The 55,875-nt window shown below is 63.9% G+C and carries 57 protein-coding genes (1 of these 57 only partly in view); 17 read left to right on the top strand and 40 right to left on the bottom strand.

Features of this window, described 5'->3' with window-relative positions:
- Window positions 1-1,627, top strand: the 3' portion of a protein-coding gene (locus QZ213_RS00285; RefSeq protein ID WP_291684033.1) for a L,D-transpeptidase family protein. It extends 515 nt beyond the left edge of the window; the window shows 1,627 of its 2,142 coding nt (coding positions 516-2,142); its start codon lies off the left edge, out of view; the stop codon is at window positions 1,625-1,627.
- Between the two features lie 260 nt (window positions 1,628-1,887).
- Window positions 1,888-3,477, top strand: a complete 1,590-nt coding sequence (locus QZ213_RS00280) for a DUF882 domain-containing protein (protein ID WP_291684032.1) — start codon at window positions 1,888-1,890, stop codon at window positions 3,475-3,477.
- A 163-nt stretch (window positions 3,478-3,640) separates the two neighbouring features.
- Here QZ213_RS00280 and QZ213_RS00275 read toward each other — a convergent pair whose 3' ends face one another.
- Together QZ213_RS00275 and QZ213_RS00270 are read right to left on the bottom strand one after the other, a co-directional pair.
- Window positions 3,641-3,913, bottom strand: a complete 273-nt coding sequence (locus QZ213_RS00275) for a DUF2312 domain-containing protein (RefSeq protein ID WP_291684031.1) — start codon at window positions 3,911-3,913, stop codon at window positions 3,641-3,643.
- Window positions 3,914-4,085: 172 nt separating this feature from the next.
- Window positions 4,086-4,388: a DUF1244 domain-containing protein gene (locus tag QZ213_RS00270; protein WP_291684030.1), complete on the bottom strand. Its 303-nt coding sequence runs from the start codon at window positions 4,386-4,388 to the stop codon at window positions 4,086-4,088.
- Window positions 4,389-4,584: 196 nt separating this feature from the next.
- On the opposite strand from QZ213_RS00270, the gene QZ213_RS00265 reads away from it, so the two are divergent.
- Window positions 4,585-5,190, top strand: coding sequence for a DUF1036 domain-containing protein (locus QZ213_RS00265; RefSeq protein WP_291684029.1), 606 nt, complete (start codon window positions 4,585-4,587; stop codon window positions 5,188-5,190).
- Window positions 5,187-6,623, top strand: coding sequence for a pyruvate kinase (pyk, locus tag QZ213_RS00260; protein WP_291684028.1), 1,437 nt, complete (start codon window positions 5,187-5,189; stop codon window positions 6,621-6,623). Before QZ213_RS00265 ends, pyk begins: the two co-directional genes overlap by 4 nt.
- Before the next feature lie 106 nt (window positions 6,624-6,729).
- On the opposite strand, the gene QZ213_RS00255 is transcribed toward pyk, so the two are convergent.
- From QZ213_RS00255 to QZ213_RS00205, 11 genes are all read right to left on the bottom strand, one after another.
- Window positions 6,730-7,155: an OsmC family protein gene (locus QZ213_RS00255; protein ID WP_291684027.1), complete on the bottom strand. Its 426-nt coding sequence runs from the start codon at window positions 7,153-7,155 to the stop codon at window positions 6,730-6,732.
- Window positions 7,156-7,280: 125 nt separating this feature from the next.
- Window positions 7,281-7,955 (bottom strand): TetR/AcrR family transcriptional regulator, encoded by a 675-nt coding sequence (locus tag QZ213_RS00250; RefSeq protein WP_291684026.1) that lies wholly within the window; start codon window positions 7,953-7,955, stop codon window positions 7,281-7,283.
- A gap of 163 nt (window positions 7,956-8,118) precedes the next feature.
- Window positions 8,119-9,348, bottom strand: a complete 1,230-nt coding sequence (locus QZ213_RS00245; protein WP_291684025.1) for a glycosyltransferase family 87 protein — start codon at window positions 9,346-9,348, stop codon at window positions 8,119-8,121.
- Between the two features lie 113 nt (window positions 9,349-9,461).
- Window positions 9,462-10,574 carry a Tat pathway signal protein gene (locus QZ213_RS00240; RefSeq protein WP_291684024.1) on the bottom strand — a complete coding sequence of 371 codons (1,113 nt, stop codon included), beginning with the start codon at window positions 10,572-10,574 and terminating at the stop codon, window positions 9,462-9,464.
- Between the two features lie 192 nt (window positions 10,575-10,766).
- Window positions 10,767-11,972, bottom strand: a complete 1,206-nt coding sequence (locus QZ213_RS00235; RefSeq protein ID WP_291684023.1) for an ABC transporter substrate-binding protein — start codon at window positions 11,970-11,972, stop codon at window positions 10,767-10,769.
- A 197-nt stretch (window positions 11,973-12,169) separates the two neighbouring features.
- Window positions 12,170-14,092, bottom strand: a complete 1,923-nt coding sequence (gene ftsH, locus QZ213_RS00230; RefSeq protein WP_291684022.1) for an ATP-dependent zinc metalloprotease FtsH — start codon at window positions 14,090-14,092, stop codon at window positions 12,170-12,172.
- 255 nt (window positions 14,093-14,347) lie between these two features.
- A complete protein-coding gene (gene tilS / locus QZ213_RS00225) occupies window positions 14,348-15,412 on the bottom strand; it encodes a tRNA lysidine(34) synthetase TilS (RefSeq protein WP_291684041.1) in 1,065 nt (354 codons plus the stop codon).
- 90 nt (window positions 15,413-15,502) lie between these two features.
- Window positions 15,503-16,531 (bottom strand): tol-pal system protein YbgF, encoded by a 1,029-nt coding sequence (gene ybgF / locus QZ213_RS00220; protein ID WP_291684021.1) that lies wholly within the window; start codon window positions 16,529-16,531, stop codon window positions 15,503-15,505.
- 167 nt (window positions 16,532-16,698) lie between these two features.
- Window positions 16,699-17,190, bottom strand: coding sequence for a peptidoglycan-associated lipoprotein Pal (gene pal / locus QZ213_RS00215; RefSeq protein WP_291684020.1), 492 nt, complete (start codon window positions 17,188-17,190; stop codon window positions 16,699-16,701).
- A gap of 285 nt (window positions 17,191-17,475) precedes the next feature.
- The gene (locus tag QZ213_RS00210; protein WP_291684019.1) at window positions 17,476-18,222 is read right to left on the bottom strand and encodes a hypothetical protein; all 747 of its coding nucleotides are present in this window, start codon (window positions 18,220-18,222) and stop codon (window positions 17,476-17,478) included.
- A gap of 174 nt (window positions 18,223-18,396) precedes the next feature.
- On the bottom strand, window positions 18,397-20,727 hold the full coding sequence (locus QZ213_RS00205) for an EAL domain-containing protein (RefSeq protein ID WP_291684018.1): 2,331 nt from the start codon (window positions 20,725-20,727) through the stop codon (window positions 18,397-18,399).
- Window positions 20,728-21,089: 362 nt separating this feature from the next.
- Between QZ213_RS00205 and QZ213_RS00200 the strand changes: the two genes are divergently transcribed.
- The gene (locus QZ213_RS00200; RefSeq protein ID WP_291684017.1) at window positions 21,090-22,139 is read left to right on the top strand and encodes a fatty acid desaturase family protein; all 1,050 of its coding nucleotides are present in this window, start codon (window positions 21,090-21,092) and stop codon (window positions 22,137-22,139) included.
- A 47-nt stretch (window positions 22,140-22,186) separates the two neighbouring features.
- Here the strand turns inward: QZ213_RS00200 and tolB are convergent, their stop codons facing one another.
- The 8 genes from tolB to QZ213_RS00160 form a co-directional block, all read right to left on the bottom strand.
- Window positions 22,187-23,551, bottom strand: a complete 1,365-nt coding sequence (gene tolB, locus QZ213_RS00195) for a Tol-Pal system beta propeller repeat protein TolB (protein WP_291684016.1) — start codon at window positions 23,549-23,551, stop codon at window positions 22,187-22,189.
- Window positions 23,552-23,576: 25 nt separating this feature from the next.
- A complete protein-coding gene (locus tag QZ213_RS00190) occupies window positions 23,577-24,524 on the bottom strand; it encodes a protein TolA (protein ID WP_291684015.1) in 948 nt (315 codons plus the stop codon).
- Window positions 24,525-24,532: 8 nt separating this feature from the next.
- The gene (gene tolR, locus QZ213_RS00185; RefSeq protein WP_291684014.1) at window positions 24,533-24,976 is read right to left on the bottom strand and encodes a protein TolR; all 444 of its coding nucleotides are present in this window, start codon (window positions 24,974-24,976) and stop codon (window positions 24,533-24,535) included.
- A gap of 39 nt (window positions 24,977-25,015) precedes the next feature.
- Window positions 25,016-25,729 (bottom strand): protein TolQ, encoded by a 714-nt coding sequence (gene tolQ, locus QZ213_RS00180; protein WP_291684013.1) that lies wholly within the window; start codon window positions 25,727-25,729, stop codon window positions 25,016-25,018.
- A gap of 400 nt (window positions 25,730-26,129) precedes the next feature.
- Window positions 26,130-26,609, bottom strand: coding sequence for a DUF2852 domain-containing protein (locus tag QZ213_RS00175; protein WP_291684012.1), 480 nt, complete (start codon window positions 26,607-26,609; stop codon window positions 26,130-26,132).
- A 105-nt stretch (window positions 26,610-26,714) separates the two neighbouring features.
- Window positions 26,715-27,458, bottom strand: a complete 744-nt coding sequence (locus tag QZ213_RS00170) for a TetR/AcrR family transcriptional regulator (protein ID WP_291684011.1) — start codon at window positions 27,456-27,458, stop codon at window positions 26,715-26,717.
- Between the two features lie 63 nt (window positions 27,459-27,521).
- On the bottom strand, window positions 27,522-27,938 hold the full coding sequence (locus tag QZ213_RS00165) for a YciI family protein (RefSeq protein WP_291684010.1): 417 nt from the start codon (window positions 27,936-27,938) through the stop codon (window positions 27,522-27,524).
- Window positions 27,939-27,940: 2 nt separating this feature from the next.
- The gene (locus tag QZ213_RS00160; RefSeq protein ID WP_291684009.1) at window positions 27,941-28,270 is read right to left on the bottom strand and encodes a cupin; all 330 of its coding nucleotides are present in this window, start codon (window positions 28,268-28,270) and stop codon (window positions 27,941-27,943) included.
- Window positions 28,271-28,443: 173 nt separating this feature from the next.
- Here QZ213_RS00160 and QZ213_RS00155 point away from each other — a divergent pair, with 173 nt between their 5' ends.
- Entirely contained in the window at window positions 28,444-29,232 is a 789-nt protein-coding gene (locus QZ213_RS00155; protein ID WP_291684008.1) for an SDR family oxidoreductase, read from the top strand.
- Window positions 29,233-29,234: 2 nt separating this feature from the next.
- Here the strand turns inward: QZ213_RS00155 and QZ213_RS00150 are convergent, their stop codons facing one another.
- Window positions 29,235-29,804, bottom strand: a complete 570-nt coding sequence (locus QZ213_RS00150; RefSeq protein WP_291684007.1) for a histidine phosphatase family protein — start codon at window positions 29,802-29,804, stop codon at window positions 29,235-29,237.
- Window positions 29,805-29,810: 6 nt separating this feature from the next.
- Window positions 29,811-30,563, bottom strand: coding sequence for an adenosylcobinamide-GDP ribazoletransferase (gene cobS, locus QZ213_RS00145; protein ID WP_291684006.1), 753 nt, complete (start codon window positions 30,561-30,563; stop codon window positions 29,811-29,813).
- 44 nt (window positions 30,564-30,607) lie between these two features.
- Here cobS and cobT point away from each other — a divergent pair, with 44 nt between their 5' ends.
- The gene (gene cobT, locus QZ213_RS00140; RefSeq protein ID WP_291684005.1) at window positions 30,608-31,624 is read left to right on the top strand and encodes a nicotinate-nucleotide--dimethylbenzimidazole phosphoribosyltransferase; all 1,017 of its coding nucleotides are present in this window, start codon (window positions 30,608-30,610) and stop codon (window positions 31,622-31,624) included.
- Between the two features lie 104 nt (window positions 31,625-31,728).
- Complete coding sequence (locus QZ213_RS00135; protein ID WP_291684040.1) at window positions 31,729-32,130, top strand: hypothetical protein; 402 nt, start codon at window positions 31,729-31,731, stop codon at window positions 32,128-32,130.
- On the opposite strand, the gene QZ213_RS00130 is transcribed toward QZ213_RS00135, so the two are convergent.
- From QZ213_RS00130 to QZ213_RS00120, 3 genes are all read right to left on the bottom strand, one after another.
- Entirely contained in the window at window positions 32,131-32,541 is a 411-nt protein-coding gene (locus tag QZ213_RS00130) for a VOC family protein (RefSeq protein WP_291684004.1), read from the bottom strand.
- 36 nt (window positions 32,542-32,577) lie between these two features.
- The gene (locus QZ213_RS00125; protein ID WP_291684003.1) at window positions 32,578-33,114 is read right to left on the bottom strand and encodes an SRPBCC family protein; all 537 of its coding nucleotides are present in this window, start codon (window positions 33,112-33,114) and stop codon (window positions 32,578-32,580) included.
- 85 nt (window positions 33,115-33,199) lie between these two features.
- The gene (locus QZ213_RS00120; RefSeq protein ID WP_291684039.1) at window positions 33,200-33,613 is read right to left on the bottom strand and encodes a DoxX family protein; all 414 of its coding nucleotides are present in this window, start codon (window positions 33,611-33,613) and stop codon (window positions 33,200-33,202) included.
- A 273-nt stretch (window positions 33,614-33,886) separates the two neighbouring features.
- Here QZ213_RS00120 and QZ213_RS00115 point away from each other — a divergent pair, with 273 nt between their 5' ends.
- Window positions 33,887-34,093: a hypothetical protein gene (locus QZ213_RS00115; protein WP_291684002.1), complete on the top strand. Its 207-nt coding sequence runs from the start codon at window positions 33,887-33,889 to the stop codon at window positions 34,091-34,093.
- Between the two features lie 80 nt (window positions 34,094-34,173).
- Here QZ213_RS00115 and QZ213_RS00110 read toward each other — a convergent pair whose 3' ends face one another.
- Together QZ213_RS00110 and QZ213_RS00105 are read right to left on the bottom strand one after the other, a co-directional pair.
- A complete protein-coding gene (locus QZ213_RS00110; protein WP_291684001.1) occupies window positions 34,174-35,445 on the bottom strand; it encodes an RNA polymerase sigma factor in 1,272 nt (423 codons plus the stop codon).
- A complete protein-coding gene (locus QZ213_RS00105; protein ID WP_291684000.1) occupies window positions 35,442-35,810 on the bottom strand; it encodes a YciI family protein in 369 nt (122 codons plus the stop codon). The genes QZ213_RS00110 and QZ213_RS00105 overlap by 4 nt, the downstream gene beginning before the upstream one ends.
- 135 nt (window positions 35,811-35,945) lie before the next feature.
- Between QZ213_RS00105 and QZ213_RS00100 the strand changes: the two genes are divergently transcribed.
- Window positions 35,946-36,911, top strand: coding sequence for a glyoxylate/hydroxypyruvate reductase A (locus QZ213_RS00100; RefSeq protein ID WP_291683999.1), 966 nt, complete (start codon window positions 35,946-35,948; stop codon window positions 36,909-36,911).
- A 98-nt stretch (window positions 36,912-37,009) separates the two neighbouring features.
- Here the strand turns inward: QZ213_RS00100 and QZ213_RS00095 are convergent, their stop codons facing one another.
- Window positions 37,010-37,660 carry a TetR/AcrR family transcriptional regulator gene (locus QZ213_RS00095; protein WP_291683998.1) on the bottom strand — a complete coding sequence of 217 codons (651 nt, stop codon included), beginning with the start codon at window positions 37,658-37,660 and terminating at the stop codon, window positions 37,010-37,012.
- 69 nt (window positions 37,661-37,729) lie between these two features.
- On the opposite strand from QZ213_RS00095, the gene QZ213_RS00090 reads away from it, so the two are divergent.
- Window positions 37,730-38,374, top strand: a complete 645-nt coding sequence (locus QZ213_RS00090; RefSeq protein WP_291683997.1) for a glutathione binding-like protein — start codon at window positions 37,730-37,732, stop codon at window positions 38,372-38,374.
- A gap of 143 nt (window positions 38,375-38,517) precedes the next feature.
- On the opposite strand, the gene QZ213_RS00085 is transcribed toward QZ213_RS00090, so the two are convergent.
- The 6 genes from QZ213_RS00085 to QZ213_RS00060 all read right to left on the bottom strand — a co-directional run bounded on the left by QZ213_RS00085 (window position 38,518) and on the right by QZ213_RS00060 (window position 42,612).
- A complete protein-coding gene (locus QZ213_RS00085; RefSeq protein WP_291683996.1) occupies window positions 38,518-38,985 on the bottom strand; it encodes a nuclear transport factor 2 family protein in 468 nt (155 codons plus the stop codon).
- Window positions 38,986-39,096: 111 nt separating this feature from the next.
- The gene (ybgC, locus tag QZ213_RS00080) at window positions 39,097-39,540 is read right to left on the bottom strand and encodes a tol-pal system-associated acyl-CoA thioesterase (protein ID WP_291684038.1); all 444 of its coding nucleotides are present in this window, start codon (window positions 39,538-39,540) and stop codon (window positions 39,097-39,099) included.
- Between the two features lie 17 nt (window positions 39,541-39,557).
- Window positions 39,558-40,610: a Holliday junction branch migration DNA helicase RuvB gene (gene ruvB, locus QZ213_RS00075; protein WP_291683995.1), complete on the bottom strand. Its 1,053-nt coding sequence runs from the start codon at window positions 40,608-40,610 to the stop codon at window positions 39,558-39,560.
- On the bottom strand, window positions 40,607-41,224 hold the full coding sequence (gene ruvA, locus QZ213_RS00070) for a Holliday junction branch migration protein RuvA (RefSeq protein ID WP_291683994.1): 618 nt from the start codon (window positions 41,222-41,224) through the stop codon (window positions 40,607-40,609). Before ruvA ends, ruvB begins: the two co-directional genes overlap by 4 nt.
- On the bottom strand, window positions 41,221-41,748 hold the full coding sequence (ruvC, locus tag QZ213_RS00065; RefSeq protein ID WP_291683993.1) for a crossover junction endodeoxyribonuclease RuvC: 528 nt from the start codon (window positions 41,746-41,748) through the stop codon (window positions 41,221-41,223). Before ruvC ends, ruvA begins: the two co-directional genes overlap by 4 nt.
- A gap of 117 nt (window positions 41,749-41,865) precedes the next feature.
- Window positions 41,866-42,612, bottom strand: a complete 747-nt coding sequence (locus QZ213_RS00060) for a YebC/PmpR family DNA-binding transcriptional regulator (RefSeq protein ID WP_291683992.1) — start codon at window positions 42,610-42,612, stop codon at window positions 41,866-41,868.
- Window positions 42,613-42,815: 203 nt separating this feature from the next.
- Between QZ213_RS00060 and QZ213_RS00055 the strand changes: the two genes are divergently transcribed.
- On the top strand, window positions 42,816-44,576 hold the full coding sequence (locus QZ213_RS00055) for a methyl-accepting chemotaxis protein (protein ID WP_291683991.1): 1,761 nt from the start codon (window positions 42,816-42,818) through the stop codon (window positions 44,574-44,576).
- A gap of 73 nt (window positions 44,577-44,649) precedes the next feature.
- Window positions 44,650-46,074, top strand: coding sequence for a methyl-accepting chemotaxis protein (locus QZ213_RS00050; protein WP_291683990.1), 1,425 nt, complete (start codon window positions 44,650-44,652; stop codon window positions 46,072-46,074).
- An 817-nt stretch (window positions 46,075-46,891) separates the two neighbouring features.
- Here the strand turns inward: QZ213_RS00050 and QZ213_RS00045 are convergent.
- Window positions 46,892-47,788: an SGNH/GDSL hydrolase family protein gene (locus QZ213_RS00045; RefSeq protein WP_291683989.1), complete on the bottom strand. Its 897-nt coding sequence runs from the start codon at window positions 47,786-47,788 to the stop codon at window positions 46,892-46,894.
- 344 nt (window positions 47,789-48,132) lie between these two features.
- On the opposite strand from QZ213_RS00045, the gene QZ213_RS00040 reads away from it, so the two are divergent.
- Window positions 48,133-48,405 (top strand): hypothetical protein, encoded by a 273-nt coding sequence (locus tag QZ213_RS00040; protein WP_291683988.1) that lies wholly within the window; start codon window positions 48,133-48,135, stop codon window positions 48,403-48,405.
- Between the two features lie 215 nt (window positions 48,406-48,620).
- Here the strand turns inward: QZ213_RS00040 and QZ213_RS00035 are convergent, their stop codons facing one another.
- Window positions 48,621-50,189: an alpha/beta hydrolase gene (locus QZ213_RS00035; protein WP_291683987.1), complete on the bottom strand. Its 1,569-nt coding sequence runs from the start codon at window positions 50,187-50,189 to the stop codon at window positions 48,621-48,623.
- 150 nt (window positions 50,190-50,339) lie between these two features.
- Between QZ213_RS00035 and mddA the strand changes: the two genes are divergently transcribed.
- The 3 genes from mddA (at window position 50,340) to QZ213_RS00020 (ending at window position 52,965) form a co-directional block, all read left to right on the top strand.
- The gene (gene mddA, locus QZ213_RS00030) at window positions 50,340-51,095 is read left to right on the top strand and encodes a methanethiol S-methyltransferase (RefSeq protein ID WP_291683986.1); all 756 of its coding nucleotides are present in this window, start codon (window positions 50,340-50,342) and stop codon (window positions 51,093-51,095) included.
- 38 nt (window positions 51,096-51,133) lie between these two features.
- Entirely contained in the window at window positions 51,134-52,069 is a 936-nt protein-coding gene (locus tag QZ213_RS00025) for an NADPH:quinone oxidoreductase family protein (RefSeq protein ID WP_291683985.1), read from the top strand.
- Between the two features lie 137 nt (window positions 52,070-52,206).
- On the top strand, window positions 52,207-52,965 hold the full coding sequence (locus QZ213_RS00020; RefSeq protein WP_291683984.1) for a hypothetical protein: 759 nt from the start codon (window positions 52,207-52,209) through the stop codon (window positions 52,963-52,965).
- 113 nt (window positions 52,966-53,078) lie between these two features.
- On the opposite strand, the gene QZ213_RS00015 is transcribed toward QZ213_RS00020, so the two are convergent.
- From QZ213_RS00015 to QZ213_RS00005, 3 genes are all read right to left on the bottom strand, one after another.
- Window positions 53,079-54,071: an ABC transporter substrate-binding protein gene (locus QZ213_RS00015; protein WP_291683983.1), complete on the bottom strand. Its 993-nt coding sequence runs from the start codon at window positions 54,069-54,071 to the stop codon at window positions 53,079-53,081.
- A gap of 96 nt (window positions 54,072-54,167) precedes the next feature.
- A complete protein-coding gene (locus tag QZ213_RS00010) occupies window positions 54,168-55,004 on the bottom strand; it encodes a TIGR00282 family metallophosphoesterase (protein WP_291683982.1) in 837 nt (278 codons plus the stop codon).
- 1 nt (window position 55,005) lies between these two features.
- Entirely contained in the window at window positions 55,006-55,584 is a 579-nt protein-coding gene (locus QZ213_RS00005) for a 5-formyltetrahydrofolate cyclo-ligase (protein WP_291683981.1), read from the bottom strand.
- Between the last annotated feature and the right edge of the window lie 291 nt (window positions 55,585-55,875).

Here is a 55,875-nt window from a genome sequence, read left to right as displayed (position 1 = left end):
CGAGAAGTTCTATACCGCGCGTGACTTCGCCCCGCTGTGGACGCAAGGCGGCGCGCTGACCCCGACCGGCAAGGGCGTCGTTGCGCGGCTGAAGGATGCCGCTTCCGATGGCCTCAATTCCGCTGATTATCCGGTGCCGGATTTCGCCGCCGCCTCCAACCCCGATGCGCTTGCGGAAGCCGATCTGAAACTGACCGCCAGCATGATGGACTATGCGCGCCAGGCGCAGAGCGGCCGGATGCATTATTCCCAGGTCTCGGGAGATATCCAGTATCCGGAACACCCGGTTGATCCGAGTGAGGTGCTGGCCAACGTGACCACCGCCAAGGACGCCTCGGCGGCGCTGGACAGCTATAACCCGCCGCAAAAGCTCTATCGCGCATTGAAGGCAAAGCTTGCCGAACTGCGCGGCCAGGGCGATGGACCGGCGATCGAGATCCCCGACGGACCGACGCTCAAATTCACGCCGGCGCGCGGCAAGCAACAGCCCGCGGTCACTGTGGAAGATCCCCGCGTGCCTCAACTGCGCGCCAAGCTCGGCATTGCCGAAAACGCCGACGACGCCCATTACGACGAAAAGGTCGCCGGCGCCGTGCGCAAGTTCCAGGAAGGCGCCGAACTTAAGGCCACCGGCGTGCTGGACGAGCGGACCGTCAAGGCCATCAACAGCCCGAAGCGCGACAAGCAGATCGACACCGTGATCGTCAACATGGAGCGCTGGCGCTGGCTGCCGCGCGACCTGGGCGCGGCGTCGATCGGCGACGCCTATGTCATTCTCAACGTCCCGGACTATACGCTCAAGGTGATGCAGAACGGCGCACAGGTCTGGACAACCAAGGTGGTCACCGGCAAGCCGGGGGTTCATGCGACGCCGCTTTTGACCGAGACGATGAAGTTCATCACGGTCAACCCGACCTGGAACGTGCCGCCGTCGATCATCTACAACGAGTATCTGCCGGCGCTGCAGCAGGATCCGACCGTGCTGGAACGCATGGGGCTGAAGCTTGATCGCGCCCGTGACGGCTCCATCCACATCTCGCAGCCGCCGGGCGAGGCCAATGCGCTCGGCCGCATCCGCTTCAACTTCCCGAACAAGTTCCTGGTGTATCAGCACGACACCCCGGACAAGAATTTATTCGCCAAGGAAGAGCGCGCCTTCAGCCACGGCTGCATGCGGGTTCAGAATCCTGATCAATATGCATCCGTCCTGCTCAACATCACGATGCCGAACGACCATTACACGCCGGAAAAAATCCGCAGCATGTATGGCCACAGCGAGATCGACCTGAAATTCCCCACGCCGATCCCGGTCAACATCACCTACCAGACAGCGTTTGTGGACGACGGCGGCAAGCTGCAGTTTCGCAAAGACGTCTACGGCCGCGACGCCACCATGGTAGCGCTGTTGAAGACCGGCAGGAACAAGGACCTGGAAAACGTCGTTGCGCATTCGCAGCCGAGCTACTCGCGCCCGACCGGCAATCTGCCGGCTGGCGTCAGCTTCGCCAGCGACAACACCGGCTATTCTTCCGGGCCCTCTTTCTTCGAACGGCTGTTCGGCGGGCCGCCCGCTCCCCCGCCGGCGCCCATCGGCCGTCCCCAGCAACGGCGGCTTTTCACCCGCTGATCGTTGACCACATTCCAGCGGGACCGGGCTGAATTCAAGAGCAAAATCAATGGCTCCGCCACCAAGGCGGGGCCATTTTCATTAACCATCCTCCACCGGAAGTTAACCAGGGCACTTTTTCGCCACACTCGACGGGTTAGGTTAAAGCCGACTTGGGGGGTGGGATCTAAAGTTCGAGTGACCCACCCAGCGTTAAGACTGCGTTAACCCTCTTCCGCCACACGGGGTAGTGGAAGAGTTCCTCGATCGGTCTCCTCTGGGTGGGCTCATTCTTGCTGACTGGTCTCGCACGCCACTTGAATTCACTATCGCTGCCCAAGGCCGGGTATCATCTCGGCCTGAGTTCCCTGTTGCTCCTGATGGGAGCGGGATCGGTCCATGACGCGGCCGCGCTGAACGAAACCCGCACGCTTTCCTTCCACCACACCCATTCCGGCGAAGACCTCACCGTCACCTTCAAGCGCGACGGGCGCTATGACGAAGAAGCGCTGAAGCAGATCAATCACTTTCTCCGCGACTGGCGCAGCCAGGACCAGACCGTGATGGACCGTCATCTGTTCGACGTCCTCTGGGAAGTCTACCGCGACGTCGACGGCAAGAAGCCGATCCAGATCATTTCCGCCTATCGCTCCCCCGCTACCAACGCCATGCTGCGTCGTCGATCCTCGGGCGTGGCGCGCTTCAGTCAGCACATGCTCGGCCACGCCATGGACATGTTCATTCCGGACGTGCCGCTCGAGCAGATCCGTTTCGCGGGACTGCGCCTGCAGCGCGGCGGTGTCGGCTTCTATCCCACGTCGGGATCGCCCTTCGTGCATCTCGATGTTGGCAGCATCCGGCACTGGCCGCGCATGACCCACGACCAGTTGGCCCACGTCTTCCCCGACGGCCGCACCGTGCATGTTCCGTCGGACGGCAAGCCGCTCAAAGGCTATGAACTTGCGCTCGCCGACATCGAAAAGCGCGGTAACGGCGACGATGCTGCGACCGTGAGCAAGCCGGGCCTGTTCGCGTCCTTGTTCAAGGGCAGGTCGAACGACGAGGAGGACGAAGGCGCGAGCACCGCGATGACCGAGAAGCCTGCTCCGGCATCAGCCGCTGCCGCCAAATCCGCCGATCCCGTGCCGGTGCCCCGCGCAAAACCGCAAATCGCGGCAACGTTCCAGCTGGCCTCGGCTGACGCGCAAATCGTCCAGCCCGCCAAGGCCAAGCCGGCCGCGCCGGCTCAACAGGCCGAGGCGAAGCCACAGACACCGGCCGACATTATCAATGCCCGCGGCTTCTGGGGCGACGCGCCGGCAACACCGAATCAGGCCACCCCGGCGCAGGTCGCCGCCATCAGCGCCCGCCAGGCGCTGGCCGCCGCCGACCCGCAACCGACCGCGACCGTTTCCGCCCTGCAGGCACTGGCCTACGCGCCGGCGGCCTCCTCGCCGGTCGACCGCGCCAACATCGTCGCCGCCAGCGCGCCGATCCCGCGCAGCATCCGCCCGTCAGCCTCGCGCAATGCCGCGCCCGCCATCGGAATCGACACCGTCGTCGCCAAGGGACCGCAGGGCCAGGGCAGCGTCGTTGCGACCTCAACCCGGCTCGCCGCGGCCGCGGGCAACAGCATCTGGATCCGGGTGATGATGCTGGCGCCGAGCGCAAGCAGTTCGATGAGTTCCACCGTGCTCGGCGACGCCGACATGACCTTGATGCGCGTCTACTTCGTCAAGCCGCAGGCCGCGATCGCGATGAACTTCTCGGACGATCCGCAGATGGGAATGGTCACCGACCATTTCTCGGGATCGGCCACCGCGAAGCTCGCGACGCAGTCCTTCGTGACGCGGACCGCATCGCTGCGCTGAGCGCCGCGCCTGACACGCAAACTGCCTTTACAAATCCGGTGTCGTCCTCGCGAAAGCGAGCACCCATAACCACAAGCCTCGCGATCGAAGCGCGGGGCGAGCCTCAGCGTGTCGATCGAACATCGGTGCGTGGATGTCACGAGTGTGTGCGGCCAGTCGTGCCTCACAGCATCCCCAGCGCCTGCATGTAGGTTTCCAGGATGGTTTCCTCCTCGGCGCGCTCGTTGGCGTCCTGCTTGCGCAGGCGGACGATGGTGCGCAGCGCCTTGACGTCGAAGCCGTTGCCCTTGGCTTCGGCATAGACGTCGCGGATATCGTCGGAGATCGTCTTCTTTTCTTCTTCCAGCCGCTCGATGCGCTCGATGATGGCCTTGAGCTGGTCTTTTGCGAATGTCGTCGCGGGCTCTTCCTTGACGGCGGCGGCAGAGGTGGCCATCGGGTACTCCTGAATGGAACTGAGGTTGAAGCGGAAAGTGGAAGCGCCGCACGCTTCATCACGCACCGCATCCCAAAGCGACCCTCAAGAGTGGCGCGCTTCCCGTCAAGGCAACATCGCGCTCATCCACAGCGCGCCCACAGGAGAAAGCGGAAGTTGCGATTCGTTGCGGTCAGTGCCCGCTCTGGGCCTTCTTCATCACGGCCAGTTGCTCGGGGCTGGCGGCGCCCTGATAGGTCTGCTTCCAGGTCTCGTAGGGCATGCCGTAGACGGCCTCGCGGCTCTCGTCCTTGGACATGTCGGCGCCCCTGGTGTCGGCCTCTTCCTTGAGCCAGTTGGACAGGCAGTTGCGGCAGAAGCCCGCCAGATTCATCAGGTCGATATTCTGCACATCGGTCCGGGAGCGCAGATGTTCGACCAAACGCCGGAAGGTGGCGGCTTCAAGTTCCGTTCTGGTCTTGTCGTCAATCGCCATGACTGCACTCTCGCGGTTTTGCGTAGCCTTAAGGGGTATTAGGTAGGAGTTGTCACAGAATTTGCCATATCGCAGGGCAAATTGGCCCTCATCAAGCGGGATTTCGGCAGCCCACTGGCCGAAAATGCCGCCTTGGCCGTTGACAGTCCCGGCCGGCTCACGCGAAATCGTCAATGATTTGATATAGCTTCACTGAATGATCCCGACGAATTTCCACTGCCCCAACCGATTCGCTGCACGCTTGACCGCCGGTTTGCTCCCGGCGCTGGCGCTGATTTTGCTGTGCCTGTGGAACAGTCCGGCGGCGGCGGACTTCCGTCTCTGCAACAACACCTCGAGCCGGGTCGGGATTGCGCTCGGCTACAAGGACGCCGAGGGCTGGACCACCGAGGGCTGGTGGAATGTGTCGTCGCGGGCCTGCGAAACCCTGCTGAAAGGCACGCTCGTGGCGCGATATTACTATATCTACGCGCTTGATTACGACCGTGGCGGCGAATGGTCGGGACAGGCCTTCATGTGCTCGCGCGACAAGGAATTCACTATCAAGGGCACCGAGAATTGCCTGGCGCGCGGTTTCGACCGCACCGGCTTCTTCGAGGTTGATACCGGCGAGCAGCGCGCCTGGACGGTGCAACTGACGGAATCCAACGAAACGCAGCCCGCCCAGCGGGTACCGGGCATTCCGGGAACGGTCGGTCCCGGGGGCCCCGGGAACCTCCCGGGCATCACCAATCCGCCGGCCGGAACGGCTCCGGGCGCGTCTGGTCTGCCACCAGCCGCAGCGCCCGGACCCAAACCATGAGACGTCTTCGCCGTATCAAGATCCTCGCGACGCTGGGCCCCGCCTCCTCCGACAGCGCGATGATCCGCCGCCTGTTCGAGGCCGGCGCTGACGTGTTCCGCATCAATATGAGTCACACCTCGCACGACAAGATGCGGGAGCTGGTCAAGACCATCCGAAATGTCGAGAGCAGCTATGGCCGGCCGATTGGGATTCTGGTCGACCTGCAGGGCCCCAAACTCCGGCTGGGCTCGTTCGCCGAAGGCTCGGTCCAGCTCCACAACGGCGAGAGCTTCGTGCTGGATTCCGACAAGACGCCCGGCGACAACACCCGCGTCCAGCTTCCGCATCCGGAGATTCTGGCAGCGCTGCGGCCCGGCCATGCGCTCCTGCTCGACGACGGCAAGGTGCGGCTGATCGCCGAGGAAACTTCGCCCGAGCGCGCCGTCACCCGTGTGGTGATCGGCGGCAAGATGTCGGACCGCAAGGGCGTCAGCCTGCCGGACACCGACCTGCCGGTGTCGGCGATGACGCCAAAGGACCGCGCCGACCTCGAGGCGGCGCTGGTGACCGGTGTCGACTGGATCGCGCTGTCCTTCGTGCAGCGCGCCGAGGACGTCATCGAGGCCAAGAAGATGATCCGCGGCCGTGCCGCGGTGATGGCCAAGATCGAGAAGCCGCAGGCGATCGACCGGCTCCCCGAAATCATCGAAGCCTCCGACGCCCTGATGGTGGCGCGCGGCGATCTCGGCGTCGAACTGCCGCTGGAGCGGGTGCCGAGCCTGCAGAAGCAGATGACGCGGCTGGCGCGGCGCGCCGGCAAGCCGGTCGTGGTCGCAACCCAAATGCTGGAGTCGATGATCCAGAGCCCGGTGCCGACGCGCGCCGAGGTCTCCGACGTCGCCACCGCGGTCTATGAAGGCGCCGACGCCATCATGCTGTCGGCGGAATCGGCGGCCGGCAAATTCCCGGTCGAAGCGGTCTCCACCATGAACCGCATCGGCGAGGAAGTGGAGCGCGACCCTAACTATCGCGGCGTGCTCAACGCGCAGCGCGCCGAACCCGAGCCGACCGTCGGCGACGCCATTGCGGATGCCGCGCGCCAGATTGCCGAGACGCTCGACCTGTCCGCAATCATCTGCTGGACCAGTTCGGGATCGACCGCGCTGCGGGTGGCTCGCGAGCGGCCGAAACCGCCGGTGGTCGCGATCACGCCGAACCTCACCACGGGACGCAAACTGTCCGTGGTCTGGGGTGTGCACTGCGTGGTCGCCGAAGACGCACACGACCAGGACGACATGGTCAGCCGCGCCGCCAGCATCGCGTTCCGCGATGGTTTTGCCCGCGCCGGCCAGCGCGTCATCATCGTCGCCGGCGTACCGCTCGGCATTCCCGGCACCACCAACATGGTGCGCATCGCTTCCGTCGGGTCCGACAGCGACGCGGACATGTGATATCAACATCGTCATTCCGGGGCGCCTCGAAGAGGCGAACCCGGAATCCGGAGATCGCAGCGCGAGATTCCGGCTTCGCGCGATCGCGCGCCCCGCAATGACGAACTCAGAGCAGCGTCGCGTCCAGCGTGATCTTGGTGTTCAGCAGTTTCGAGACCGGGCAGCCGGCCTTCGCCATTCCCGCGAGTTCCTCGAACTTCGCCTTGTCGGCGCCGGGGATCTTTGCATTCAGCGTCAGATGCACGGAGGTGATGGCAAAACCGTCGCCCTGCTTCTCGAGCGTGACATCGGCTTTTGTCTCCATCTGCTCGGCGGTGAGTTTTGCTTCCCCGAGAATCAGCGACAGCGCCATGGTGAAACAGGCAGCGTGCGCAGCGCCAATCAGCTCTTCCGGGTTGGAGCCGGGCTTGCCCTCGAAGCGGCTGGCGAAGCCGTAAGGGTAGTCTTTCAGCGCGCCGCTCTTGGTCGAGATGGCGCCCTTGCCGTCCTTGATGCCGCCTTGCCACTTGGCCGATCCTGACGTCGTCGTCATGCGAGGCTCTCCTGGGATGAATTGCACACGTAACGTTCCCTAGCCGACCAAATCGGCGCGAGATGTCAATTCACGAGGGCGCTATGGAACGGCGTTTGTCTCCGTGACGGCGACTTGAATTATTCTTACGCGCCGACCAGCGCCTTCGCTGGCAGCACCGCCTGCACCACGAGGCCGCGGGCGCGGGCGTCCATGACGCCGACGGCGCGCAGCGCCAGCAGCGTGACGGTCTGCACGGAGTCGCGCAGTTTTGCCTGGTCGTCCAGATTGTCCGGAGCGAGCGGTCCGACCAGCGATTCATGCAGCGCGCCGAGCAGCGCGGTCGCGGCGAGCGCCGTGTCCTGCAGGGGCAGATGCCCGGCGCGGACCGCGGCGTCGATGCGCGCGGCGATCTCGCCGGCGATCTCGCGGCGGCTCGCCAGCCGCGACGCCGTAACGTCGACATCGACCGGCTCGGCCAAAATGCCCCAGGCGAGCTTGCGCTGTGACAGCACATGCACCGCGACCGTAGTGACGGCGGCGGCCAGCGCCGACGACGGTCCGGGCGCGGCATCGGCGGCGCGCCGGATCGCGGCCAGCTCGTCACGCGAGACTTCCGCGATCAGTTCGGAGATCAGGTCCGCCTTGGACGGGAAATAGCGATAGACGGTGCCGGCGGCGACATTGGCCCGGACCGCGACCGGAGCAATCTGCACCGCGGACATGCCGCCCTCTGCGGCGGCGTCCCGCGCCGCCGCCAGAATGGCGCTGCGCCGCGCCGCGAGGCGTTTTACAACTTGATGGGTGCGCCGGTAGACCATGGCCGCGTTTCTCGTCCCTCGACGCGCTTCAGGGGCGATGAACCCGGCCTGCAAGCACGCTTGTTCAGTGTTTTCAGGCGATTTTGGAAAAATCGCTTTGAAGAACTGAACAACTATTCAGGGCTGATGACAAGACGCAAAAACGGCTATTCAGGACTGCGTCTCAAGCGTGCGCGCCGGCGGCTTCCATCCCCGGCGCCGGCTCGCGCCGCCACCAGGAACCGGCGCGACGCAAAATGAGGGTTGCCACGATCAGGATGATGGTCAGCCCGACTGGTGTCCCCGAAAATGTGAACACAAAGAACAGCGCAAGCGCGCAACCCAGCGCCGGCAGCTCATAGGGGCGGAAGCCCTCTTTCAGCCCCATGCGGACCAGGAAAGCCACCGGCACCGCCAGCACCATCGTGTCGTACATGAAGAGGTAGGGCGTGGTCAGTAGGGTGCCGCAGGCCAGCGCCGCGGCCTTCAACGTATAGCTGATCCGACTGCGCCACATCAGCGCCAGCACCACCGCTACGGACGCGGTCAGGACCCACTGGAAAGCCCATGCCAATGACTCGGTGCCGCCGAAATAACGCACCAGCGAGAACAGACTCTGCAGCTTCCACCAGGTGGCTTTGCCCTCGGTCAGGAAGGCCTGCGAGAACATCGGCATCCAGTGGAAGAACGCCTGCCAGCTCTCGGTGCCGAAAACGAGCCAGGATGCGAATGCGATTCCGATCGCGGTGACGGCGGCGCTGAAGAACACCGTCCACTGCGAGGCCGCGATCAGCACGATCGGAAACAACAGGCCGTATTGCGGCTTGTAGCTCAGAAGCCCCAGGCAAACGCCGGCTAGGATCGGCCGCACCGGTATCAGATAGAGCGTGCCGCCAATCAGCGCAGCGGTGAGAAAGCCGTTCTGCCCGACCAGCGTATTGTTGAACACCATCGGAAAGGCGATTCCCAGGAGCCAGCCGAAGTTGCGCCCGACAATCGCGCGCATCGTAAAGATATATGGCACGAAGCTCGCCGAGACCCAGCCGATGAAGGCGACCGAGTAAGGAAACTGCGCCAGCAGGGAGGCGAGGAACAAAAACGGCGGCGGGTAGTGCCAGGCGAAATAGCCCGGAAATTCCTGGCGCAGCAGCGCAAGTTCGACCTGCCTCTGGATATCCCAATCGTAAGCCAGCGCCGGATGGCCCTCAAGCACGAGGCGTCCGGCGGCCCAGACGTTGACGAAATCGGTCGGAATCCCGCGGCCGTCCGAATCCCATATCCAGGAATGCGAAAGATACGCCGCCGGGAAATAGCAGATGTTGATGACGGCCAGCACGAAGCAGACATTAAGCAGCGCGGCCGGTATCGCGCTGTGTTCGCCGGGGATCGTCGGGGCGGGTATGGACGCGGCCATGCAAGGTCCTTTGCGCGTGTCGCGAGAAGACGACGCAGATGCCCAATTCATAAGGCCAACAGCCTTGAGGAAATCTTAAGGTTTGCCCGCCGATGGCGGTTTACAGGGCGCCATCACATCGGCACGGCCGACGCCGGCCGGCGCAACGAGAATGGCATCGCATCGGCATAGCCGAAGCGGACGATCAGATCGGGCCGGCGCTCGCCAAGGGCGAGGTGCTCGGCCAGCCGCTGCCGCACCTGCGGTACCTCGACGGCCTGGTTGAGAAAGGCGTGCTTGATGCCGAGCGCGGTCGCCTGCAGCGCGAAGCGCTGGTAGGCGCGGCCGCTTGCGATCCAATGCGGCCTGTCGCTGCGCCCGGAGACGAACACGGCGAGGCCCGCCGAACTTGCGATCTGGGCCAGACATTTGCTGTTCTCGGAATCCGCTGACACCACAAGGTCGAACAGCATTCGGCCGACCGGATCCGGCAACGCCGGATTGCCGGTCGTTGGGGCGAACAACCCATCGCCCGTCGACAACGCCGCGGCGTAGCTGAAGCGCAGCCAATGCTGCAACTCGCTCCTGAAGGCGGGCTCGCGCAGTTGCGATGTATTGCCGTCGATAATGAGCGCCGCGACGGCATCGATCGCCGGCCGCTCCGTCAGCAACACGACATCGACCCCCTCGCTGCTGCCGGCGGCGGCGAGCGTGCGGAGGTCGGAAGCCGGAACGGTGCGGCCGTCATACACCGCGCGCGTGCACTGCCGTTTCACGATCGCCGCGGCCATCTCCGACACCGCGCTGTCGCCGGCGCGCAACTCGATGACGACACGGCCGTCGCCGCCGGCATCGAAATGCGGCGTCGCCGCCAGGCCGAAGATCGGCGCCGCCTGCACGATGTTCTCGACGGCGGCGCCGAGGCTGGCAAACAGATGGTGGTCGTCGGGATCGACGACCGGCGTCCGCCGGGCGAAATCAGGAACGAGCGTGATGGCGGACTCGCCGAGGGCAAAACGCCAGGCTTGCGTATTGTGGCTGTTCGCCGCGAGCGTGGCACAGCGGACAAGTTCGGTGAGCACCGCGCGGCCCGACAGGCCAGGCACAAGCGGGCGCCGGATCGCAGCAACAGCGTCGCGCCAGGCATCGATGTCCTGCCGCGCCCACAGGGCAACGCCGCCAATGCCGGCCGGGACAATAACGCCAACCGCTGCCGCACCGCCGATCAGAACTGCCCTGCGATTCACGGCTCGCTCCCGAAAAGATACACTTGGGAAGCAAGCTAGATGCGACGGCCCTGAATGGAGTTGACCTCGATCAACGCCGTCACCTTTCATTCCGGGGCGCATCGAAGATGCGAACCAGGAATCTCGGTGTTCCCCGAAGTGCAATTGCACCCTGCGGTTCCCCGCTTCGCGGCGCCCCCGAATGACGAAGCGTCAATTCCCCGTCTGCAATTCCCCAAAACGATCCCAGGTCTTGCCGTTGAAGCGCATGAACTGCATCTGGTCGACCGGGACGTGATCGGTCGGCGAGGTGTTGATCTTGATGCCGGGCAGCAGCATCGGCAGTTCCAGATTCCGGATGGAATAGGCGTGCTGCAGGATATTCTCGGTCGACAGATCGTCGCCGCAGGCCCTCAGCACGTGCTCCAGCGCCATCGCGCTGTTATAGGAATTGACGTAGTTGGTGTCGTGCAGGTCGGCGTCGGGGGCGTATTTGACCATGAACTCCCGCCATGCCTTGACGCCGGCATCGTCCTTCCAGGCGGGATCGTCTGGATCCTTGACATAGGCGGTGGAGAGAATGCCGATGCCGGCCTCAAGCCCGGCCGGCTGCATGACAGTGGAAATCCACACCGCGACGTTGGACAGAAACGTCATCGGCTTCCAGCCAATCTCATAGACCTTGCGGATCGATTGCGCGGCGAATTTCGGCGTCGCCGCGATCACGAGCACGTCGGCGCCGGAGGCCTTCAGCTTGACGATCTGGGAGTCGATGGTCGGATCCTGGACTTCGTAGGTTGCCGCGGTGACCACAGAATCATATTTATCGCCGAGCACATCCTTCAATCCCAGAAGATAATCGCGGCCGAAATCGTCGTTCTGCGATATCACCGCGAACCTGGCATCCGGATTCTTGGCGAGCGCATGGCGCGCGTAGAGCCGCGCCTCGTAGCGGAACGGCCCCTGCACGCCCAGCGTGGCCTGGGGGTATTGCGCGATGTCGGCGAATTTCGAGGCGCCGGAACCGACGAACAATTGCGGGACGTTCTTGCCCTGCAGATATTTGGCGACCGCGGTGTTATGGGCGGTGCCGATCGAGGAGAAGATCAGCGCGACTTCGTCGCTCTCCACCAGCCGCCGGGTCTGCTCCACCGTTTTCGGCGGTGCGTAGCTGTCGTCGAGCGAAATCAGATTGATCTTTCGCCCGTTGATGCCGCCGCGCTCGTTGAGCATCTTGAAATAGGCGACTTCGCCCTTGCCGAGCGCGCCGAACGCCGAGACCGGGCCGCTGTAAGGCATGGTCTGGCCGATCTTGATTTCGGTCGCCGTCACCCCGCGCATGTCGGCCGCGATCGAGGCCGCGGGCCACGCCAGCAGCGCAAGCGCGCCGGCGACGCCAAATCTCGTGACGAAACGCATCGACACCCCTCCCCTTCTTGTCGGCACGCTCGGATGGCGGCCGTGGCAGGCGCGGTTCGGCCCGCGCTCTCTCCAAAACATGCCATGGCGGACGGATGGACGCCAATCATAATCATTATGGATTAGAAGCAAAAACGCTCGGCACATAAAAAACGCGGCGTTGCCGCCGCGTTTTCAATTCGGAAACGGCTGGCGCATCACGCCTGCGGCTGCGGCTCCAGCCCGGGATCAGGATCGGGACGCGGGCGCGGCTTGCCGGCCGGCGGCACCGCCGAGGCACGCGGCGTGGTCGGCTCCAGCACCGACTCGCGGTTCGGCTTCTTGCCCTTGAGCAGATCCTGAATCTCGTCGCCGCTCAGCGTCTCGTATTCGAGCAGGCCTTTGGCCAGAGCTTCGAGATCGGCGCGCTTCTCGGTCAGGATCTTGGTTGCCTGGTTGTAGCCCTCTTCCACGAAACGCCGAATCTCGGTGTCGATCTTCTGAACCGTGGCTTCCGAGGCATTCTGCGTACGGGACACCGACATGCCGAGGAAGACCTCGTCCTGGTTTTCGCCATAGGACACGGTGCCGAGCGCCTCGGAGAGCCCCCAGCGCGTCACCATCATTCGGGCCAGACGCGTGGCCTGCTCGATGTCGGACGAGGCCCCCGAGGTGACCTTCTCGCGGCCGAACACCAGTTCTTCCGCGACGCGGCCGCCCATCATGATGGCAAGGCGCGACGTCATCTGCTCGAGCGACATCGACAGCTTGTCGCGCTCGGGCAGCTGCATCACCATGCCGAGCGCACGGCCGCGCGGAATGATGGTCGCCTTGTGGATCGGATCGGTCGCGATCACGTTGAGGCCGACGATGGCGTGGCCGCCTTCGTGATAGGCGGTCAGCATCTTCTCTTCTTCGGTCATCACCAGCGACTTGCGCTCGGCGCCCATCATGACCTTGTCTTTGGCTTCCTCGAACTCGGACTGGGTCACCATGCGCTTGTTGCGGCGCGCGGCGGTAAGCGCCGCCTCGTTGACGAGGTTCATCAGGTCGGCGCCGGAGAAGCCGGGCGTGCCGCGGGCGATGGTCTTGAGGTTGATATCCGGCGCCAGCGGCACCTTGCGGACGTGAACCTTGAGGATCTGTTCGCGGCCGACGACATCCGGGTTCGGCACCACCACCTGACGGTCGAAACGGCCCGGGCGCAGCAGCGCCGGATCGAGCACGTCGGGCCGGTTGGTGGCGGCGATCAGGATCACCCCCTCATTGGCCTCGAAGCCGTCCATCTCGACCAGCAACTGGTTCAGCGTCTGCTCGCGCTCGTCATTGCCGCCGCCGAGTCCGGCGCCGCGATGGCGGCCGACCGCGTCGATTTCGTCGATGAAGATGATGCAGGGCGCGTTCTTCTTGGCCTGTTCGAACATGTCGCGGACGCGGCTGGCGCCGACGCCGACGAACATCTCGACGAAGTCCGAACCCGAGATGGTGAAGAAGGGAACGTTGGCTTCGCCGGCCACCGCACGCGCGATCAGCGTCTTGCCGGTGCCGGGAGGGCCGACCAAGAGCACGCCGCGCGGAATCCGTCCGCCCAACCGCTGATACTTGCCGGGGTCGCGCAGGAATTCGACGATCTCCTGCAGGTCCTGCTTGGCCTCGTCAACGCCGGCGACGTCCTCGAACGTCACGCGGCCATGGGCCTCCGTGAGCATCTTGGCGCGCGACTTGCCGAAACCCATCGCCTTGCCGGCGCCGCCCTGCATTTGCCGCGACAGGAAGATCCAGACGCCGATCAGCGCGATAAAGGGCAACCAGGAGACCAGCAGCGACACGAACCACGGCACGTTGTCGCCCGGCGGCTTCGCGGTGATCTGAACCTTGCCGTTATACAGGCGAGAAACCAGGGTCGGGTCATTCGGCGAATAGGTCTGGAAGCTCGAGCCGTTGGTGAAGGTGCCGTGGATGTCCGGCCCCTGGATGACGACGTCGCGAACGTGGCCCTGATCGACCTCGGTCAGGAGCTGCGAGAACGAGATGTCCTGCGAGGACGTGCGTTGACCAGGGTTCTGGAAGAGCGTGAAGAGAGCCAACAACAGCAAAACGATAATAACCCAGAGGGCGAAGTTGCGCAGATTGGCGTTCATCGGTCTTCCTTCGTGGTCGCGCGGATCGCGGCCTTATGTCCTTGGGTAGTTCCTTGGGCAGTGCGAGGGAATCCCTCGGGGACTGAATACAATCTAGGTGCCGCCCCGGTCCATGCCAAGGGAACCACATGGGACTATTTAGCCCATCCTAGCGAGATTCCCGTTCAAATAATGGCGCTGATTCCTGGGGTTTTCGGGGGTGGTTAAGAGTCCCCGAGCGAATCCGCCCGATGAAGCCGGTAATTCGGTCCCTCATCACTCCGCCCGGTGGCGGCGGGGCGGCGCCGGCTCAATGCGGATTCGGCCACCGGCCAGGCTGACCAGCGCGCCCGCGAGGGTCTGTTTCAGCCTGGGTTGGTCCGATTTCGGCCGGCTCCTCCTGGTGCTTTCGGCGGCGGTCCGGTCCAGCGCCGCGAGCAAGGCTTCGACCTTGCCAAGCTCGGCCGGCCTCTCATGGCCGAACCGATTGATCGCGCGCAGCAAGAGCCGCAGGCGGATTTCCTCCGGCATGGCGGCAAACGCCGCCACATCGAAGGTCTTGCCCCCGGCGTCGGTTTCGACCTGGCGATCCCTCAGCGCGAGATAGCGCTCGGCGCCCTCGGCCAGCACCTCCACCGCGGCATTGGCCCGCGCAAGCCTGGAGGCCAGCCGCGCCAGGCTGCGCGGGCCCCCCCCCTCAGCAGCGAGCGCCGGCATGACCGCACGAAGACGGGGACGGGTGAAGCTCAGGTCGCGGTTGGTCGGATCGTCGGCGAAGTCGATGCCGGCCTTTTTGAGCGTCGCGATCAGCTGCGCCTTCGAAACATCCAGCAACGGGCGCGCCAGACGCAGGCCGTCGCGCTCGGACTCGCGCGCCATCGCCGCCAGACCGGCGATGCCACTGCCACGCAACAAGCGCATCAACAGTGTCTCGGCCTGGTCGTCCCGGGTATGCGCGGTGAGGATATGGGTCGCATGGCTCTGCCGCGCCGCTTGCGTCAGCAGACGGTATCGCGCCTCGCGCGCCGCGGCCGGCAATCCGGTTTGCGGTTTGGTGCCGGTCCAGCGCAGCGTGCGATGCGGCAGATCGAGGCTCTGCGCCAGACGCTTGACCTCGCGCGCCTCGCGCGCCGCCTCCGGGCGCAGGCCATGATCGACGGTGACCGCGATCAGCTGCGGCCCGCGCGCCAAAGCGCGGCGCCAGCGCGCCGCAAGCCACATCAGCGCGATGGAATCGGGGCCGCCGGACACCGCGAGCACGATCGCGGGCGCCGCCTTCCAGTCCGCGAACAGGCGTTTTGCCTCGCTCGCGGAGATCGGGGATTGCTCGTCGCTGGGCATGGCGCTGCCGGCTGGTGTCGGGGCGCTATTATGCGCGAGCGGCGATCCGATCACAACGCCATGCGCCACGCGGCCCCGATCACCGCAGCGTCAGCACTTGATCCGCTTTTGCTCGCGATCGACCGCCGCTTTGACGCCGCCCGAGGCGCGTGGATATTTTCGCATCACCTCACCCAGGGCGGCGCAGGCGGCCTCTTTCTCTTTAAGGGCCGCCAGCGATTGGCCGAGCCGCAGCAGTGCGTCCGGGGCTTTCGCCGATTTGTCGAATTTGGTGGTCACCCCGAGGAAGGCTTCCGCGGCGTCGCGATATTTCTGGCGCTGGAAAAAGCTCTCGCCCAGCCAGTATTGCGAATCGGCGATCAGCGGATCGCTCGGATATTTCACCGCGAAGTTGCGCATGGTCTCTTCGGCCAGCGCATAGTCCTTGCGCTGCATATAGCCGATGCCAAGATCGAACTCGTCCTTCGGGGTGGCCGAAGGCGGCAGGGTGGTCAGTGTGGGGCCCGCGCCGGGCGCGCGCGGCGCCTGGGACGGCGCACCGCCGGTATTGGCCAGATCAAGCGGCTCGCCGGGGCCACGTCCGCCGGGAGCGCCGACCGCACCTTCGGCCGGCATCGGGAGCTGACCGCCGCCGAGCGCCCGCGGGGCGCCCGGGGCGTTGGGATTCTGACTGGGATCGAAGGCGTCGCCGCGCCGCCGGCCGGCCTGCGGCACCTCGGCAGGTTCCTGCACGATCGGCGCCGGCGCGGCAATCTGCTGCTGCTCATAGGCCGGCTGCCGACCGGGCGGAGCGAGCTGCACCGGCGGCGCCGCAGCGACGCTGGGCTGGGCGACACCGGGCTGGGGAGCACCAGACTGTGCGATGCCGGGCTGGGCGATGGCGGGCGGTCCCCCCGGAGTGGCTTGCGCGCCGCCCTGAAGCGCCTTCAGGCGCTCTTCGAGCTGCCGGTTGCGGTATTGCAGTTCCTCGTTCTGGCCGGTGAGTTGCCGCAACTGATTCTCAAGTTGCTCAATGCGCATTTCGGGATCGACGTCGGATTGAGCAAAAGCCTGTGACGCAAGCGTCAGCGTCGCGGCGAACGCCACGGCGCGTGCAGTTCTATGAAACCTGGATGACATTTTGGCCTGACGACGAAAGCGGCGTGACATCGAAAGCGGAACACCTTGAGAGACCGAGTACGCCAAAAATGTGACTGAAACAAACGCGCTCGCGAGGCAAGACCGAGCAAAGCAAAACCGGCGCCCGAGGGCGCCGGCGGCAGATTTTGCGAAAGACCACCGCGCTGTTAGGAACTGGCGTTCAGCACCGTGACGGCGCGGCGATTCTGCGACCAGCAGGAGATGTCGTTACAGACCGCGACCGGACGCTCCTTGCCGTAGGAGATCGTCCGCATCCGCGAGGGATCGATGCCGCGCGAGGCGAGGAAGGTCCGCACCGACTGCGCACGCCGCGCGCCCAGCGCGATGTTGTATTCACGGGTGCCGCGCTCGTCGGCATGACCCTCGATGGTAAAGGCGTAGCGGCTGTAGGTCTGCAGCCATTGCGCCTGCTTCTCCAGCGTCGCGATCGCCTGCGGCGACAAATCGGTCTGGTCGCTCTCGAAGAACACGCGGTCGCCAACATTGACCACGAAATCCTGCTGGCTGCCCGGGGTCGCCGCACTTGCCATCGCGCCATCGGCGCCGAGGTTCTTGTTGGCGCAGGCGCCCATCGACAGAGCCACCGCGAGCACCGCGGCCAGCTTCAATCCCTGGAGGATACGCATCTGATGTTTCATTCCGGAGCCTCCACGCTCACGTTCTAGACTGTCATCCGGTCTACAGGGCGATGGTTAAGCGAACGTTCCGTCAACCTTGATGGGACGTTGCCAGACCCGATCAAATGCCGACGAACGGCCAAAAGCAACCGCGATGGTTAATGGGTTGTAAATGTGGCGCGAGGGTGAAGGCAAGCCGATGCGGAGACCGGACCGCCTATTTTGAGGCTGATCCTAAGCCGATCTGCGCATCTGTCCGCAAAATGGGCAACTTCGATAGGTCCCTGGGGGAACCCGGCCGAATCGTCAGGACTGCTGCGGAACGATCGAGGCATGGTCGAACGGGGAGACCACCACAGCCGGCGAAGATGAACGGCGTTCATTGGCGCGCTGGAACAACATCCGCCGTTCGAATGCGCTTGAGCGCAGGAACGGATAGCGGGCCAGCACTTTTTCACGCACCGTCGGCAAATGCGCCGCCATCAGTCCGACCGGCTTCACGAGACCCGGGTACAATCGCGGCTCACACCAGGTTTCCTGCAGAAACACCTTGCGATAGAACGCCTGATGCTCGGGACGAACGATAGCCAGTCCGTAGTCAGCTTTGAAATAGACGCCGGCCATCGAACCCAGCCTGACCGTCACATAGGGAAGTTCCGGGAAATTCCTCGCCTTATCGGGGTCGGCGACAAAGCGCGTTGAATCAATGAAGATGAGCCCCTTGTCGAGCTGGGGATGGAGCACGTCGCCAAACAGTTCAACTGACGGCGACATCCGCCACTCCGACGTCAGCACGCTGACGCGAATTGAGCTGTAAAGCTCGCCATGAAAGTAAACGCCGAAGGTCCAGGCGTTGGGGGCGTCTTCAAATTGATCGACCACGCGCTGGTCGGCGGAGGGCCGGACTGCGCCCTCGCGAAGATAGGCCCGATAGCGAAGGTTGTAGATCTCTTCCTTTTCGGCCGGCGTCTCCGCGAGACGGTAATCGACTTGATCCAGCAGGTCCGGATTTTGAACACGGGCCGCAAGAGAGGGTCGGGCCGCGGACCTCATCTGATACTCCATACGACTTCCCAGCAACTTACACGCGAATAATAAAAGATTAACAGCTTCTTAACGAAATGCAAACGCATCGCTCTGTTAGGGTTAACTCCCCTGGGAGTTCCAGGCATCGCGCCACCAGACCAACCAGGAAGGAAGTTACCCTTTGGGGAGCCGCCAGAATCCTTAGGCGATCGATCGGGCGGGAAGCACGAGCACTTGCTCGTCGGGCGAGCGGCGGCCATGCGAAGCGTTCAGCAACTGGCGGACCCGCACCGCCGGCACCGGCCGGCTGAACAGATAGCCCTGCGCCTCGGTCACCGTGCCGTCAGCGCTGATCAGTTCCAGCTGTTCGTTGGTCTCGATGCCTTCGACCACGACCGACATTCCGAGATCGGCTGACAGCCGCGCCACGCCGCGCAACAGCGTCAGCGGGCGATCGGTGTCGATGCCTTCGAGGAAGGAGCGGTCGATCTTCACCTTTTGCAGCGGGAAATTATGCAGATAGCTCAGGCTCGAATAGCCGGTGCCGAAATCGTCCAGCGAAATCCGCACCCCGAGGGTCCGCAGTTGCGACAATACGTCGTGGGTCAGCTGGGTATTGCGCAACAGCGAGGATTCGGTGATTTCGATTTCGAGACGGTGCGCCGGCAGCCCGGAGACCTCGAGCGCGTAGCGCACCTCACTCAGCACGTCGCGCTGATGGAACTGCTGCGGCGAGAAATTCACCGCAACGCTGACGCCTTCCGGCCATTTCATGCATTCCATGCAGGCCCTGCGCAGGATCCAGCGGCCGAGATCGACGATCAGGCCCATGTCTTCGGCGACCGGAATGATGTCGACCGGGGAAACCGTGCCGCGCACCGGATGATTCCACCGCAGCAACGCCTCGCAGGTCGCGATCCGCCCGGACTTGAGATTGACCAGCGGCTGATAGAATAGCTCGAATTCCTCGTTGGCGAGCGCCTTGCGCAGATCCAGTTCCAGGATGCGGCGCGCCTCGACGGTCTGCGCCATCTCGTCGCGGAAGAAACAGTAGGTGCCGCGGCCGTCCGCCTTGGCGCGATACAGCGCCATGTCCGCGTTCTTCAACAGCGTATCGGCGCTGATGTGCGGCGACGTCATCGCGATGCCGACGCTGGCGCCGATTTCAACCAGATGATTGTCGATCTGATACCGTTCGCTCAGGTGGTCGACGATTCGTCGCGCCAGGTGGGCGGCGTCTTCGTTCGATCTGATGTTTTGCTGAAACACGACGAATTCGTCGCCGCCGAACCGCGCCACAAAATCCTCCGGGCGCAGCATGTTGCGCAGTCGGTCGGCGACAGCGCACAACAGCTGGTCGCCGCAGGGATGCCCCAGAGTATCGTTGACCTGCTTGAACTGATCGAGGTCGATGAACAACAGCGCCGACAATTGCTCGGCGTCATGCGGCACCGCCAGCAGGCGCTCGATCTCGTCCCGGAAATTGACCCGGTTGGGAAGCGTGGTCAGTTCGTCGTAACGGGCCAGATGGGTAATCCTGGCTTCGGCGTTACGCCGTTCGGTGATGTCTTCCAGAAGCACGACGGCGCCGCCGCCGTTCATCGGCTGGAATGTCCATGACAGTGACCGGCCGCGGGTCGCATCGGGATCGGTCGTGATCATATCGCGGGTCTGGGTATGCTCTATTTCCGCGAGGATCATTTTGCCGCTCGACGCCGAGATCGAGCCGGCGCTGATGCAGGCTGCGATGACGTCGGATGCGTCTGCGCCGCCGCTCACGACATCGTCGGCAAGGTCCATCATCTCGCTGAATCGATGATTCATGACCGCAAGCCGCCCGTCGGCCGCGAACATGCAAAGGCCGTGCGGCATGTTGTTCAGAGCCGTGTCGAACTGACCGGCCAGAGCCGCCTCGCGTTCTCTGGCGACCCATGCGTTCAGGTAGATGCGCTGGAGGCTGGAGGTGAGACGCTGGATTGCGATGAAGAAAACGAAGCTCAGGAGAGCAAGCGCGATGTGATAGGCTCCGCCGATAAACATCAGCGCGGCGATCAGGGGCCCGCAGGCCAGCAGGACCTGCAAATGAAAAATTCGAGGCCGGCCAAATGCACGGCCGACGCCTCCCGAGGTGCATGCAACCACCGTCGTGGCGCAGAGCATGTGGGCGGCGGCATCGTCGGTCCGCAGCAAAACGGCGAGAGACCAAATACCGAGCGCGATTCCGTAAGCGACTGCACCGCGCTGGTATCGCTTTTCCCAAAGTACCGCTTCGGCCGCGGTCAACGGAGAATTCCGCTGCTTGTAGCGGTACATCTGGAGCGCGCGCGCCAGTCCCACTATCACGAAGAGCGGTACACATAGCCAGCCCAGGAAATCGCCGGTGACGCTTGCGATCACGGCGCAAGCGATGGCGGGGCCGAAGGTGCCAAAGATCATCGGCGCGGGATTCATGAACAGAGAATCCACCATCGCCGCGTAAACCGACGGCGGCATCTGCTGATCGAGGTCTCCGGTCGGATTTGCAAGCTGCATTGGGAGTGCGCGGGTCCTGTTCGGTAGGTAGTCTTACCTATCGCAGGTGAAGTCTTTCTGAGGGAACATCGTTACCGAGGCATTGTTTTTCCCGCGACAACGTAACGATCCGCTCGATAAATCAGCAGCCTAGGCAAGGCTTGCCGACCTCGGCGTTGCCGCGTGTTGAAGGTGGAACCAGTTCGTCGCAGCGCCATTCATTGCACCCCCAAGGGTGCCCCCGAGCGTCGACGATGAACAGATAGCGTCGGGGTTGCCTTCGGGTCGCCGAACGACATCGGAAAGGGCCGGCGCAGGGCGCGGGCCCGACGGAAAATCTTAACCACGCCTTAAGATTTGAGCTTAATTTCGGGTTAACCTTCTTGGTAAAGCGATCAATAAAAGGTACTTTCTGGCCGAAAAATTGGGTTCAGGAGTACCGGATGACCGATACGGTTGTAGCTCGCTCGGCGAAACTGGGTGATTCCTGTCTGCAGAACATTCCGCGTCTCCTCTCCAAGGAGGAAATCCGCAATTTCTCGGAAATCGACAGCGTAAAATTCACCGCAGCGGCCGTGCTTGAATTCGGCCTGGTTGCGGCCGCTGTCTGGATGAGCGAGACTTGGTGGAACCCTTTGACATATGCGCTCGCCGTCATCGTCATTGGCTCGCGAATCAATGGACTCGGGGCACTGATGCACGACGCCGCCCATTATCGCGGCTACGCCAACCGACAGCTCAACGACTTCGTCGGAGAAATTCTTGCACTGCCGACATCGACATCGATGGCCGGCTATCGAAACAGTCATTTCGCACATCACCGCGAGTTGAACAGCGAGAACGATCCCGACTGGCAACGAAACCTGGGACTGAAGGAATACGAATTTCCGGCGCCGCGGACCAGCGTGCTGATGCGCACCTTGCAGTATCTATTGGGTCTGAAGACCGTTACCGCCGTGACGGGATTTCACAAGAACAAGGATACCCGCGACATTGCGGTTGCTGTGGCCCGTGCGCGATTGTTCTTCTTTGCAGCGCTCTTGGTTTCATCGATCGTGCTGGGCTTCTGGAAGTTCATCCTGCTTTACTGGATCGTCCCTCTTATGACGGTCTTCCTGGCCATTCGATATATCCGCAGCGTCGCCGAGCACTATGCCGTAGAGCACGAGAACGTGCTCAACGAAAGCCGTACCGTCGTGGCTCCGTTCTGGGAGCGCTGGCTGATCGCCCCTTGGGGACTGAACTATCATATCGAACACCATCTATTCCCCGGCGTGCCCTGCTTCCGGCTTGCGGAGCTTCACCGGCTGTTGATGACGCGGGATCCCTATCCGCAAATCGCGCACGTGACATACGGCTATTTCAGCGGGTTGCTGTGGGATTGCGCGTCGGTTCGACACATTGAAATCGAAACCGCAGCGTCGACGTTATAGGCCACGCAGGCCGGGATCGACGGGAAGCGCCTGTCGATCGGCCGATGTCACGAAAGCAGCGGCGACCACGCCGGGTCGGACGCGAAGCCGGGGGTCGGCACCTTCAGTTCGTTGCGTCCCGAGATGTCCACGGTGAACAGCGAAGGGCCGCCACTGCCGCCGGGATCGCGGAAGAACATGACCACCCGGCCGTTCGGCGCGAAGGTCGGCCCCTCGTTGTGAAACCCGGACGTGAGGATCCGCTCGCCCGAGCCATCGGGCTTCATGATACCGATGGAAAACTGACCGCCACCCTGCTTGGTGAAAGCGATATAGTCGCCGCGCGGCGACCAGACCGGGGTCGAATAGCTGCCGTTGGTGTCATCCTTGCTGAAGGAGATGCGTTGCGCGGGTCCGCCGGCCGCCGGCATCACGTAGATCTGCGGCTTGCCGCCGCGGTCGGACTCGAAGCAGATGCGGCTGCCGTCGGGCGAATAGGACGGCGAGGTATCGATCGCCGGCGTATCGGTGAGACGCGTGGTCGACTTCGAGCGCAGATCCATCACGAACAGGTTCGAATTGCCGCCCTGCTGTAGGCTCATGATCACGCGCTGGCCGTCCGGCGAGAAGCGCGGCGAGAACGACATGCCGGGAAAATTGCCGACGATCTCGGTCTGTCCGGTCTCGATATTGCGCAGATAGACCTTCGGGTCGCCCTGGCCGAACTCCATATAGGTGATTTCCTGGGTTGACGGCGAGAAGCGTGGCGTCAGCACGAGATCGCTGCCGCGCGTCAAATAGCGCACATTGGCGCCGTCCTGGTCCATCAGCGCCAGCCGCTTGATGCGCCGTTCCGCGGGGCCGCTTTCGTCGACGAACACCACGCGGCTGTCGAAATAGCCCTTCTCTCCGGTCAGGCGCTCGTAGATCTGGTCGGAGATGATGTGCGCGATCCGGCGCCAGTATTCGGGCGAGGTGAAATATTGCTGGCCCGCGAGCTGCTGGCCGGAGGCGACGTCCCAGAGGCGAAATTCGGCCTTCAGACGCCCGTCGCCCTGTTTCGTCATACGGCCGGTGACGAGCGCCTGGGCGTTGATGGTCTTCCAGTTCTGGAATTGCGGCGCGGCGTCGATGTTGACGATCTTCTCGATGAAGGCCGCCTGATCGATCGGCGCGAACAGCCCGCTGCGCTTCAAATTGTTGGTGATGACCTGGGACACGCCGACGCCGACTTCGCCGTCCGCGGGCGAGCCGGCGACAAAATCCGGAATTGCGATCGGAAGTGGCGCGACATTGCCTTCGGTGATCTGCAATTTGGTCTGCGCGCCGGCGAGCGAGGGCAAGAGCATACCTGCAGCCGCGCCGGCGCCGCCGATCAGGACGTGACGGCGGGAAAGCGGCAGCGGAGGAAGCGAAAACGACGTCACGGGCATTGCTGGCTCATTTCCAAAAATCAAATTATCCGCTGTGGAACATCTGTTTGGGATCAAAATCGATGTCCATGTATTTCCACTGGTCGAAGGTCTCGTCCCGCAGCATGGTGTAGGGCTGGCCTTGCAGGACAGCGCGTACGGCGGCATCCGCCGCGGCTTGGTAGCGCGGCGAGCTTCCGGTCGAAACCACCTGCGGCGGTGCTGCGAGGCGGCGATCCGGGTTCAGACGGATCCGCACGGTGACATAGAGTTCTTCGGGATGTTCGACACCGGGCTGGACATTCCACAGGCTCGCGAGCCGCGCGCGCATGGCGTCCAATTCGGACTGCGACAGGGTGGCCGCGGTGCCGCGCGTGGTCCCGAGCGAGGCCGAGGAGTTCAGCGTCGCCCCGGTGATGGCCTGCCGGGTCGGATCGCGCTTGTCGAGCAGGGCCGCGATCTTCGACTGATCGAAGGTGCGCTCCTGCTTCGGCTTCGGTGGCTGCGGCGGTGTCGCCTTGGCCTCGTGTTTCGGCACCGGCTTCTTGGCCTCTTCCGACTTCAGGGCTTCCGCGATCGGATCGACCTTGGGCGGGTCGGGCTTCTTCTCGACCGGCTTCGGTTCGTCTTTCGGCTTGTTCTCGGCAACCGGCTTCGGCGGCTCAGGCTTTTTCTCGACCGGCTTTTCCACCGGCTTAGGCGGCGGCTCCGGCGCCGACGCCGTCACGATTTCCTTCTTTTCGGTGATCTTGCCGACGGCGTCCTCGGCCGGCGTGGCATCGGCGACCTTTTCGACCATGGGTTTCGGTTTGTCTTTTTCACCGGTCTTGATGCCGGCGGTGATCTTGGAGAGCTGATCGGCTGAAATGATATCGACCGGCATCGACTCCGGCGGCGGCGCTTCGAGCGAGCGCGCCGAAAAGGAAACCACCCCCCATCCGATCACGAGGACATGGAGTGCGACCGACGCAATGAGTGTCCTGTCGACCTTCACCTTCGAAGCTACCCCTGATCCACTTCCGTCACCAGCGCCACGCGCCTGAAGCCGGCTTGCGACAGCCGTCCCATCACCTTCATCACGGTACCGTAGTCGACTTTTTTGTCGCCCCGGACAAAAATTCGCTCATCGAGTCCGCCGCGGGCATCCGTGATCGCCTTCAGCTTGGGCACCAGATCATCGAGCCCGATCTCGGTTTCGTTGAGGAAGACCTGGCCTTTCAGATTGACCGACAGCGTCAGCGGGTTCTTGTCCTGATCGAGGCTCTTGGCCTGGGTCTGCGGCAGATCGAGCGGCACGCCGACCGTCAACAGCGGCGCCGACACCATAAAGATGATCAGCAACACCAGCATTACGTCCACCATCGGCGTGACGTTGATTTCCGCCATCACCGGGCGACGCCGGCCGCGGCGGCCGCCGCCGGACGAACCTGCCATGTTCATCGCCATGATCGGGTGCTCATGATGGGCTTCACATTATACCGCCGATTACGCCCGCTCGTCGATCTGACGCGACAGGATCGCTGAAAATTCGTCGGCGAACCCCTCCAGCCGCTGGGCCTGCCGGTTCACCTCGGAGGTGAACTTATTGTAGAAAATAGTCGCCGGAATTGCGGCGATAAGGCCGATGGCTGTGGCAAATAGCGCCTCCGCGATACCGGGGGCCACCACCGCCAGCGAGGTATTCTTGGAAGCGGCGATCGATTGAAAGCTCGACATGATGCCCCAGACCGTGCCGAACAGGCCGACAAAGGGGCCGGCCGATCCGACCGTCGCCAGCACCAGGAGCCGGCGTTCCAGCCGCTCCACCTCCCGGGCGATGGAGACGTTCATGACCTTCTCGATCCGCATCTGCAGCCCGGCGAAGGACCGCGCCTGGCTCTCGAACGAGCGTTTCCATTCGCGCATCGCGGCGACGAAGCAGGCGGCCATCGATTGCGTCGGCTTGGCCGAGAGCGCGCGGTAGAGTTCCTCGATCGATTCGCCCGACCAGAACGCCTGTTCGAAGCGGTCCATGGCGCGCTTGGTGCGCGAATACAGGAACATCTTGTCGATCGCGATCGCCCAGACCCAGACCGAACAGGCGAGCAGCCCGAGCATGACGCCTTTCACGATCCAGTGAGCCTGGAGGAACAGGGCGATCAGCGATACGTCGGCGGATGCGATCGGCAACGCTGATTGAGCCACGTCGGCCGGATTCATTAGCGGTATCCTCTCAACGCAATTGTCCCAAAATCTCCGGGAGCAAATGGCTGCCGGTTCGACAGCCGCGCGGCGGGCGCGGCGTAAATGCCAGCGCGAGAGCCCTGTTCTCTGTCACATGAGAGGCCCGTCCAAAGCCGGGGCCTGCTTCCCCTGCCAACATGTCAAAACGAGGGCTGTCCGCGCGTCCTTTCGCCTCTAACCAGACGCTAATCATGGTTAATACCTCGTTACCAAAGGGGATTTTGGCGGCCTGAAATGCAGGCACCGGGATGGCCGAATTGTTCCCGAATTAGCCTCCGAACGCAAAAAAACCGCCCGTCTGCTTTCGCAAACGGGCGGTCGTGTCGCCGTCAGGCGTTATGGGGGCACTCAGCCTGAGGCTTTCAGCTCTCGAAACTCAAGCCTGGGGCTGACCGTCCTGGGGTGGCGTCGGACGCGGTCTGTGCTGCGCCATGAACTGGTCGAACTCTTCCTTGTCCTTGGCGTGGCGCAGGCGATCCAGGAATTCCTTGAATTCGGTCTGCTCTTCCTCCAGGCGCCGCAGGGTTTCCATGCGGTATTCGTCGAAGGCGCGGTTGCCGCTCGTGGGTGGGCCGAAGGGGAAGCCGCGGCTCTCCATCCGGTTGCGCATCCGCTCCATCTTGTACTGCATCCGCTCCATCTTGTTCGACCAGCGGTCTTGATGACTCCAGCAACCCATTTTTCTGCTCCCGAGTGTGAAAAAGAGAAGGGCAAGGCCGATCGGCCACCAGATGATGAAACCGAGCACGGTCACGGCGATCCAGCCGGGGTGCCAGGGAGATTGCAGCATATGCGGTCGCTCGTAGGGCTCTTCAGCGGGACCGCGCCAACGATTGACATCTGCGGTGTAGGCCATTTCCCTCTCCATGACGGCTTCACGCCGTTGTGAATGTAAATAACATTTACATACCTAAACCATCCCGGGTTTTTGTCAAGCCGGGCGCTAGCGGCACCCGCTAATTTATTTTGGGGTGCCCCAAGGGCCTGATGGAGGGCCGGACGGAGGTACCGGCGGCGGGCCGGCCGGTTTTGGTTCGGCGGCTCCATTTTGGGGAGGCGGCCGGCGCTCGGTGGGGAAGCCGAGACCGCGCAGATAGATCAGCACTTCCGCTTCGAGGAGATCCTCCGCCGACATCGGCAGCTTGCGGCGCGCCGCATCGCCGCGCGCGAACAGCGACGCCACGCCGTGCGACATCGACCAGATGTGCAGCGCCATCATCATCGCCGGCGGGCGCGGCGTGCCCGGCGGCGCAAGCGCGGCGAGCCGCTCCGCAGCCGCCCTGATGATGCCGAAAGCGCGCTCGCTGGCCGCCTGCAAGGCGGGGTTCAGGTCGACGGGAAGCCCTGATTCGAACATCGCCGAATAGAACGCCGGCTCGTTGCGGGCGAACGCGAGGTAGGCTTTTCCGACCCGCTCGAACGCCGTGACGGTGTCGGGGCGCCCGTCATCCCAGGCTTGGGTGAGGGCCGCCTCGAACTGTTCGAAGCCGCGCTGGGCGATACTGGACAGGAGCTCGTCGCGGTCGCGGAAATGCCGGTATGGCGCCGCGGGGCTGACGCCGGCCATCCGCGCGGCATCGGCAAAGGTGAAGCCGGCCGCGCCCTTCTCCGCAATCAGCCCGAGGGCTGCCTGCAGCAGCGCCTCTTTCAGGTTTCCGTGGTGATAGCCGCGCTCGGCGCGGCGTTGTTCCTTGCGCCAGCTCATGTGAAAGACTTTTACATGAGCGGCCAGCAAAGGTCACTAGGGGCAGAGGGGGCTTAACGTCTGTTAACCCCGGGTTCCGGCCTGCATCTCGGCAAATCCAGCCGCGGCCTGCTGCACCTCGGGGGAGAAATCCTCGAATTCCTGCACCTGACGGATCTCGATGATCTCGTTATTGGACGCCGGGCAGCGCTTGGCCCAGGCGATCGCCTCCTCGCGAGACTTCACATCGATCATCCAGTAGCCGCCGAGCACCTCCTTGGATTCGGCGAAGGGGCCGTCGGTGACCACAGGCTTGCCGCTGGCGAAGGAAACCCGCGCCCCCATCGACGGCGGATGCAGCCCGTCGAGCGTGATCAGGACGCCGGCCTCCTTCAGCGCCTCGTTGTATTTCATCATCGCGGCCACCGCCTCGGCGGGCGGCATGGTGCCGGGGATTGCCGTCTCGTAGCCTTTCGGGATCATCAACATCATGAATCGCATGGTCACGCTCCGTTTCGATCTAGCTGTAGCAGGCCGGTTGCGAACCAGCGCTCAACAACAAGACGAACAGGGTTTTGCGGCACCGACAGGACTTGCGGAATTATTTCCGAGGCCATTGCAGGCCGGTTCGCAGCTATCTCGCGAACATGGCGAAATAGGCTCCGCCTCTTGCAACACACGCGCATAGGACGGACGCACACCTCGGCCTCACCATCGCGCACGGTCAGCACCTCCTCGACGGGGTGCGAATGCGTCGGCGCGCCGGTTCCCGGCGCGACCCATTGTTCGAAGACGCACAGTTGCGTCGCGCCATTACGCGCCGAGACCAGCATGCGCGTTTCCACCCCCGGCCGCCATGGCTCGGGCGAGGCGTCCCTGATGTCGCTGACCCTCATGAAATTCGACCCCTTTGCCTTGCCGATACGGTCCAGATAGCAAAGCAGACACTTCGCTTTCGTGCTAGGGACGACGCAGACCGAGGACCGGCTGAACGATGGATCGACGCATGACCCCTGCCCCTCAAAAAGTCGCGCTGGTGACCGGCGCCGCGCGCGGCATCGGGCTCGCCGTCGCCAGAAAATTTCTTGCCGAGGGCTGGCGGGTGGCGCTGCTCGACATCCAGGGCGAGTTGCTGTGGAAGAGCGCGGAAGCGCTGAATGCGGCCGGCCAGACGCTGGGGCTGCACTGCGACGTCTCCGACGCCGGCGCGGTCGCAGGCGCGTTTTCCGAAATCGAGCGGCGCTTCGGCCGGCTCGATGCGCTCGTCAACAATGCGGGGATCGCGGTGTTCGCACCGCTGCTCGAGACGTCCAACGAAGACTGGCGCCGGGTACTGGAAGTCAACCTGACCGGTCCGTTCCTCTGCACCAAGGCGGCGGTGCCGCTGATGCGCGAACAAGGCGGCGGCGCGATCGTGAACATCACCTCGATATCAGCGGTGCGAGCCTCCACGCTGCGTTCGGCCTACGGCACCAGCAAGGCCGGGCTCGCGCATCTGACCAAGCAGCTCGCGGTCGAACTGGCCTCGCTCGGCATCCGTGTCAACGGCGTGGCACCCGGCCCGGTCGAGACCGCGATGGCGAAAGCCGTGCACACCCCGGAAATCCGCGCCGACTATCACGATGCCATTCCGCTCAACCGTTACGGCCTCGAAGAAGAGCTGGCGGAAGCCGTGTTCTTCCTGTGCAGCGACCGCGCCAGCTACATCACCGGGCAGATCCTGGCCGTGGACGGCGGCTTCGATGCCGCAGGCATCGGCCTGCCGACATTGCGCGGCCAGCGCCGGAACGGGTAACCCTACCCCCGCCGGTTCACCGCAACGACCCGCCAGCCATCTTCCAGGCGGTCGATCCGCGTCAGCGACAAGGGATCGACCACAAAGCGCAGCGCGGTGTCGGGCGCGAGATCGAGCGCGATGGCGAGCACCGCGCGGATCGTGCCGGAATGCACAACGAGGACGACATCTCCCGCTGGCAAGGATGCGAGGCCGTTAACCGTACGGCCGATCTGACCGACAAAGCTTTCCCCACCCGGCGGCGCGTTGCTGGCCGGTGATTTCCAGAAATCCAGGTAGGCATCGCCGAGTTCGGCGACGAGGTCGTCATGCCGTCGCCCGGTCCAGCCGCCAAAATCCTGCTCGCGAAACAGGACCTGCTTGACCGGATCGAGACCGAGCGTAAGCGCGGTTTCAAACGTCCGCCGCGCCGGGCTGCAAACCGCAAACGCATTTTGCGGCAGTCGCGCCTTCAGCGCCACGAAGCCTGCAGCATCGCCGACATCGGCCGGTGCGTCCGGACCATGGATGACGCCGCGGGGGCCATCAACCGGCGCGTGCCGGATCAGCCAGAGATTTGTCTCGGCGCTCATCCGGGGCTAGGCCAGCGTTGCTGCGAGCAGCAGCAGGATGGTGGTCTCGCCGAGCTGCTCGGCTCCGCCGAGCACATCGCCGGTCTGGCCGCCGATCTGCCGCTGCGCTAACCACGCGATGCCCGCCGCGCACGCCGCAGCCGCCAGCGCCGCACAAAACGCCTCGCGCCACGGCAGCACCAGCCAGGCCATGATCAGCGCGAGCGCGCCCGCGGTTGCCGCGGTGGTCGAATCCGGCCGGCCCGCATTGGCAGCCAATCCATCCTTGCGCGCGTAAGACAGGCTCATGGACATGAAAGGCAACACGCCACGCGCCAGCGCATGCGCGGCGATCAGGCATTGCACTACGAATGCATCCGGAAGCGTCGCGAGCGCCGAAACCTTCGCGACAAAAATCACCAGCAGCATCAGCGCGCCATAGGTGCCGAGCCGGCTGTCGCGCATGATCTCGAGCTTCGCCGCGGGATCGCGGCCGCCGCCGAAACCGTCGGCGACATCGGCAAGGCCGTCCTCGTGCAGCGCGCCGGTCAGTAGCGCGCCCGCGCCCAGCGCCAGCGCCGCCGCGGCGAGATCGGGCAGACCGATGGCGCGCAGAGCAAGACAGAACAGGCCCACGGCGGAGCCGATGGCCGCTCCCACGACCGGAAACAGCCGGTGCGCGCGGACGAAATTTTCGGGACTCGCACCTTGCGGATGCGGCATCGGCAGGCGCGTCAGAAAGGCGACCGCGGTTCTGAGATCGTCGAGCCATTCATTCATGATAGAGAATCCGTGAGAATCAGTTCGCTCGACAAAGGGACCGCATGCAGTTCGATAGTCTAGACGATATAAGCGGCTTCTGTCGCGACCTGCCCACCGGCGACGCGCATTCGGCTGACGCCGCTGCGCGGCGGCAGCAAATGCTGACAAAGCCGCCGGGAAGCCTTGGCCGCCTCGAAGAACTGGCGATCTGGCTGGCGCGCTGGCAGGCCTGCGAAATTCCACGGCTCGATCGTGTCACGATAGCTGTCTTTGCCGGCAATCATGGCGTGGCCGCGCGCGGCGTTTCGGCTTACCCGCAAGCGGTCACCGAACAGATGGTCGCGAATTTTGCGGCCGGCGGCGCGGCCATCAACCAGATCGCCAGACTTGCCGGCGCCGAGCTGAAGGTGGTGCCGATCGAACTCGACCGCCCGACGCGCGACTTCACCGTCGCGCCCGCGATGGATGCCGATGAATTCCTGCGCGCCGTCGATGTCGGCTATCGGACCGTGCCGGAAGATGCCGACCTGCTTGTGGTCGGCGAGATGGGCATCGCCAACACCACGACAGCGGCGATGCTGTGCGCGGCGTTGCTAGGGGGCGGCGCGGCGCGCTGGGCCGGCCGCGGCACCGGCGTCGACGATGCCGGATTGGCGCGCAAGCGCGCGGCGGTCGAAACGGCGCTCGACTTCCATCGCGCGATATCAAGCGATCCGCTCGGCGTCGCGACAGCTTTGGGCGGGCGCGAACTGGCCGCCATCGCCGGTGCGGTCCTGGCGGCGCGGCGCCATCAAATCCCCGTGCTGCTCGACGGTTTTGTGGCGACCGCGGCGGTCGTTCCGCTGGCACGTCTCCGCGCAGGCATGCTCGATCACTGCCGCGCGGGACATGTCTCCGCGGAATCCGCTCACCGCGCCTTGCTGGCTGAACTAGGCCTCGACCCGCTGCTCGATCTCGACATGCGGCTCGGCGAAGCCTCCGGCGCCGGCGTTGCCATCCTCCTGCTGCGCGCGGCGCTCGCCTGCCATGCCGGGATGGCCACCTTCGCCGAGGCCGGGGTCTCCGGCGCGGACGAATGACGGAACCTTGCCGCACGAACTGCCGGTGATTAATTCATCAGCTCACCGCAAGCAGGAGTACGCTCATGGCAAAGGCGGCCTTGAAAGCCATCTTTCTCGCAAGCATGCTGTGCGCGGTCGTGCCGCGTTTTGCAAACGCCGAGATCCGCATCCTCGCCAGTACCGGCGGCGAAGTCGGCCCGTTCCTCAATCTGTTCGAGCGCGTGCGCGAGATGGGCGAGCGCGTCGTGATCGACGGGCCGTGCCTGTCGGCCTGCACGCTGGTGCTGGACGTGGTGCCGCGCGACCGCATCTGTGTCACTCGCCGCGCGATCCTCGGGTTTCACGCCGCCCGTTCGGTCGACCAGCGGGGCCGGATGTATGCCGAGCCGGAAGCATCCGCAGCGGTGCTGCAAGCCTATCCCGAGGCGGTGCGCGGCTGGATCGCCCGCCGCGGCGGATTGAGTTCGCGCCTGTTGTTGCTGCGCGGGCGCGAACTCGCAGCGATCTATCCACGATGCCGCTGACTAATCCTCCAGCGGGCAGTTCACCATCCAGGGAATGCCGAACTGATCGAGGCACATTCCGAATCCCTTGGAGAAGAAGGTCTTGCCAAAGGGCATGTTGACGTTGCCGCCTTCCGACAGCGCCTTGAACTTGCGCTCGGCATCGGCGGGATCCCCCACCGTCAGCGAAACCGAAAATCCCTGCGGCTTGTGGAAATGCTCAGGAGGCGCATCGGACGCCATCAGCACTTCACCGTCAATCGAAATCCGGCCGTGCATGATTTTCTTCTTCCGGTCCGGCGGCGTCGGCATCGACTCGGGCGCCTCCTCATTTCTCAGCATCACCTCGATCCTGGCGCCCAGCACCTTTTCGTAGAACTTGAACGCCGCTTCGCAATTGCCGTCGTAGAACAGATAGGGATTGACCTGCATCGCTTGCTCCTCTGGGACTGTGCTTCGAAGGTTCGGTTATTTCTCGGTAAGCCGTTTCAAGTTGGCGAGACCGATCTCAAAATCCTTGCCGACCATGCGGTCGATGTTCATGAACACATGCATGATCTTCGCCATGAACGGCGCCGGGCCGTGCATCAGCCACGTCAGGCTGGTGCCATCGCCCTGCGGCAGCATTGTGAATTCCGCGGTGTTGTGGCCCTCGAACGGCGTGAAGAAGTCGAGCTTGATCACAATCTTCGCCGGCGCCGACGCGTCGAGAATTTCCATGCGCCCGGAGCCGACATTCTTGTTGCCGTCCCACGCGTAGACCGCACCTTTGCCGCTCGCAGCCCCGCTGTAAGTGCGCTTCATCGCGGGGTCCTTGTGTTCGTAAGGCGACCAGCTTCCCCACCGATGGAAGTCGTTGATCAGAGGAAATATTTTTTCCGGCGGCGCCCTCACGTTTGTGGCGCGCTGCACGCTGAAAGTATCCGGCTTGGTGGCGGCGAGGATCAATATGACCGCAATGGCGACTGCCAGTATGACCGCGATGACGGCAATAATCTCGAACATGGCTGGCTCCGCTATGGCATTTCAATAATTATCCCGAGGACGAACGGCGCCGACGCGATCCGACAAGGCCGCGAAGATATTTCAATCAGTGCCGCCAGGGCATCAACGCCCGCAATTTCCGGTCGCGCAACCACAGGCCGCCCCACACCATCAGCCCGAGATAGAACCCGAACAGGATGTGGGTGAACAGCGGGTTGCCGATCCGCAGATGCGAGGCTATCGCGCCGCCGAGATATCCGGTCAACAGGATCGCGCCCAGGATCGACGTCGGCGGGATGGCGTAGAGGACCGTGCAGGCGACCGTGATGACGCCCAGGGTCCGCGCCAGCGTTTCGCTCGAACCATAGCCGATCCGGTCCATCGTTTCCGTGACAACCGGCCATGGCACCAGCTTGATGGCGCCGTCGAACAGCAGAAACAGGATGACGAGACCGCTGAGACCGCGGCCCAGCCAGCGCGCCGACCTTGAAACTGCCGGCTGCTCCGCCATTGTCGGCATGGCATTACCGCCGGCGTTGCCGCCCTGCATATTCATCGCACGTCTCCTGCGTTCGAATGACTGATCAGAAGACGAACGGGAAGCGCGTCTTTCGACAACTGCGATGATGATTTCTTCTGCATTTCACGCTGGGGCTGTACTGCGTTTGCCGGCGCGGAAAAAAAGTTGTGTCGCCGCGCGTCCTAAATTCCGTCTCAAATTCGCCCCCGACTCAATTCACTCTCCACGACAGAACGAGGGGTACGTTCGGCGAAGTTAATTAGGGGATTAGTCATGGGACCCGCATATCCGCCGGATCGCAAACAAGAATTTCGCGATGAACTGGAATATTTGAACGAATCACCGCTCCACGACGAAGACTGCGCAGACGACGACCATTCGGACGGCGTGACGTCGCTGCTGGAGGAAAACGCGCGATTGCGGGCGCTGGTGGTCAGGTTGACCGGTCTCGTGCTGAAAAGCGTCGCCGAACGCGGCTGATGCCGCATCGCTGACAGCCGCTCATGCAAATGTCGTAAGGCCGGGCAGCGATGCTGTGCGGCTGGACAGGCTTTGCGCCGCTATTTCACTGCCTTCGTGTTGCGCGGCGCGCTGTCGCGCATCAGGCGGTCGAGATGCATGCGGATATGGGCGGCTTCGGCCGAGGTGTTGGCGAGCGCAATGGCGCGGTCGAATGCGATTCGGGCCTCATCATTGCGGGCGAGCTGCATCAGGAAGGCGCCGCGCACGCCGTAGTAATGGAAGTAGTTCGACAGCCGCGACGAAAGCGGCTCGATCATTTCCAGTGCCGCTTCGGGCCCGCGCACCTTGGACACCGCGACCGCGCGATTGAGCGTCACCACCGGCGACGGCTGCATGATCTCGAGCGCGCCGTAGAGCAGATCGATCTGGGTCCAGTCGGTCTCATCGGGTTTGGCGGCGCGGGCATGCAGCGCCGCGATCGCCGCCTGGACCTGATAGGGCCCGCTGCGGCGATGGCGCATCGCCTTGTCTATCAGCGCCAGCCCCTCCGCGATCAGCTGCCGGTTCCAAAGACTGCGATCCTGATCGTCCAGCAGCACCAGCGCGCCGTCGGCATCGAAGCGCGCCGCCGCGCGGGCATGCTGCAGCAACAGCAGCGCGGTCAGTCCCATGATCTCGGGCTCGCTCTGGAACAGCCGCAGCAACAGCCGCGCCAGCCGAATGGCTTCCTCGCACAGCGGCCCGCGGATTTCGGCGGTGTCGCCGCCGGCCGAATAGCCCTCGTTGAAAATCAGATAGATCATCGCGGCAACCGCCGAGAGCCGCTCGGAGCGGTCCACCGCGCCCGGGGTCTCGAACGGCACGTCGGCGTCGGCGACGCGGGCTTTCGCGCGGGTGATGCGCTGCTCCATCGCCGCCTCGCTGACGAGAAACGCGCGCGCAATCTGTTTCACGCTCAGGCCGGAGACGATGCGCAGTGCGAGCGCGATCTGCTGCGTCGCCGGCAACTCGGGATGGCAGCAGATGAACAACAGTCGCAGGATGTCGTCGCGATAGTGCGAGCCGTCGAGCCGTTCGGCAAGCTGTTCCTCGGCGTCGTCGAGATCGGAGATCGCCTCGTCCTCGGGCAGCGGCTGCTGCCTGCGGCTGCGCCGCACCTCGTCGATCGCGACGTTGCGCCCGACCATGATCAGCCAGGCCGCGGGGTCGCGCGGCGGGCCGTTCTCCGGCCAGCTCTTCAGCGCCCGCAAGCAGGCATTCTGGAACGCTTCCTCGGCGGTATCGAGGTTGCGGAAATAGCGCAACAGCGCGCCGACCGCCTGGGGACGCGCCGAGGTCAGCGCGGCATCGATCCAGGCGGTGTCGGTCATTTCGTCACTTCTCCGGGCTGGAACAGGCCGACGGGACGGATCTCGTAGGCGCCGCCGGGATTGGCCGCGCCGAGATCACGCGCAACATCGACCGCCTCGTCGAGATTGTTGCAGTCGACGAGGTAGAACCCGAGCAGCTGTTCCTTAGTCTCGGCATAGGGACCGTCGAGCACGACCGGCGGATCGTCCTTGCGCAGCGTGGTCGCCGACGTCGTCGGCAGCAGCCGCGCCACCGGTCCGAGCCGGCCCTGTTTTGCCAATTTGTCCTGCACCACGGCGAGCTTCTTCAGGACCGCGGCGTCCTGCTCCTTGGTCCAGGAACCGACCAAATCCTCATCATGGTAGCAAAGAATGGCGTAGAGCATGCGAAAGGGGCTCCTGTTTGATCGAAGGACGAATGGGCGCCGGTGTTTCCGACAGGATAGCGGAAGTATTTTGCGCGGCAAACGTAAGCCAGTAGTGTTTCCTGCGATTCCCAACGGCTAGGGTCAAGATATTCGATGAATAAAGGCACGCTCGCTCTGCTGATTCACGGCGGCACCGAAAACTGGTCGCCGCAGCGATGGAAGCAGCGGTTCGATGAAGTGTGCGGAGACCGGCGCGTCCTGCAATTGCCCGATGCGGGGTTCGATCCCGCCGATGTCCATTACGCCGCGGTCTGGAAACCCAGGCCGGGCGAACTGGCGGGGTTCCCGAACCTGCGGGTGATCTTCAATCTGGGCGCCGGCGTCGACGCGCTGATGGCGGATCCGGGAGTGCCGAAAGTACCGCTGGTTCGCGTCGCGGTTGGCGACCTGACCGGTCGCATGTCCGAATATGTCGTCCTGCACGTGTTGATGCATCACCGGCAGGAGCTCTATTTGCGCGCCAGCCAGCGCGAGAAGCGCTGGGCGCCGAAATTTCAGTGGCCGGCGAGTGCTGTTTCGGTCGGCATCATGGGGCTCGGCACGCTGGGTGTGAACGCCGCCCATGCACTCCGGCATCTCGGCTTTCGCGTGTCGGGCTGGAGCCGAAATCCAAAGGAGATCGACGGCATCAAGTGCTTTCACGGCAGCGCGCAGCTTGATGCGTTTCTCGGGCAGACCGATATCCTGGTCTGCCTGCTGCCGCTGACGCCGGATACGCGCGACATTCTCAACCGCGGATCATTCGCAAAACTCAACCGCAACAGTCCGATGGGCGCGCCGGTCCTGATCAATGCCGGGCGCGGCGGCCTGCAGAACGAGGCCGACATTCTCGCTTGCCTCGATGACGGCACGCTCGGCGCGGCATCATTGGACGTCTTCGTCCAGGAGCCGCTGCCCGGGGCCAGTCCGTTCTGGTCCCATCCGAAAGTCGTGCTGACGCCGCACAACGCCGCCGACACCGATCCCGACGAGATCTCGAAATACGTCGCGCGCCAGATCGAGCGCTTCGAAGCCGGCGGCGGCCTCGAAAACGTCGTCGATCCCGCGCGCGGGTATTAGGGGTTCTTCGCCGTCATTGCGAGCGCAGCGAAGCAATCCAGCGGCGAATGGATTGCTACGTCGCTTGCGCTCCTCGCCATGACGAGGTGGCATGACGCTTAAGCCGCGGCCACCATCACATCGATAGCGCCCTTCACGATGGCCTCCAGCTCCTTGCGCGGCACCCGCGCGCGGGCGCGGATCGCAATGGTGTGGATGGTGGCCGAGGCCAACTGTGCCAGCACCACGGGATCGGCTGACGCCGGCAGTTCGCCCTTTTCTTTGGCAAGCCGGAAGCAGGCGGCAAATGCCTTGTCGAGTTCGGACAGTCCTTCCAGCACCATGGCGCGGATTTCCGGATCGGCCACCGCCTCGGAACCCGCTGTCATCACCGTGAAGCAGCCGCGCGGGCCGGCGTCGCCGGAAAGATAGATGTCGAGCGCCACCGCGTAGATGCGCGCCAGCCGTTGGCGGATCGGCATTTCGTCCCGGAAAATCTCCTGCATCGCCGCACGTGCGTCGGCGCGATAGCGCGCATAGCTCTTGATGTAGAGCTCGCGCTTGTCGCCGAACGCGCCATAGAGGCTCGGCCGGTTCATGCCGGTGGCGGCGCTGAGATCGTCGAGCGAGGTCGCGGCAAATCCGTCCTTGCGGAACAGATCGAGCGCCTTGCCGAGCGCGATTTCGGGCTGATAGGCGCGCGGCCGGCCGCGGCGTTTGGGCGCGACGCCATCGGCCTTCGCCGCCGGCTTCTTTCTTTTTTGTACCATTTCGCAAATTATTCCTTGACCCCGTTTATATTATGCGGAACAGTATGAAAATCAACCAAGGAGGCACCGATGGACCTGTACTTCTCTCCCCTCGCTTGCTCACTGGCGACCCGCATCGCGCTCTACGAGGCCGGTGCCGAAGCCAACTATCTCGAGGTCGATCCCAAAACGAAAGTCGTGCAGAACGACGGCTCGAATTTTCGCGAGGTCAACCCGCTCGGGCTGGTGCCGACGCTGCGTACCGACGACGGGCTGGTGCTGACGGAGAATGCGGCGATCCTGCAATATGTCGCGGACCGTTTTCCGCAGGCCGGCATCGCCACGGGGCCCGGCATCGAGCGCAGCCGCCTGCATCAATGGCTCTGCTTCATCGGCACCGAACTGCACAAGGGGTTGTTCGTGCCGGTGCTCGACAAGAATTCGCCGCCCGAAATGAAAACCTACGTCCTCGGCAAGGGCCTGTCGCGGCTCGACTATCTAGAGAACTATCTGAAAGGCCGCGAATTCCTGCTCGACCATTTCAGCGTTGCCGACGCCTATCTCGTCACCGTCATCAACTGGACCATGGCGACACCGCCGATCGAACTCGCAAAGTGGCCGACCGTGAAGGCCTATTACGAGCGCCTGCGCGCACGCCCCAGCATCGCAAAGGCCGTGGCGGAAGAGTTCAAGCTGTACCAGGCCGAACTCGCGCGCCACAAGGCGGCGGCGTAACTCGATGGTCGTCCCGGCGAACCCCCGGACCCATAACCACCGGCGTTCGTGATTTAGGAAGCCGTCGCACACGGTGCTTGAATCGTGGGCCTCGGCGTGTGGGTCCCGGCTTTCGCCGGGACGACGCCAGGGTCGCGGGCTGTTCAGAACGGGCTCTCGCCCAATCCCGGAACATCCGCCGGCCGCGGGCCCGGTGCTGCCCAGTGAAAGCGGCGGTCTTTTTCGGCGATTTCGAAATCGTTGATGCTGGCTTCGCGACGGCGCATCAGGCCGTGCTCGTCGAACTCCCACTGTTCGTTGCCGTAGGAGCGATACCACCGCCCGGCGGCATCGTGCCATTCGTATTGAAACCGCACCGCGATGTGGTTGCCGTCGAAGGCCCAGAGATCCTTGATCAGACGATAGTCGAGCTCCTTCTCCCATTTGCGGGTGAGGAATTTGACGATCGCGGCGCGGCCTTCGAAAAATTCCGAGCGGTTGCGCCAGCGGCTGTCCTCGGTATAGGCCAGCGACACGCGTTCGGGATCCCTGGAATTCCAGGCATCCTCGGCCATCCGGGCCTTCTGGGCAGCGGTTTCTCGGGTAAACGGCGGAAGCGGGGGACGCGACATGAAAGCCTCGGAGCTTGTGAAGAAGACACTCTATCGGCACGGCTGGCCAAGTCGATTGGCCAATCGTTGCGATCACAAATCCGGTCGAGCAATTGGGAAAGCAGATCGGCTCTACAGATCGGCCTTCAACAGCGTGCGCAGCGCTTTCGGGATCGGCTGCGCCCGCCCCTCGCTGATGAAGGCGACGCGCACCTCGGCCTTGACCAGGAGGTCGTGGCCGCGCCTGACCTCCTGCGCCAGCGTGATCGAAGCGCCCTTCACCGCGATCGGCCAGGTCACGACGTCGAGCACATCGTCCATCCGCGCGGGCTTGAGGTAATCGAGATGCATCGACCGCACCACGAAGGCGAAACCCGGGGTTTCCGCCTGCGCTTCCGCGAACAGCGCATGCTGCTCGGCGCCCATCAGCCGCAGATGATTGGTGCGGCCGCGCTCCATGAAGCGCAGATAATTGGCGTGATAGACGATGCCGGAAAAATCTGTGTCCTCGTAATAGACCCGGATCTGCATGTGATGGCGGCCGTCGCGGATCGCGCCATCGAGATGAGCTGTCATCGGCGGACCGGCATCGATCACGGCTCTTCCTCGCCGCCCTGCCCGAACAATCCGAACTGCGCCGGATCGCGCGCGGGCTCGGCGAGGCCGAGATGGCGGAAGGCGTGCGAGGTCAGAAGCCTTCCGCGCGGGGTGCGCTGCAGATAGCCGCACTGGATCAGAAACGGCTCGATGATGTCCTCGATGGCGTCGCGCGGCTCCGACAGCGCCGCCGCCATGGTTTCAACGCCGACGGGGCCGCCGCCGTAGTTCATGGCAATGGTGGTGAGATAGCGGCGATCCATGGCGTCGAGGCCGGCGGCGTCGACTTCCAGCGCGCTCAGCGCATTGTCGGCGATCTTGCGGTCGATCGAGGCGGCATCCGCCGCGGAGGCAAAGTCGCGCACCCGCCGCAGCAGCCTTCCAGCGATGCGCGGCGTGCCGCGGGCGCGGCGCGCGATCTCGTTGGCGCCGTCGGGTGTCATGCCGATCTTGAGCACGCGGGCGCCGCGCGTGACGATCTTTTCCAGCTCTTCCACGGTGTAGAAATTCAGCCGCACCGGGATGCCAAAACGGTCGCGCAGCGGATTGGTCAGCAGGCCTGCGCGCGTGGTCGCACCGACCAGGGTAAATTTTGCAAGCTCGATCTTGACCGAGCGCGCCGCCGGTCCTTCGCCGATGATAAGGTCGAGCTGAAAATCCTCCATCGCCGGATACAGCACTTCCTCGACCGCCGGACTGAGGCGATGGATTTCGTCGATGAACAAGACATCGCGCTCTTCGAGATTGGTCAGCAGTGCGGCGAGATCGCCGGCTTTTGCAATGACCGGCCCGGAGGTGGCACGGAAGCCGACGCCGAGTTCGCGCGCCACGATCTGCGCCAGCGTGGTCTTGCCGAGGCCGGGGGGACCGACGAACAGCACGTGATCCAGCGCCTCGCCGCGCTTGCGCGCGGCCTCGATGAAGATCGAGAGATTGGCGCGCGCCTGCGCCTGGCCGACGAATTCCGACAACAATTGCGGGCGCAGCGCGGTATCGCCGACATCGTCGCTGCGGCGCTCGGGGGTGACGATGCGGGAGGGCGGGTTCACTTCGCCAGCTCCTTCAGCCCCAGCCGAATGAGCTGCGCGGTTTCGGCGTTTTCACCGGCGCTGCGCGAGGCCGAGGCGATCGCGGCGGCGGCCTGCGGCTGGCCGTAACCGAGATTGACCAGCGCCGAGATCGCGTCGCTGACCGGACGCGGCGCGCGTTGGTCGTCGATCGCACCGGAAAGGTGCACCAGCGCCGGATCGACAGTGGCGAAGGCCGGCGCCTTGTCCTTCAATTCGGTGACGATGCGTTCGGCGACTTTCGGGCCAACTCCCGGCGTGCGCGTCACCGCCGCCTTGTCGCGCAGCGCAATCGCGTTCGCCAGATCTGCCGGCGGCAAGGTAGAGAGCACCGCCAGCGCCACTTTGGCGCCGACGCCCTGCACCGTCTGCAGCAGACGGAACCATTCGCGCTCGACGTCGCTGCGAAAGCCGAACAATTTTATCTGGTCCTCGCGGACGTAAGTCTCGATCGACAGCACCGCGGCCTCGCCGGGCGCCGGCAGCGCCTGCAGCGTGCGCGTCGAACAATGCACCTGATAGCCGACGCCGCCGACATCGAGGATGACGAAATCCTCGCCATAGGAGTCGATCAGGCCCTTGAGCTTGCCGATCATACCCCGACCACCCTCAGCCGCAGGGCGGTGCTGTTGCGATGATGAGCATGCGTAATGGCGACCGCCAGCGCGTCGGCGGCGTCAGCGGATTTCGGCTCGGCCTTCGGCAGCAGGATCTTCAGCATCACCAGAATCTGGTTCTTGTCGGCGTGGCCGGCGCCGACCACGGTCTTCTTCACTTGGTTCGGGGCGTATTCCGCGACCGAGAGGCCGAACATCGCAGGCGCCAGCATGGCGACCCCGCGCGCCTGGCCGAGTTTCAGGGTGGCGACGCCGTCCTTGTTGACAAAGGTCTGTTCGACCGCGGCTTCCGCCGGCTTGAAATCGCCGAGCACGGCGGCAAGCCCCTCATGAATCGCCAACAAACGGCTCGCCAGCGGCAGGCTGTCGGGCGGCTCCACCGAACCGCAGCCGACGAACACCAGCCGGTTGCCGTCGACCTCGATCACGCCCCACCCGGTGCGGCGCAGGCCCGGATCGATGCCGAGGATACGGACAGGGTGGCGAATCGGCGGAGATGTCATGGCGCATTTTATACTCCAGGCGGAACTCCCAAGCCTAGCGCACCCTGTAGTCATACCCCGCGAAAGCGGCCCGAACGACGCTCCTCCCGCCATTGCGAGCGAAGCGGAAGCGGCGCCCTACCCGCCCATCTTCGCCATCAGCGCGTCCGACACCTCGAAATTGGCGTAGACGTTCTGGACGTCGTCGTGCTCGTTGAGGAAGTCGATCAGCTTCAACAGCTTCTCGCCGGTCTCGTCATCCACCGCCACTGTATTGTGCGGCTTCCAGGTCAGCGCCGCCTTGCGCGGCTCGCCGAAGTTTGCCTCCAGCGCCTTTGCCACGTCGCGAAAAGTCTCCTGCGAGGCGTAAATCTCATGTCCGCTTTCGCTCGACGACACGTCGTCGGCACCTGCCTCGATCGCCGCATCCAGCATCGCATCATCGGAAGCAACGCTGGCATCATATTCGATGACGCCGATGCGATCGAACAGGAAGGCCACCGAACCGGTTTCGCCGAGATTGCCGCCCGACTTGGTGAAATAGGATCGGATGTCGGACGCCGCGCGGTTGCGGTTGTCCGTCAGCGCCTCGACGATGACAGCGACGCCGCCCGGACCATAGCCCTCGTAGCGAATCTCGTCGTAGTTTTCCGCATCGCCGCCGGAAGCCTTCTTCACCGCGCGCTCGATCGAGTCTTTCGACATGTTCTCCTGGCGGGCGGAGGTGATCGCGGCGCGCAGCCGCGCATTCATGCTGGGGTCGGGCTGGCCCATCTTGGCCGCGACCGTGATTTCGCGGGCCAGCTTGCCGAACAGTTTCGACTTCTGGGCGTCCTGCCGCCCCTTGCGGTGCATGATGTTCTTGAATTGGGAATGTCCGGCCATGCGGTTTCTTTCAGCGATTCGTCCAGGATGTCTTCGGTGGAAGGCGCGGCCTTATAGGCCGCCGATTCGCTAAAATCAAAGATTTGCAGGCATTTTCGGTATGATGGTACTGCCCCCTGCCTCGATATGAGGCAATTGTTAACCCTGATTTCACGCCCAAATGCCAAGATGACGGCCTCATTACAAGCCCCGCGGGATATCCAATGGCGTTCGGTTTTTTTCGAAAGCGTCCACTGGGACCGGCTGCGCCGGTGCTCGCGCCGCAGGCTGCCACGCCGGCGGCGGTAGCCGGTTCCGCCGACGTTTTGGAAACCGATTCGGCCAGGGAAATTCTCGAACTGCTCGAACTCGAACTGGGCGGGATGATCCGCCAGCTCGACCGCGCGGCCCATTCGGTCGCCGGCGGCGCCGAAGCAACGGCAGCGACGCTCTCCACCATTCGCCAGCGCACCGACGCCCTCACCGGGCGCACCAGCGCCGCACAGTCGACCGCGACCACCTTCTCGCAGGCAGCCGACAAGTTCACCCATTCGGCCCAAGGCATCGGCTCCCAGGTCCGCGACGCGAGCCAGCTCGCCGATCAGGCCAGCGCCGCCGCGCGTGAAGCCAGCGCCAATGTGGATCGGCTGCGCGAATCCTCGGCCGCCATCGGCAATGTCGTCAACCTGATCGCTCAGATCGCCCGGCAGACCACGCTGCTGGCGCTCAACTCCACCATCGAGGCGGCGCGCGCCGGCGCCGCCGGACGTGGCTTTGCGGTCGTCGCCACCGAGGTCAAGGCGCTGGCGGTGCAGACCCAGCACGCCACTGAAGAAATCACCAAGAAGATAGACGCCCTGCAGAAGGATGCCGCGGGTTCGGTCGAGGCGGTGCACCGGATTGCGCTGGCGATCGAAGCGATCCGCCCGGTGTTCGAAAACGTCAACGGCGCGGTGGCCGAGCAGAACGAAACCACCCACGCGATGAGTGAAAACGTCGCCACCGCATCGCACTTCATCATTTCGGTCGGCGACAGCGCCGCCGAGATCGACAGCGCCGCCAGGGAGGCCGAGGCCCATGGCGAGCGGGTCGCCTCCGCCGGCAAGGCCGTCACGACATTCGCCCATAAGCTCAAAACCCGCTGCGCGGTGCTGCTGGGCCAGGACGGTCGCGAGGACCGCCGCAAGCACGAACGGCTGCCCTGCAACCTCAGAATCGAACTCCAGACCCCGCGCGGCCCGGTCATTGCGGCGGTCTACGAGCTTTCCATGGAAGGCATCCTGATCGCCGGCGCGGACGCCGAGCAGCTGCCACTGAACCAGAGGCTCGACACCGAAATCGAGGGCATCGGCAGTTGCCGGATCCGCATTACCGAGCACGCGAAGGCCGGCACGCTGGCGCGGTTCGAGGCGCCGGATGCCGCCTTGAGCGAAAGGATCGAAGACAGGCTGTGGGCGATCCGCGACGAGAACACCGAATTCGTCACCCGCGCCATGGAGGCCGGTACCGCGCTGACCAGGATTTTCGAGGATGCGGTCAAAAGCGGCGCCATCTCCGTCGACGACGTGTTCGACGAGAACTACGTCGAAATTCCCGGCACCAACCCGCTGCAGCACCGCACCCGGATTCTCGACTGGGCCGATCGCGCCTTGCCGCCGTTCCAGGAAATGTTCCTCGCCAAGGATCCGCACATGGCGTTCTGCGTGATGATCGACCGCAACGGCTATTTGCCGGTCCACAACAAGGTCTATTCGCATCCGCAACGCCCGGGCGATGTGGCCTGGAACACCGCCAATAGCCGCAACCGCCGTATCTTCAACGATCCCGCCGGCCTCGCTGCCGGCCGCAATCAGCGCTCCTATCTGATCCAGAGCTACGCCCGCGACATGGGCAACGGCAAAACCGTCATGATGCGTGAGATCGACGTCCCGATCCGCGTCCAGGGGCGCCACTGGGGCGGCTTCCGCACCGCGTACAAGCTTTGAGAAATACAAGCGCCCAAGAGATCTCGAGAGATTTGACCCGCTTTCGAATTCACGTAGCGAGAGGAATGCAGCGATGTCGGTTGCGCCCCTGAAGTTGGAACCTGCCGCAGCCGTCCCTTCGGACAGCGAACGTCTGGTCGATCAGCTTGCGAACCGGATCGGCGGCCTCGGAGTCGAGCTTGCCGATGTGGCCGGAAACCTGCAGGAGGTCGCGGGGCGGGTCTCCAACCAGTCCGACCGGTTTGGGCATCTGCAGAAGACCGCCGAAACCATGGTTTCCGCCAACCACGATATTGCGAGCGCGTCGCAGGCAGTGCAAACAGCCACGACCTCCGCCGTCAATGAAATCACCCAGTCGCGCGCCGCGGTTGAAACCGCGGTCCAGCACATCGCCGAACTGATCGAGGCAGTGGGGCGCATCGAACGCCGTCTCGGCGCGGTCGGCACCGCGCTCGCGCAGGTGGCCAAGGTATCCGGATCGATCGAGGCGATCGCGAAGCAAACCAATCTCTTGGCGCTGAACGCCACCATCGAGGCCGCCCGCGCCGGAACCGCCGGCCGCGGTTTCGCGGTGGTCGCGAGCGAAGTGAAGAGCCTTGCGGAAGCTACCCGCCAGGCCACGCACTTGATCGGCGATACCGTTCGCGATCTCGACGGCCAGGTTGGCAGCCTGATCGGCGAAAGCGGCGACGCCTCGCTGCGGGCCAAGAACGCCGGCGAAGGCGCCCAACAGATACAGGGCATCATCGTCCGCGTGCAGGACGGTTTTACGGCGGTAGGCCGCGAGATCGGCGGAGTGGCGAAGGCGGCCACCTCCAATCTCGCCCATTGCGACATGGTGATCGACGAACTCGATAACCTCGCCAAGGGCGTCGATCTGTCGTCGACCGATTTGCGGAGCGCCGACGAAAGGGTCGCCAAGCTGCTCGACCTTTCGGAAGGGCTGATCGAACTGATCGCCACCAGTGGCGTGGAGACGTCGGATGCGCCATTGATCCGGGTCGTGAGCGACGCCGCAAAACAGATTTCCGCGGCGTTCGAGAGCGCAATCGAGCGCGGCGATATTCGTCTCGATCAATTGATGGACGAGAATTACCGCGAAATCCCGGGCACCAACCCCAAGCAATATCTCACCGACTATGTCGAGTTCACCGACCGCATCCTCCCCGCCATCCAGGACCCGATCCAGAAGATCGATCCGCGGATCGTGTTCTGCGTCGCATGGGCCAAGGGCGGGTACCTTCCGACCCACAATCCGAACTATCGGCTGCCGCAGGGCAAGGACCCGGTCTGGAACAACGCCAATTGCCGTAACCGCCGGCTGTTCAGCGATCGCGCGGTGAAGAAGGTGGCGGCGAATACAAAGCCGTTTCTGCTGCAGACCTACCGGCGCGACATGGGCGGCGGCAATTTCGTCCTGATGAAGGATGTCTCCTCGCCGATCCATGTCCGCGGCCGCCATTGGGGCGCATTCCGCATGGGATTCCGGCCGTCCTGAAGCGCGAACCATCATCGAAGCCGATCCGGTTTTCAAACAGCCCTGTCCGTCATTGCGAGCGCCGGCGAAGCAATCCATCGATCCGCAAAGAAAGCTGGATTGCTTCGGCGCTTCCGCCTTCGCTCGTCGAGCTACGGCGGACAAGCCCGCTCCTCGCAATGACGTCTAAGACAAGCGTCCGCGATCTCGCGGCGCGATGCGCCCGGGCTATGCCTTAAACGTTGCCCCTCGAAAACAAGAGGGCGCAGGGAAAGCCGGGTGCGCGCTGCACCCGCGGTCTCGCGTGCAAAGTGTAGTCAAAAAAGTGCACACGAGCATACAGGTTCAGCGGAGGCAATCCGGCCTTCCCTGCGCAATGGTTTTACGGCTTATAACGCGCTCTCCCCGGTGACCGGGCTTTCTTGCCACCGTCGCCTGCGAATCGCTCCGCAGACTTGACGCCAGCGTCGGGGCGTCAGGACCACACGACTTCGCCGTCCGCGAAAGCGTCATTCGTCCGCGCGATCAAGATCGCGCCTGCCGCCGTCGCGTCCACCGCATCCCGCACCCAACGTCCGTGACGATCGCGATACGCCCCTCTCAAGGGCACGGGATAGCGGCGGATAGAGAGGTGATTTGGGTCGGAAGTGAACAGGAATATTTTTGCGAAAGGGGCTGGACAGGGTATGCGGTGGTTTGCCCGGCGGGCAGATCGGGGGGATGAGCCGGTCGAAAAAGATTGCGGGATGCTTCAGGTCATTCGCTGCCGAAATAGATTGCATGCAGCCCGCAGGCGGGGACCAAGCGCGGAAAATCCCGCTGCCCGGATGATCGAAAGCTAGCCCTGCGCAACGAAATTGGCCGAGAGCGCATCCGCGAACTTTTGGGCGATTTTTGCAAAGCCCCCGGGCTGAGGATGGAGTTCGTTGGCCCACTCCGCATCCGCCAGAACGCCCTGGGTATCCACCAAGTGAAATTTGTTGCCGGCGTTGCTCGCCAGGCGCACCAGCATCGCGCGAAAAGCCGCCAACGCGTCATGAACGATCAGCCTGCCCGCAGCGACCGGCCAGTTGCAAAAATCGAGCGACGGCTTCAGCCACGGTCCGGCGCAGGCGGGATGTGCGCCGTTGGGAATCGGAAAATCATAGCAATGGCCGAAGATCGGAACGCCCGGAGCGATTCGATCGCGCAAGGTGAATAATTCGAGATAGCAGGCCTCGATCGAACCAAGCGCCTTGCTGAAGCGGTCCTGATTCAGGCCGGGCGAATGTCCGTCGTTGAAGTCCAGGAAAATACAAAACTGGTCACCGGCAATATCGTTTCCGCCCGCCGAGAACAGGATGGCGTCGGGCTTGCCGTTGATCCAGTTCGAGGGGTCGCGCAGAACGGTGATCATCCGTTCCTGCTTGGTCAACGACATCTCGTCGATGGCGGCCTCGCCATGATGAGCGAGATTGAGGATCGTCGGCGGCATTCCACCGATGCGACGCAGCTGCGCAATCACATCGGTATCGACAAGCGGAAATCCATTTCCGGTCAGCGGATAGTCGAACCAGGAATCGCCTTGCGCCAGCATGACCAGAGGTCGATTCTTGATCGCGACCCCGAGCGTTTGGGCACTTTGTTGGGCCGAGGCCAACCTCGCAATGTTGGCCTGGTGAACCCGGATGCGCTCGTCGATATCCTGATCGATTTTTTGCCGGGCTTCCTCTTGTACAAAATTATCCTGGTCCATCGCCGTATCTCCCGATTGCCGGAAAACGCCTCAAGCCCCTCATTTTCTGAATAACATTTAAGGTTGCATAGCGTGTCATTTTCGCCAGCTTCCTGCAAGGTCGCGTTATGCCAATTCGGCGGCCCTTCCCGCTGCGAATTCCGCTGTGCGGCCCATTCAGGTCATGTGACGCGCGGTGCCCGGGAGCCATTTCGCGCCTTCGCGGAATAGTGATCGGCATGCCGCGCGCTTTTTCACCGGCGACGCCTACATCCTCCCTGTTTGGAAAAATCCGGGGGCGCGCGGCCCGGGGAGCGGCACTCGCCAGCGCAACTTCTCGCGAAAAATGGTGATGGAGGATCATTATGACGGGACTCAAGACGCTCGCCGCGGCGGCGCTGCTATCGACCCTCTCGGCAACGGCCGCATTTGCCGACGACCCTGACGCCTTTCAGGCGCAATATCCGGATCGGGACATCCTGAATGGCGGCGCGCTCACTCCCGCAGCGAGACAGGGGCTGGTGCAGCCGTTCGGCGCTGCCGGTGCTTCTACGCCTAGCGGTGCCTACGCAGGACCGACCAGCGCCGGCCCCGCATTGCCGATCCGGCACCATGGTCACCGCCACTTGTCCCGGTGAACAACGGTCACACGCCGCACCTGAACGTCAGGACGAACGAATAGCTGGCGTCAAGACGCGGCTGCGAGATGTCGGCTCGCACAAGTCCGAGAAATCAATTCTTGCGGTTGCGACGTCCGTTTGTGACTTCAATCCGCGGCGCCGGGCTTCTCGGCCTTGGCGCCGGGAGGTCCGGTCTTTCGCAAATCGTTGGCTTGAGCCACCGCTGACCTGGCCTACCGCGCTGGCCTCCTGCCGCGCGGCAGAGCGTTGACGAATTGCTTGATCGCCTCGAGCACCGGTTGCTGAGCACCCGCAAAGAACCAATGATCATTGCCGTCGAGCTCGACGAATTGAGCGCCAGTGATTTGGCTGGCCATATCGCGGCCCGCCGCACTTCGCACGGCCCGGTCGTTCCGGCGGTGCAGGACCAGCGTGGGCACGGAAACCCGTGGCAGGAGGTCTCTCACGTCGGTGTCGCGCAACGCCTTGAGCACGGCCCAAATGCCGCCTGGACTGGAGGCCGCGCGCAGCAGCCCGGCCCACCAGGCCCTGGCTTGGGGATCACGAGCAAGGCTCGGCCCGAAGGTTTCGATCCCGGCCGGGCCACCCCATTCGGCGACGAGCTGCTGGCGCCAGGTATCATATTGGCTTGCCCGCAACGCGTACGGATAGTCGGGCGCCCAACAGCCCTTGGCCAATGAGCCGAACAGAATGAGGCCATGCACGAGACGGGATTCATCGACCGCAAACTTGATGCATGCCGGCCCGCATTCCGACGCCCCAAACAGGACGACGCGACGCGTGCGCGCCGCCCTCAGCACGGTGCCGATATCCTCGGCCGTGACTTCGACACTCGGGGCTGATCCGACCCGGTCCGACAGCCCGATCCCGCGACGATCGAACAAGATGAGTCGCCCAAGCGCCATCAAAGAAACCAGAAATGCCCGGCACGAGGGATGCTCCCAAACGCGTTCCACGTGTGACACGAAGCCAGGCATGATCAGGATATCAAGCTCGCCGCTTCCGTATGTCTGATAGGCCAGATGTACGCCGGCGCTCTCCACATAGAGTGTTGTCGGAACGGCATGGAACAGCGGCGCCGTGGTGGGGTCCATGAGCGCTTCGGTCGCGGCTTCGGGCGCAACCCCGAGTTCGTCACGCAGCCGCTGTGTCAGTGCGGCGTGGTGCCGTTCTGCCGAACTTCGATCGCCGGCAAGCAGGAGGCTGCGGATCAAATGCCGACCATACACCTCGCTCAGCGGATCGAGCTCGACAAGGCGTCCCGCGTGAGCAGTGGCGGCAAAATGTTCGCCGGCGGCATTCTTGTCCTGCACGAGGCGTTCCAGCCCATGCATCAGCCGCCCCCTGAGCGCCTCGCGGCGATAGAACGCCCAATCGTCGAACTCGGGACAATCGGGCAGCGAGAAGCCCGCGAGGAAGTCGCCCCGATAGCCCAGGCAGGCTTCCTCGAAAGCGCCGCCGTCGCAGGCGGTCTCGAACAGATGCGAGTCGACCTTCAGTTCAACCGCCGGCGACCACCGCACACTGGTGCGGTCGGTCTCGAAAATATGCTGGCCGAGTACAAGCTCGATGCGATGAAGCATGCGCCGCAGTCGCGCGCGGGCGGTCTCGCGGGGACTCTCGGGCCACAGCAACGTGGCGATGACATCCCGCGCAACGGCGCCTCGGGCCTCCGCGAGATAGATCAGCAGCGCAAGACCCTTGCGCAGGTTCAGCTTGATCGGGCGGTCGTCACCATGGATCTCCGGGAACCCGAGCGTCTGAAGCGAGAACCCAGTCATTAAATTCTGCCTTGCCCTATCGTAGCTCCGGGGGACGCGCAGGGGACGGTCCAGTGATAACCGTCAGGCATCAGCGAGCCGCTCTCCGTCGAACGGTCCAGGTTCTCGGATTCCGCACCGCGGTCGCCGGCACAATAGGGTAAAACATTCATGTTCGCACGTCTCCCGATCCTGTTCTACGCCATCGTGAGCTATGCCGTCTTCACTGTTTCAACCTTCTACGCGATGGGCTTCGTCGGCAATTTTCTCGTGCCAAAGTCGATCGACGTTGGCGGCGGCCCGACGAATGTGAGCGAGGCGATCGTCGTCGACCTGCTGCTGCTCGGCCTATTTGCAGTCCAGCACACTGTCATGGCGCGCCCGGCCTTCAAGCGATGGTGGACAAAGGTCATTCCGGTGACCTGCGAGCGCAGCACCTATGTGTTGCTATCCAGCCTGATCCTTCTGCTGATATTCTGGCAGTGGCGGCCAATCCCGATGTCCATCTGGCGGATCGACGGAGTTGCGGCCGGGCTGCTGATCGGCGTCTATTGGCTCGGCTGGATCATCGCGTTCTCGTCGACATTCATGATCGATCATTTCGATCTGTTCGGCCTGCGGCAGGCTTTCTTCCCGCTACGCGGGGCGGAGATGCCGGGTCAATCGCTCAAGATGCCGCTGCTCTACAAGTTCGTGCGGCATCCGCTCATGCTCGGCTTTGTGATCGCATTTTGGGCCACGCCTGACATGACCGCGGGCCATCTGCTGTTCGCGGTCATGACCACGGCCTACATCCTGGTCGGCCTGCAGTTCGAGGAGCGGGATTTGATCGCTCAGTTCGGCGCAACCTACCAGGAGTATCGCCGCCGCGTGCCCATGCTGATGCCGCGCATTTTCGGCCGTCGCCGGGCGGGAGCACCCCGATGAGAGCCGTGATATGCAACGCGTTCACTGGTCCGGAGGACTTGCGCATCGGCGCGATCGACGAGCCAAAGCCGGCCAGCGACGAGATTCTGATCGACGTATGTGCGGCCTCCGTGAGTTTCATGGACCATCTCTTGGTCTCGGGCCTTTACCAGATGCGACCACCGACGCCATTCGTGCCTGGCACGGAAGCGTCCGGCGTCGTCATCGCGGTTGGCGACAAGGTCACGAGATTTCAGCCGGGCGATCGCGTGGCGTGCGCGAGCTGGACGGGCGGCTACGCCGAGCGGATGATCGCCAAGGAATGGAAGAGTGTACGGTTGCCAGCCGGCGTCGGTTTCGAAACGGCGGCCACGGTCTGGCACAACTACGGCACGGCGTATTACGCCCTGGTCGAAGGAGCACGCGCGCAACGCGGTGAAACGGTGTTTGTCACTGGAGCCGCAGGCGGGGTCGGCCTCGCCGCCGTCGACCTTGCCGGCCATTTTGGCCTGCGCGTCATCGCCGGTGTCGGCTCCGACGACAAGGCAGGTCTGGTGCGCAGTTACGGTGCCTGCGATGTCATCAACTATCGGAGCGAAGACCTGCGCGAGCGGATCAAGTCGATAACCGGTGGAGAAGGCGTCGATGTTGGCTTCGACAACATCGGCGGAACGATTTTCGAGCAAATGGCACGGCTGATGAGGTGGGGCGGACGGCTGATGCCGATCGGCTTCACCAGCGGCCAGATTCCTTCGGTGCCGATGAACCTCCCGCTCTTGAAGAACTATTCCATTGTTGGTGTCTTTACCGGCGCCTGGGCAGAGAAATTCCCCGAGCAGGCTGCGCGCATGAATGACACCCTGGCGCAATTGTTGGCCGAGGGAAAGATTCGCCCCCACATCGATCGCGTCCTTCCCCTGGAACAGGTCAAGGAAGCGATGCGCGCCGTGGCCAATCGGACGGTTCAGGGAAGAATCGTCCTCAAGATGAGGTAGCGCGCGCGAGAGCGTTTTCGAGCGACGTGGAAGCCGGTTCGCGTAAAGAAAGCGCGTCAAGACAACAATCTAGAGCTTTCGTTCTGATTCAATCAGAACCGATAATGCTCTAGCGGCGGCAAGAGAGGAAGGAATCGATGACATCGATCATCATCGACAGGCGCTACTGCGGTCCTCCGAACTCCGGGAACGGCGGATATGTCTGCGGCCGGCTGGCCCGGCACATTCCCGGCGGCGCGGAGGTAACGCTACGCGCACCGCCTCCCCTGGAAAAGCAGCTCGATGTCATGGCGACGGACGACGGTTCATGGGAGCTTCGCGATGGCGCCACGGTCGTCGCCACCGGACGACCGGCAAGTCTTGAACTTGCACGCCTGGAGAAGGCAAGCTTCGAGGAGGCATGCGCAGCCGAGCTGCGGACGCCGGTCAAGCCGCACGAGCATCTGCTGCCGACGTGTTTCGTTTGCGGTCCTGCAAGGGCGCAGGGAGATGGCCTGCGCATTTTTGCCGGACCGCTCCTGCGTCAATCCCGGAATGCTTCGGCCGTGCTCGCGGCGACCTGGACACCGGATCCGACCCTGACGGCGGAGGACGGCCTCGTCGCGCCAGAGTTTCTCTGGTCGGCGCTCGATTGTCCCACGGGCTACGCTTCCTCTCACGACGGGGAGAGCGGCAGCTTCGACCGGACGCCGATCCTGTTGGGTCGGATGTCGGCACGGATAGAGACACGGCCGCGCCCGGGAGAACGCTGCGTCATCACCGCCTGGGAGGCCGGCCGCGACGGCCGCAAACGCGTTGCCGAGGCCGCGGCCTATGGTGAAGCCGGAACGTTGCTGGCCGTGGCTCGAGCGACGTGGATTGCGGTGGACCGCCAGGTGCAGCTCGGCCGCGCCTGAAGGCGTGTGCGGTCGGCGGCTACGGCACATCGCATCGTTTCGCTGCTGGCAAGATTTGATCGCTATCGGGGCATAGCGGACTCTGACAAACCGTCCCGGGCACGAAAGACCGCCTATTCGATCAGCTCGTCGGCAAGCGATAACAGATCTGTCGGAATCTCCAGATCCAGCGCCTTGGCAGTCCGGAGGTTGATGACGAGTTCGAATTTGGTGGGCTGCTCGACCGGAAGGCTGGCAGGGGACGCGCCCCTGAGAATCCTGTCGACATACTCGGCGGCCCGGCGGCTCAACTGACTCTGGTCCGTTCCATATGAAATCAATCCGCCGGCCTGGGCATATTCTCTCGGCCCGTAGATGGCGGGCAACCGTCGCTTGGCAGCGAGGTCGGTGGTTTGCTGGATGGCACTCAACAGCACGGGATCCTCAAGCACCAGCATGCTGGCTGCCCCGGATCTGATCGCCTGGTCGACGGCCGCGGGGATCTGATCGACCGTTCTTGCTTCGAGGACTTCGAGCGGCACCCGGATGGCTGTGGCGGCGGTCTTGACCTGCTTCAGCGCCAGCGCGGTGTAAGGGGTGTCGGGATTTCCCAGTACCGCAACGAGTTTCTTCCCGGGGAGGAGGTCGTCAAGCAACTGCAACTTCTTGGCGGCAATGTCGCTCGCCTGCCCGCTCATGCCGGTGACGTTTCCGCCGGGCTGACCCAGACTCGCGACGAGGCCGGCGCCAACGGGGTCCCCGACCGACGTGAAGACGATCGGTATGCTGCGGGTTGCGGCCATCGCGGCCTTCGGCGCCAGCGTTCCAAATCCCGCAACCAAAACGTCCGCGCCGGTGCCGACGAGTTCTGCGGCAAGTTGCGGCAACCGTTCCGCGCGCCCCTCGGCCGAGCGGTAGTCCCAGATCAAGTTCTTGCCTTCGCGGTAACCGAGCTCCTCCAGTCGCTGCAGAAGCGGCTTCGCGAAGGTGGCGTTCTCGCCGGACAGCAGAGCGAGGTAAGCAATCCGGTATGGCCTCCCCGCCTGCTGCGCCCGAACCGGCGATGGCCGCAAGGCCGGCACAACCGCCACACCGCCGACAAGGCCGATAAACTGCCGCCGTCTCATGACCGCCCCCGACCAAGGATCGTGCAAGGATCGTGAAGCTCATCCTAGCTTCCGGACGCCTGGTATTAAAGGCTATTGGCAGTCATCCGATCCCTGTCAGGCCGCCGGCACCATCACCCAGAATCCCGGCTGCGTCGGCTCCAGCCTTCCGCCGATGCGCACCGGCGCGACCTTGCGCGCCAGTCCGGTCGCATCGTCGGTCTCGACCGCGACGCCGCTGAGCGTCGCCGCGCCGAGTGCCGGTTCGAACCGTCCCGAGGGAATGCCCGACGTGAACCGTCGCAACGGCTCTTCCTTCTGCATGCCGATGATCGAATCGTAGTCGCCGGTCATGCCGGCGTCGGTCATGTAGGCGGTGCCGCTCGGCAGTATCTGGTGATCGGCGGTCGGCACATGGGTGTGGGTGCCGACGACGAGAGAGGCGCGGCCGTCGCAGAAGAAGCCGATGGCCTGCTTTTCGCTCGAGGCCTCGCAATGGAAATCGACCACGATGGCGTCGGCCGCGATGCGCAGCGGGCAGGCTTCGAGTTCGCGGTTGATGACGGCGAAGGGATCGTCGAACGGCGTCATGAAGACGCGGCCGATGGCGTTGATGACGAGTGCGCGCTTGCCGTTCTTGGTGTCGACCAGCGCGGCGCCGCGGCCCGGCGTGCCCCTCGGAAAGTTCGCCGGGCGAACCAGCCGCGGCGCGCGCTCGATGAACACCAGCGCCTCGCGCTGGTCCCAGGCATGGTTGCCGAGCGTGACAGCGTCGGCGCCGGCATCGATGAATTCCTGGTAGATTGCCTCGGTGATGCCGAAGCCGCCGGCCGCGTTCTCGCCATTGACGACGACGAGATCGAGCGCCCAGTCGCGGATCATGCCGGGCAGGTACTCGGCGATGGCCGTGCGTCCGGCCCTGCCGACGACGTCGCCTACGAAAAGAATGCGCAACTCATGAACTCCGGAAATCGAATGCTTTCGTTTCCGTTAGCACATAATCCAGGGGCACGTCGTGCTGCAGTGCCGGCACGGCCTTAACTTCCTGCGCCGCAAAGGCGAGGCCGATTGCTGCAAAACCCTTCGATTTGTGCAGCTGCGCCAGCGTGCGGTCATAATGCCCGGCGCCATAGCCGATGCGGTGCCCGATCCGGTCGAAGGCCGCCAGCGGCACCAACACGATGTCGGGCACGATCTCGGCCGCGGCGGGCGACGGCTCGAGAATCCCGAGCGATCCCGGCAGCAACCGGTCGCCGGCATGCCAGACCCGGAATCGGAGCGACTGGCCGCGTTGCGTGATGACCGGCAACGCCAGCCGGGCACCCTGTGCCGCGAGCGATTGCATCAGGGGGGTCGGGTCGAGTTCGCTGCGGATCGGCGAATAGCCGGCCACGACCGCGCCGGGCCTCATTTCAACCGGCAATCCGCGCCGCGCGATCGCCTGCGCCGCGACGGCGCGCTGCGCCTCGCTCAACGCGTCGCGGTTCGCGAGCGCGGCGGCGCGGAGATCGGCTTTCGATGGGGGATCCGACATGCGAGGTCACATTTCGCTGTCACCGCGCGCTTCGCTGTCCCGCCCTCCTCGCTGTCATCGCCCGCGAAGGCGGGCGATCCAGTATCCCAGAGGCGCTGGTGATAAAGTCGAGAAGCCGCGGCGTACTGGATACCCCGCCTTCGCGGGGTATGACGGATGGTGTTTGCAGCAAACAAAGAAACAAAAGTGCGAAGCCGCGATGGCCGTTGGAGCGCTCGATCCCGGAGTTCCCTACGAAAGTAGGTGGGCACCATATGACCGGATCCACGGACCCGGCCAGGGACAGTTCCC

The organism is Bradyrhizobium sp., assembly GCF_017881085.1.
GTDB lineage: Bacteria > Pseudomonadota > Alphaproteobacteria > Rhizobiales > Xanthobacteraceae > Bradyrhizobium.
The sequence above is the reverse complement of the archived record's forward strand: the minus strand, read 5'-3'. Positions and strand labels throughout refer to the sequence as shown.

Coding starts and splice junctions, on each gene's coding strand:
- QZ213_RS00015 (WP_291683983.1), bottom strand. CDS start 54,071: ATGAGACGGCGGCAGTTTATCGGCCTTGTCGGCGGTGTGGCGGTTGTG.
- QZ213_RS00150 (WP_291684007.1), bottom strand. CDS start 29,804: ATGAGCGCCGAGACAAATCTCTGGCTGATCCGGCACGCGCCGGTTGAT.
- tilS (WP_291684041.1), bottom strand. CDS start 15,412: ATGCCCAGCGACGAGCAATCCCCGATCTCCGCGAGCGAGGCAAAACGC.
- QZ213_RS00155 (WP_291684008.1), top strand. CDS start 28,444: ATGACCCCTGCCCCTCAAAAAGTCGCGCTGGTGACCGGCGCCGCGCGC.
- QZ213_RS00175 (WP_291684012.1), bottom strand. CDS start 26,609: ATGGCCTACACCGCAGATGTCAATCGTTGGCGCGGTCCCGCTGAAGAG.
- ybgC (WP_291684038.1), bottom strand. CDS start 39,540: ATGACAGCTCATCTCGATGGCGCGATCCGCGACGGCCGCCATCACATG.
- QZ213_RS00035 (WP_291683987.1), bottom strand. CDS start 50,189: ATGACTGGGTTCTCGCTTCAGACGCTCGGGTTCCCGGAGATCCATGGT.
- QZ213_RS00060 (WP_291683992.1), bottom strand. CDS start 42,612: ATGGCCGGACATTCCCAATTCAAGAACATCATGCACCGCAAGGGGCGG.
- cobS (WP_291684006.1), bottom strand. CDS start 30,563: ATGAATGAATGGCTCGACGATCTCAGAACCGCGGTCGCCTTTCTGACG.
- QZ213_RS00270 (WP_291684030.1), bottom strand. CDS start 4,388: ATGGCGATTGACGACAAGACCAGAACGGAACTTGAAGCCGCCACCTTC.
- pal (WP_291684020.1), bottom strand. CDS start 17,190: ATGAAACATCAGATGCGTATCCTCCAGGGATTGAAGCTGGCCGCGGTG.
- QZ213_RS00265 (WP_291684029.1), top strand. CDS start 4,585: ATGATCCCGACGAATTTCCACTGCCCCAACCGATTCGCTGCACGCTTG.
- QZ213_RS00205 (WP_291684018.1), bottom strand. CDS start 20,727: ATGCAGCTTGCAAATCCGACCGGAGACCTCGATCAGCAGATGCCGCCG.
- tolR (WP_291684014.1), bottom strand. CDS start 24,976: ATGGCGATGAACATGGCAGGTTCGTCCGGCGGCGGCCGCCGCGGCCGG.
- ybgF (WP_291684021.1), bottom strand. CDS start 16,531: ATGTCATCCAGGTTTCATAGAACTGCACGCGCCGTGGCGTTCGCCGCG.
- QZ213_RS00250 (WP_291684026.1), bottom strand. CDS start 7,955: ATGGTCTACCGGCGCACCCATCAAGTTGTAAAACGCCTCGCGGCGCGG.
- ruvC (WP_291683993.1), bottom strand. CDS start 41,748: ATGACATCTCCGCCGATTCGCCACCCTGTCCGTATCCTCGGCATCGAT.
- pyk (WP_291684028.1), top strand. CDS start 5,187: ATGAGACGTCTTCGCCGTATCAAGATCCTCGCGACGCTGGGCCCCGCC.
- QZ213_RS00020 (WP_291683984.1), top strand. CDS start 52,207: ATGACATCGATCATCATCGACAGGCGCTACTGCGGTCCTCCGAACTCC.
- QZ213_RS00040 (WP_291683988.1), top strand. CDS start 48,133: ATGACGGGACTCAAGACGCTCGCCGCGGCGGCGCTGCTATCGACCCTC.
- QZ213_RS00115 (WP_291684002.1), top strand. CDS start 33,887: ATGGGACCCGCATATCCGCCGGATCGCAAACAAGAATTTCGCGATGAA.
- tolB (WP_291684016.1), bottom strand. CDS start 23,551: ATGCCCGTGACGTCGTTTTCGCTTCCTCCGCTGCCGCTTTCCCGCCGT.
- QZ213_RS00090 (WP_291683997.1), top strand. CDS start 37,730: ATGGACCTGTACTTCTCTCCCCTCGCTTGCTCACTGGCGACCCGCATC.
- QZ213_RS00235 (WP_291684023.1), bottom strand. CDS start 11,972: ATGCGTTTCGTCACGAGATTTGGCGTCGCCGGCGCGCTTGCGCTGCTG.
- QZ213_RS00255 (WP_291684027.1), bottom strand. CDS start 7,155: ATGACGACGACGTCAGGATCGGCCAAGTGGCAAGGCGGCATCAAGGAC.
- tolQ (WP_291684013.1), bottom strand. CDS start 25,729: ATGAATCCGGCCGACGTGGCTCAATCAGCGTTGCCGATCGCATCCGCC.
- QZ213_RS00055 (WP_291683991.1), top strand. CDS start 42,816: ATGGCGTTCGGTTTTTTTCGAAAGCGTCCACTGGGACCGGCTGCGCCG.
- QZ213_RS00005 (WP_291683981.1), bottom strand. CDS start 55,584: ATGTCGGATCCCCCATCGAAAGCCGATCTCCGCGCCGCCGCGCTCGCG.
- QZ213_RS00130 (WP_291684004.1), bottom strand. CDS start 32,541: ATGCAGGTCAATCCCTATCTGTTCTACGACGGCAATTGCGAAGCGGCG.
- QZ213_RS00100 (WP_291683999.1), top strand. CDS start 35,946: ATGAATAAAGGCACGCTCGCTCTGCTGATTCACGGCGGCACCGAAAAC.
- cobT (WP_291684005.1), top strand. CDS start 30,608: ATGCAGTTCGATAGTCTAGACGATATAAGCGGCTTCTGTCGCGACCTG.
- QZ213_RS00245 (WP_291684025.1), bottom strand. CDS start 9,348: ATGGCCGCGTCCATACCCGCCCCGACGATCCCCGGCGAACACAGCGCG.
- QZ213_RS00160 (WP_291684009.1), bottom strand. CDS start 28,270: ATGCTGGTCTCGGCGCGTAATGGCGCGACGCAACTGTGCGTCTTCGAA.
- QZ213_RS00135 (WP_291684040.1), top strand. CDS start 31,729: ATGCTGTGCGCGGTCGTGCCGCGTTTTGCAAACGCCGAGATCCGCATC.
- QZ213_RS00105 (WP_291684000.1), bottom strand. CDS start 35,810: ATGCTCTACGCCATTCTTTGCTACCATGATGAGGATTTGGTCGGTTCC.
- QZ213_RS00125 (WP_291684003.1), bottom strand. CDS start 33,114: ATGTTCGAGATTATTGCCGTCATCGCGGTCATACTGGCAGTCGCCATT.
- QZ213_RS00120 (WP_291684039.1), bottom strand. CDS start 33,613: ATGCCGACAATGGCGGAGCAGCCGGCAGTTTCAAGGTCGGCGCGCTGG.
- QZ213_RS00095 (WP_291683998.1), bottom strand. CDS start 37,660: ATGGTACAAAAAAGAAAGAAGCCGGCGGCGAAGGCCGATGGCGTCGCG.
- mddA (WP_291683986.1), top strand. CDS start 50,340: ATGTTCGCACGTCTCCCGATCCTGTTCTACGCCATCGTGAGCTATGCC.
- QZ213_RS00110 (WP_291684001.1), bottom strand. CDS start 35,445: ATGACCGACACCGCCTGGATCGATGCCGCGCTGACCTCGGCGCGTCCC.
- ftsH (WP_291684022.1), bottom strand. CDS start 14,092: ATGAACGCCAATCTGCGCAACTTCGCCCTCTGGGTTATTATCGTTTTG.
- QZ213_RS00210 (WP_291684019.1), bottom strand. CDS start 18,222: ATGAGGTCCGCGGCCCGACCCTCTCTTGCGGCCCGTGTTCAAAATCCG.
- QZ213_RS00045 (WP_291683989.1), bottom strand. CDS start 47,788: ATGGACCAGGATAATTTTGTACAAGAGGAAGCCCGGCAAAAAATCGAT.
- QZ213_RS00275 (WP_291684031.1), bottom strand. CDS start 3,913: ATGGCCACCTCTGCCGCCGCCGTCAAGGAAGAGCCCGCGACGACATTC.
- QZ213_RS00170 (WP_291684011.1), bottom strand. CDS start 27,458: ATGAGCTGGCGCAAGGAACAACGCCGCGCCGAGCGCGGCTATCACCAC.
- QZ213_RS00085 (WP_291683996.1), bottom strand. CDS start 38,985: ATGTCGCGTCCCCCGCTTCCGCCGTTTACCCGAGAAACCGCTGCCCAG.
- QZ213_RS00050 (WP_291683990.1), top strand. CDS start 44,650: ATGTCGGTTGCGCCCCTGAAGTTGGAACCTGCCGCAGCCGTCCCTTCG.
- QZ213_RS00165 (WP_291684010.1), bottom strand. CDS start 27,938: ATGCGATTCATGATGTTGATGATCCCGAAAGGCTACGAGACGGCAATC.
- ruvA (WP_291683994.1), bottom strand. CDS start 41,224: ATGATCGGCAAGCTCAAGGGCCTGATCGACTCCTATGGCGAGGATTTC.